This is a genomic window from Vannielia sp. (assembly GCF_029212645.1).
Taxonomy (GTDB): domain Bacteria; phylum Pseudomonadota; class Alphaproteobacteria; order Rhodobacterales; family Rhodobacteraceae; genus Vannielia.
The window spans coordinates 1-41,958 of record NZ_JARGND010000021.1; the positions used below are offsets into that span (position 1 = coordinate 1).

Here is a 41,958-nt window from a genome sequence, read left to right on the forward strand (position 1 = left end):
AACTGCTCGAAAAACTCTGACAAAAGGCGGGTTCCCCCGCCTCACTTAAGGGGGGTTCCCCACCCCACAACAAAAGGCCCGCCAGAAACGGCGGGCCTTTTTTGCTAAACGGCATCGCATATCCGAGCAGGAGATCACCCTCAACATCAAGGCCCCGCCTGCCGATATCTCGATCCCGCTCTACATCATCGAGCAGGACCACGAGGCCGCTGCCACCGCGTGGAAAGCTTGATATTTGCGCAGCGTGGTGGGCATTGCGCGCGCCGAGACGGCGAAGGGGGCGAGTCGCCTCGCCACCGGATCTAAGGCAATCGAAAACAACCTTTGAATGTCCAGGCAGCGCCCTCGATTGGCGCCTCAACGCGGCCATCCGGGCAAAGTAAAAGCGCCCCACCGGGGGTGCGGGGCGCTTTAAAAGTTTGGTCTGGCGGCGGGTCAGGAGGCCGCGGCAACAGCCCGTTTGGTCATCACGCCAATGAGGTGCGCGCGGTATTCGGCGGTGCCGTGCAGATCAGAGATCATCTCATCGGCAGAGGCCGAAAGCCCGTCCAGCGCCTCGGGCGAGAAGGTGGCGTTCAGCGCCTCCTCGGCCTCGGTCCAGCGGAACACGCCATCATTGCTCGCGCCCGTCACGGCAACCCGCACACCATTGGCGTGCTTGGCCAGAAAGACCCCCACCAGCGAGAAGCGTGAGGCAGGCTGCTCAAACTTCTGGTAGCTGGCCTTTTCGGGGATCGGGAAGCTGACGCTGGTGATGATCTCACCCTCGTTCAGCGCCGTGGTGAACATCCCCTCAAAGAAGTCGTCCGCCGCGATATCGCGCGTGTTGGTGGTGATCGTCGCGCCAGAGGCCAGCGCCGCTGCGGGGTAGCAGGCCGCCGGGTCATTGTTGGCAAGGCTGCCGCCAATGGTGCCCCGGTTGCGCACCGCCGGATCGCCGATTTTGCCCGCCAGCGCCGCAAGGGCCGGATAGGCCGAAGCCGCCTCGGCGGCCACCGTGCCATGGGTGGTTGCGCCGCCCACGGTGAGGGTGCCGCCCGAAGCGTTGACGCCCTTCATCTCGGCGATGCCGGTGAGGCTCACCAGCGTTTCCGGGGCGTTCAGGCGTTGCTTCATGGTGGGGATCAGGGTTTGCCCGCCCCCCAGCGCCTGTGCGTCTTCATGGGCCAGGGCCTCTGCCGCCTCGGCCACGCTTCCGGGTTTTACGAACTCGAAGTTGTGCATGGGTTTTCCTCCTCAGCCGTTGATCGCGGACCACACCCGGCTGGGTGTGAGCGGCATGTCGATATGGGTCACATCATGATGGCCGGCGCGTTGCACCGCGTCCACCACAGCGTTGACAACTGCGGGCGGCGAGCCGATCGCACCAGCCTCACCGCAGCCCTTTACCCCAAGCGGGTTGTGGGTGCAGGGGGTCTGGCAAGAGTGATCCACCTTGAACATCGGCATATCAGCCGCACGCGGCATCGCGTAGTCCATGTAGGAGCCGCTCAAAAGCTGGCCATCGCTGTCATAGGCGCAGTTTTCCAGCATCGCCTGGCCAATGCCCTGCGCGATCCCGCCGTGCACCTGGCCTTCCACGATCATCGGGTTGATCACATTGCCAAAGTCATCGGCGGCGGCGAAGGCCAACACCTCAACCTTGCCTGTCTCCGGGTCCACCTCAACCTCGCAGCAGTAGGCGCCCGAGGGGTAGGTAAAGTTGGACGGATCGTAAAAGGCCGTCTCTTCCAGCCCCGGCTCGATCTCTTCGAGCGGGTAGTTGTGCGGCACATAGGCGGCCAGCGTGACATCGCCCCAGGCCACCGATTTATCGGTGCCCGCCACGCTGAAGGCGCCGTCCTTCAACTCGATATCCCCTTCGGAGGCTTCAAGCAGGTGCGCGGCGATCTTCTTGGCCTTGTTGATGATCTTCTGGGTCGCCTTGACCATGGCCGAGCCGCCCACCGCAAGCGAGCGCGAGCCATAGGTGCCCATGCCCATCGGCGTGTTGGCGGTATCGCCGTGAACAATCTCGATCTGGGTGGCATCAATGCCGATCATATCGGCCACCACCTGCGGGAAGGCGGTTTCATGGCCCTGCCCGTGAGAGTGCGATCCGGTCATCACCGTGATCGAGCCGGTGGCGTTCACCCGTACCGTGGCGCTTTCATAAAGGCCCGCCCGTGCGCCAAGCTGGCCCACAAGGTTAGAGGGCGCAATGCCGCAAGCCTCGATGTAGCAGTTAAGGCCGAGGCCCCGCAGCTTGCCCCTGGCCTTGCTCTCCGCAACGCGGCTCTCAAAGCCCGAAACATCGGCGATTTCCAGCAGCTTATCCATCGTCGCGTTATAATCGCCGGTGTCATATTCCACCGCCACCGGGGTGGCATAGGGGAACTCGGTGATAAAGTTCTGGCGGCGCAGCGCAACCGGATCAACCCCCAGCTCCCGCGCGGCTTTGTCCACAACCCGCTCCAGTTGGTAGCTCGCTTCCGGGCGACCGGCGCCGCGATAGGCGTCAACCGGCACGGTGTTGGTGAACACGGCTTTGACGTTCACGTAAACCAGCGGCGTCTTGTAGTTGCCCGCCATCAGCGTGCCATGCAGCCAGGTTGGCACCGAGGGCGCGAAGGTGGAAAGATAGGCCCCCATGTTTGCGTAGGTGTCGGTGCGCAGCGCGACAAAGTTGTTGTCGCTGTCCAGCGCCAGCTCGATCTTGGAAACGTGATCGCGGCCATGCGCATCGCTTATGAAGGCTTCCGAGCGCGAGCTGGTCCACTTTACCGGGCGGTTCACCTGCTTTGAGGCAAAGGTGCAAAAGGCCTCTTCGGCGTAGTGGAAGATCTTGGTGCCAAAGCCGCCGCCCACATCAGGCGCAACAACCCGCAGCTTGTTTTCGGGGATGCCCAGCACGAACGCGCCCATCAGCAGGCGGATCATATGCGGGTTCTGGCTGGTGGTGTAGAGCGTGTAATCGCCGGTGCCCGCGTGATAATCGCCCACGGCAACGCGCGGCTCCATCGGGTTGGCGACAAGGCGGTTGTTGCGCAGCTCAAGCGTGGTGACATGGGCGGCATTCTTGATCGCCTCATCCACCGCGTCACGGTTCTCCTCCACAAAACCCCAGTCATAGCAAAGGTTGCTCGTGAGGTCGTCGTGGACCTTGGGCGCGCCGTCTTGCAGCGCTTCCTTCATGTCCACCACGGCGGGGAGTTCTTCGATGTCGTATTCGATCGCCTCGGCGGCATCGCGTGCCTGCTCGGGGCTTTCGGCCACAACGGCGGCCATCGGATCGCCGACATGGCGCACCTTGCCCTGCGCCAGAACCGGGTGCGCCGGTTCCTGCATCACCTCGCCAAAGCGGTCTGTCACCTGCCAGCCGCAGGGGATGCCGCCAACGCCTTCAAAGTCCTTGCCGGTGAAAACCTTCACCACGCCGGGCATCGCCTCGGCATCGGCGGTGTCGATCTTGTTGATCCGGCCATGCGCTACGTCAGACCGCAGAAAATACACATAGGTCTGGCCATGAATGTTGATGTCGTCGGTGTACCGGCCCTTGCCGGTGAGGAACCGAACGTCCTCGCGCCGTTTTGTGCTGGCGCCAATGCCTCCGTCTTTCGGCATCTGAAGTCCTCCCTGGGGTGGTGAGTTGCCCCACCTTGATTGTTGTCCGCCCGCGCTCAATGGGTCTTGGCCATCGCTCGGGGGGCGGTGCTTTTACTCGGCGGCGATGGCGCTCACGTCCTGCCCGGAGGCGGCCATGATCGCCTTGACGATGTTGTGGTAGCCCGTGCAGCGGCAGATATTGCCCTCAAGGTAATCCCGGATCTCCGTTTCGCTCGGTTTGGGGTTTTCCTTGAGCAGCGCCGCAGCGCTCATCACCATACCGGGGGTGCAAAAGCCGCACTGAAGCCCGTGATGCTCCTGAAACGCCGCTTGAATGGTGTTCAGCGAGCCATCGGCATTGGCCTGGCCTTCGATGGTGCTCACGTCGGCGCCATTGGCCTCCTGGGCAAACATCGTGCAGCTTTTTACCGGTTCGCCGTTCACATGCACCACGCAGGCCCCGCACTGGCTGGTGTCACAGCCTACATGGGTGCCGGTGAGGCTGAGTTCCTCGCGTAGAAATGTCGAAAGGAGAGTTCGCCCCTCCGCCTCGCCGGTCATGGGCTTGCCATTGACCGTGATTGTTACAGAAGCCATCGCTTTCCTCCCTATATTAGTCCTTGCTGGATGCGCCCGGTTTATCAGGCGCCTGTGCTGGGTGCCGGCCCCTCTTTCGGGGGCCGCGCAGGGCTGCGTTCAACCGCCGGTCATGCGCTTGATCCAACCCTTCTTTTCATCGCCACCGCCCTCGGCGGCTTCGGCCATGTCCTGCCCGCTTTCGTCCTCGTCCTGCGGGCCTTCGATGGTTTGCTGAAACCGTTCAAAAAACTGGTCGGCCATGCGCTTGGCAAAGCCGTCGATGATGCGGCTGCCAAGCTGGGCCAGCTTGCCGCCCACCTTGGCTTCCACGTTGTAAGCCAGCTCGGTGCCCTCTGGCACAGGCGTCAGCGTTACATCGGCCCCGCCCTTGGCAAAGCCCGCAGCCCCGCCCTTGCCTTCACCGCTCATGGTGAGGCTGCTGGGCCTGTCCATATCCGAGAGCGTCACCGCGCCTTTGAAGGTGGCCTTCACCGGGCCAACCTTTTGCACGACCACGGCGTCAAAGCCGTCTTCCGGTGATCCATGCATTTCCCGGCAGCCGGGAACGCAGGCCTTGAGCACCTCCGGATCCAGCAGCCCGTTCCAAACGGTCTGTGGATCAGCCTTGATGATGCGGCTGCCCTTGAGTTCCATGAATCACCTCCCTGACGTTTCATTCAGCCTAGCAGTGCGCGGCTGAGAGCCAATGCGACCAAAGGCTATGTCAGGGTTTATCAGGCCAGCGCAGGCGGGGAAGCGCAAGCGTTCATTTGGGTTTCCGCATCGCGCTGGCCCCGGCACTACACTGGCCCAAGCCCCGGCGCGGAATTTCTTCTCCCCCCGACCTTTTGGCAAGTGACCGCTATTGCCTGCATGCGTAAGCTTGTCCCATGGCACATACCAATTCAGACCCTTCCACCAAAGCCGCCTTCACCGGATGGGCGCTCGTGGTTGATGATCATCCGCTGTTTTGCGACGCGCTTGAGCTTACCCTCACCACCGTTGCATCCTTTTCTGGCGTGCGCACCGCTGACCGGCTGGAAAAGGCGCTTGAAATGCTGGTGGATGACACGCCCTCGCTGGTGGTGCTTGATCTCAACCTGCCCGATGTGAGCGGCCTTGACGGGCTAATGCGCCTCAAGGCCACGGCGCGGGATGTGCCGGTGATCGTGGTCAGCTCCATGGCCGAGAATCAGGTGATCTCCGCCGCGCTTCAGGCCGGGGCGGCGGGCTTTGTGCCCAAGCACAGCCCCCGCAGCACCTTCCGCGAGGCGCTTGCAACCGTTGCGCGCGGCGAAAGCTATCGCCCCGAGGGCTACGTTGAAACCCCGCCCGAGGGCAAAGGCCCCGATGCCATGGCCCGCCTCTCAACCCTCACCGCACAGCAGGCGCGCATCCTGCAATTGATCTGCCTTGGCAAGCTGAACAAGCAAATCGCCTATGATCTGTCGATCGCCGAAACCACGGTGAAAGCCCATGTCACCGCGATCATGCGCAAGCTCGGCGTGCAAAGCCGCACCCAGGCGGTGCTGGTGGCAAATGAGGCGCGCTTCGCTGGCGGCTTGCCAAGCGCCTCGGTCGACACCTAAGATCAAGCGTCGGACCGGGTTGCGCCGCGCGCGCGCCCCGCTCCCGGCCCATCTGTGGACACCAAGGCGAAGGGAGGAGCGCTGCGTGAGCCATGACACCCGCTTTGGCGGCGCGTCCAATCCCGTGCAGCCCGCGATGCCGCAGCCCCAGGGGCCGCGCACTGCCGAGGTGTTTGCCAATGACGCCGATCCGGTTTCTGCGCTGGTCGAGGGGCTGGGCGAGGGGCCTTTTGCGCTGATCTGCCTCTTTGTCAGCCCCGATGGCCCCTTTCGTGCGGTCACCGCTGAGGCAACCCGCCGCTTTGCGCCCGCGCCGGTGATGTCCTGCACCACGGCGGGCGAGATCGGGCGCACCGGCTATGTTGAAGGGCGGATCATCGCCGTTGGCTTTCCGGCGGCTGATTTTGCGGCCTCGGCGGTGATGTTTCGCTCGCTCAGTGCCTCCGATCCCCTCAGCTTTGCCGATGAATTGGTGCGCTCGCGCCTCACCCTGTCTGCATCGGTGCCGCATATGGAAAGCAGCTTTGCCTTCCTCATGGTCGATGGGCTGTCGCTCAAGGAAGATATCCTCGCCGCCTCGCTCTCTCCCGCGCTGGGCGGAATGCCGTTCTTTGGCGGCTCTGCAGGCGATGGCGTGGATTTTGAGCGCACCCGCGTGGCCCTCGGGGCCGAAACCGCACAGGATGCCGCCGTTCTGGCGGTCATCCGCACCGATCTGCCGATCCGGGTGTTCACCCTTGATCACCTGCGCCCCACCGAGGAGCGCATGGTGGTGACCGAGGCCGAACCCGGCGCCCGCATCGTCAAAACCATCAACGCCGAGCCTGCGGCGCGTGAATATGCCCGCATCGTTGGCAAAGACCCCGACGGGCTTGATACCTTCACCTTCGCGGCGCACCCGGTGGCGGTGCGCATCGGGAACCGCCACCACGTTCGCGCCATTCAGCGCGTCACCCCGTCTGGCGAGTTGCAGTTCTTTTCGGCGATTGATGAGGGCATGGTGCTCACCGTGGCCGAAAGCGCCGATATTTCGCAGCACCTTGAGGCCGAGCTTTCGGCGCTGGCCAATCCGCAGCCGCCGCTCTCGGTGCTGTCCTGCGATTGCCTGCTGCGCCGGATCGAGGCCGAACAAGGCCAAACGATCCGCGCCCTCTCCGATACGCTGGCACGCCACCGCGTTGTCGGGTTTTCAACCTATGGTGAGCAATTCGGGCCGCTGCATGTCAACCACACGATGACCGGCGTTGCCTTCTACCCACGGCCCGCGTCAGACTAGCCCCATGCTGGTAAACCCGAACGACAGCCTTGAGCGCCAGAACGAAAAGCTCCTCAGGATCACCGAGGCGCTGATGCGCCGGGTTGAGCAAAAGAGCGAGGAAAGCGGCCTCGCCTATGCCCAGTTTGAGCGCGCTTCGCTGCTGGAAGGGCGGGTCAGCGAGCGCACCGCGCAGCTTGAGCGCGCGCTTGATCTTTTGCAGGAAAGCAACGCGCGCCTCGGGCAGGCCAACCGCGAGGCCGAATCCGCGCAGAAAAACCTCGCCGATGCCATCGAAACCGTGGCCGAGGGCTTTGCCCTGTTTGACAGCAACGAGCGGCTGGTGCTGGCCAACAGCCGCTTTTGCCGGGACCTTTATGATATCAAGCCGCGGCTGTCTCAGGGGCTGCCGTTTGCCGCCTACGTGCAGGCAGTGTCCGAAAGCCGCGAGCTTTCGCTGCCCTCCGCCGTTACGCCCGGCGATTGGGCCGCCCGCCGGATGAGCCGCCACGGCGATGCCCACAGCTCCTTCAATGTGGAGCTGAAGGGAGATCGCTGGTTGCAGGTGTCCGAGCATCGCACCGCCTCTGGCGGCACGGTGATCCTGCAAACCGATGTGACCAAAATCCTGCGGGCCGAGCGGCGCGAGCGCGAGAAGTTGCAGCACGGGCACGCCCAGATGCTGCGCGCCACGATTGACCACCTCACCCAAGGGGTGGCGATCTTTGATGCCCAGGCCCGGCTGGCGGGCTGGAATGACCGGCTTGTCGAACTGTTCGGCATCGCGCTGGCCCCCTCTGCGGTGGGGGCCGGGTTCAGGGCCGTCTGCGAGCGGATCAGCGCATCGTGCCGATTTGTTGATCGGCTCACCCCCGAGGCGCTGGTTGAATGGGCGGGCAGCCGCGCCGGGCGTAGCTCTCTCACCTTTGAGCTGGCCACCGAGGCGGGCCGCATCCTTGAGGCTTTTGCCCAGGAGTTGCCCGACCGGGGCTTCATGATCTCGGTGAGCGATGTCACCGCCGAGCGCCAGGCCGCCCGCTCCCTGCAACAGATCAACGAGTTGCTGGAAAAGCGGGTTGAGGCCCGCACCCTAGAGCTTGAGGATGCTCTCGCCGCGGCCGAGCGCGCCAATGCTTCCAAATCCCGCTTTGTCGCGGCGGCGAGCCACGATCTGATGCAGCCGCTTTCTGCCGCCAAGCTCTTTGTGTCCTCGCTGCGGGACCGGGTTGAGAGCCCGCCCGCGCTGGAACTTGCCGCCAAGGCCGGGCAGGCGCTGGGCAATGTCGAAGAGATCATCACCGCGCTGCTCGATATCTCAAGGCTCGATGCAAGCAAGGATGTGTTCGACGTGCAGTCGGTGCCGTTGCGGGCGGTGTTTGAGCCGCTGCGCCACCAGCTAGAGCCGCTGGCCCGCCAAAAGGGGCTTGGCCTGCATATCGTGGCCAGCGATCTGGTGGTGCGCAGCGATCCGGGGTTCCTGCGTCGCATCGTGCAAAACCTGCTGTCCAACGCGCTGCGCTACACCTCCACGGGCAAGGTGCTGGTCGGGGTGCGCCGCAATGGCGGCTCGGCGCGGATCGAGGTGTGGGATACCGGGCCGGGCATTGCGCCTGAGGATCAACGCCTGATCTTTCAGGAGTTCCAGCGCCTTGGCGCGGCCTCCACCCATGCCGCCTCTGATGGGCTGGGGCTGGGGCTGGCCATTGTGGAACGTGCCTGCCATGGGCTGGGCCACCCGCTTTCGCTCTGGTCCGAGCCGGGGCGGGGGAGCTGCTTTTCGCTCAACGTGCCGCTCTGCCGTGGCCCGCACCACCTGCCCGAGGCCCGCACCGTTTGCGCCGAACCTGATCTTACAGACCGCGCCCCGCTGGTGCTGCTGGTCGAGAATGATCCCTCGCTGGCCCGCGCCATCACCATCATGGTCGAGGGGTGGGGCGCGCATGTGCTCCATGCACCCTCCGGCGAGGAGGCGCTTGATCTGCTGGCCGAGGTGCAACTGCGACCCGATGCCCTGCTGCTCGATCAGCAATTGGGGCCGGGGATGACAGGCACCGACCTGTTTCAACTGATGCAACGCCGCTTCGGTGCCATCCCCACCCGCCTGCTCTCGGCTGATCGTTCGCGGGAATTGCGCGAGGCCTGCGCCGCAATGGGCCTTGAATTCATGGGCAAACCGATTGACCGTGAGCGCCTTGGCCGGTTCCTCGCCGCGCTCTGACCACGCGGCCCCTTGTCAAATTCGCACATTTGAATATATAGGGGCGTAGAACAGGATGCCCCAATCGAGTTCCGGCCAGAAACGGCAGGGTTTGGGGCGGTTATAGAAACGCGCAACCTCGGAGGTCTCCCCTCATGGAAACCGAATTTACCCCCTTTGCCTCGCTCGCGGGCGGCGCGCTGATCGGCGCTGCTGCCGTCGCGCTGATGGCCGTTGTCGGGCGCATCATGGGCGCCACCGGCATCCTGGCCGGCTTCGTGCAGCCCGCCTCCTCCTCGGATTGGACATGGCGCGCCGCGATCCTTGCGGGCATGCTCACAGGCCCGCTGGCCTTTTTTGCCCTCACCGGCGGCTTTCCCGAAATCTCGGTGCCAATCTCCACGCCGCTTCTGGCGCTCGGCGGGGTGATCGTGGGGCTCGGCGTGACCTATGGCGCGGGCTGCACCTCCGGCCACGGCGTTTGCGGCATGGCCCGCCTGTCTCCGCGCTCCATCGTGGCCACCCTGTCGTTCATGGTGGGCACGGCGATCACCGTTTACGTCATGCGCCATGTGCTTGGTCTGGGGGTCTGATCCAATGTCGAAATCCGTTGTCAAACTCGCCAGCCTCTATGCCATCGGCCTTGTCTTTGGCCTTGGTATCTCCATGTCCGGCATGGCCAACCCGGCCAAAGTGCTCAACTTCTTTGATGTGTTCGGCACATGGGACCCTTCGCTCATGTTCGTGATGGGGGGCGCTGTTGTGGTCACCTTCTTTGGCTACAAACGCGTGTTGCGCCGCCCCGGCCCGCTGCTGGAAACCAGGTTCAACCTGCCCGCCACCCACCAGATTGATGCCCGCCTGATCGGCGGCTCTCTGGTGTTTGGCATCGGCTGGGGGATCGCCGGGTTCTGCCCCGGCGGGGCCTTGCCCGCGCTCGGCACCGGCCGCTACGAGGTGATCGTCTTCGTTGCCGCCCTGGTGGTGGGGATCTTCATCGCCAAGGCCCTGCAAAAGGCAACGGCCAAGTCCAAAACTGCCCGCGCCTAGGCCCGGCACCTCAGCTCACAAAGGAGACCCGTCATGACCGATTATCCGGTGAACATGGATATCAAACCCAAGGTCGAAGCCTTCTTTGATCCGGCAACCAACACGATCTCCTATGTCGTGAAAGACCCTGCCTCAAACGCCTGCGCGGTGATCGATTCGGTGATGGATATCGACTACGCCGCAGGCCGCATCACCTATGATAACGCCGATGAGATCATCGCCTATATCGAGCAGAATGACCTGTCGCTCGAATGGCTGATCGAAACCCACGTCCACGCCGATCACCTCTCTGCCGCGCCCTATATCCAGGGCAAGCTGGGCGGCAAGATCGGCATCGGCAGCCAGATCATGGTGGTGCAGGATACCTTCGGCAAGGTCTTCAACGAAGGCACCGAGTTCCAGCGCGACGGCTCGCAGTTTGACCGTTTGTTCGAGGATGGTGATACCTACAAGATCGGGCAAATGGACGCGGTGGCGATCTACACCCCCGGCCACACCCCCGCTTGCATGGTGCATGTGATGGGCAACGCCGCCTTCGTGGGTGACACGCTGTTCATGCCCGATGGCGGCTCGGCCCGTGCCGATTTCCCCGGCGGCGATGCGGCCACGCTCTATGAGTCGATCACCAAGGTCTTGTCGCTGCCCGACGATATGCGCCTGTTTATGTGCCACGATTACGGCCCCAATGGCCGTGACATCAAGTGGGAGACGACAGTGGGCGAGGAGCGCAAGCACAACATCCACGTGGGTGAGGGTAAGACTCGGGATGATTTCATCCAATTCCGCACCGAACGTGACGCGCAGCTTGATATGCCTCGGCTCATCATCCCTTCGCTGCAAGTCAATATGCGGGCGGGCGAAATTCCCAAAGACAAGGACGGCAAGCCAATGCTTAAAGTCCCGGTGAACGGCCTTTGAGTCGCCGCCAGATACCCCAGATCAAACCCGCCGGTCCAACCCGCCCGAAACGCGCAGCACCGGCCCCGTCGCTCATGGGAGGGCACCGATGGACATCAAGAAACTAGCCGATAACGTCTCGGTTTCGCCCCAGATCATGCCCGATGAGCTGCCCGCCATCGCGGCAAAGGGCTTTCGCTCGATCATCTGCAACCGCCCCGATGCGGAAGGCGCCGACCAGCCCGGCCATGAAGAGATTGAAGCCGCCGCAAAGGCCGCCGGGCTTGAGTTTCGCCACCTTCCCGTGACCCCCGGCATTGTGACCGACGACACCGCCGAGCAGTTTTCCACCGCGACAGAGGCACTGCCCGGCCCGGTCCTCGCCTACTGCCGCACCGGCACCCGCTCGGCCACGCTCTGGTCCCTGGCCGAGGCCTCCCGCCGCCCGCTCCCCGAAATCCTCGCCGCCACCAAGCAGGCGGGCTACGATATGAACGGCGTCGCCCGGCGCATCGCCAACGGCGGCAAAACCCCCACCGATACCGGCGATGCCAAGTTTGATGTCGTGATCGTTGGCGCCGGGGCGGCGGGCATTTCCACCGCCGCTTCGCTGCTGGCGCGCAAATCCAACCTTGAGATCGCGGTGATCGACCCGGCGGATATCCACTATTACCAGCCCGGCTGGACAATGGTGGGCGCTGGCATCTTCGAGCCGTCGCAAACGGCCAAAACCATGGGCAGCCTTATTCCCAAAGGTGTCCACTGGATCAAATCAGCCGTCGCGGCCTTTGAGCCAAAAGACAACGCCGTGGTGCTCGATGGCTGCCGCGTGGTGAAGTATGACCGCCTTGTCGTTTGCCCGGGCATCAAGCTTGATTGGGCCGCGATCGACGGGCTTGAAAGCACGCTCGGCAAGAACGGCGTTACCTCCAATTACCGCTACGACCTCGCGCCCTATACATGGGAGCTGGTCAGCTCCATGAAATCTGGCCGCGCGATCTTTACCCAGCCGCCGATGCCGATCAAATGCGCCGGTGCGCCGCAAAAGGCGATGTATCTTTCCGGCGATGCCTGGCACCGCGCGGGCGTGCTCGGCAATATCGACATCCAGTTCAACAACGCCGGCGGCGTGCTCTTCGGGGTCAAGGATTATGTGCCTGCGCTTGAGGAATACGTCGCGAAATATGGCGCGACCTGCAATTACTTCCACACCCTCATCGCCGTGGACGGCCCCGCCAAAACGGCGACCTTCGAGGTGAAGAACCCCGACACCGAGGCGCAAACCGTCGAGATGGGTTTTGACATGATGCATGTCTGCCCGCCGCAAACCGCGCCCGATTTCATCCGCGTGTCGCCGCTGGCCGATGCGGCAGGCTGGGTCGATGTGGATCAAGCCACCCTGCGCCACAAGGAGTTTGATAACATCTGGTCGCTCGGGGATGTGATGAACGCGCCCAACGCCAAAACCGCCGCCGCCGCACGGGTGCAAGCGCCCGTCGTGGCCCAAAACATCGCCGAGGATATCGAGGGCCGCTCGCCCTCGGCGCAGTATAATGGCTATGGCTCCTGCCCGCTCACCGTTGAACGCGGCAAGATCGTGCTGGCCGAGTTTGGCTATGGGGGCACCCTGTTGCCGTCGTTCCCCAAGTGGGTGCTCGACGGCACCAAGCCCACCCGCGCGGCATGGCTGCTGAAGGAAAAGGTGCTGCCGCCGATCTACTGGAAGGCCATGCTGCGTGGCCGCGAGTGGATGGTAAAGCCCGAGAAGATCACCGCCGGGTAACGCCGGTCCCTGCAAGGGCCGGTTCGCCGTCCTCCCCGGATGGGGCGAGCTGGCCCGGTACTTTTGCGATAAGTCCCCGATGGGGCGCCAAGGAAGAAACAGAGAAGAGCCCCGATGCCCCGCCTCCTGCGCAAATACCTGCCGATCTTTGAATGGGGCCGTGGCTATGGCCGCGAGGCTCTTTCGAATGATCTGATCGCCGCTGTGATCGTCACGATCATGCTGATCCCGCAGTCGCTCGCCTATGCGCTGCTCGCCGGGCTGCCGCCCGAGGCTGGGCTTTATGCGTCAATCGTGCCGATCATGCTCTACGCGCTCTTTGGCACCTCCCGTGCGCTGGCGGTGGGGCCGGTGGCGGTTGTGTCGCTGATGACAGCGGCTGCGGTGGGCGAAGTGGCCCAGCAGGGCACGGCGGGCTACGCGGTGGCCGCGCTCACCCTTGCGGGCATGTCCGGCGCCATACTTCTGGTGCTCGGCATCTTCCGGCTGGGGTTTCTGGCCAATTTCCTCTCCCACCCGGTGATCGCGGGCTTTATCACCGCTTCGGGCCTCCTGATCGCCAGTTCGCAGTTGAAGCATATCATGGGCGTGCCGGGCGGCGGGCATAACCTGCTGGACATCATCGGAAACCTGTTTCTGCAACTTGGCCGGATCAACTATGCCACGCTGGTGATAGGCGTCGCGGCAACGGCCTTCCTGTTCTGGGTCCGTAAGGGGCTAAAGCCGATGCTGCTCAAGGTGGGCCTGAAGCCGCGTATGGCCGATATCGCCACCAAGGCCGGGCCGGTGGCGGCTGTTGTTGCCACCACGCTGGCCGCCGGGGTGTTTTCGCTGGAGGGCCACGGCGTGGCGATCGTTGGCACCGTGCCCCAGGCCCTGCCGCCCTTCACCATGCCTGACCTCTCGCTTGATCTCATGCGCCAGCTCTTTGTGCCGGCGCTGCTGATATCGGTCATCGGCTTTGTCGAGTCGATCTCGGTGGCCCAAACCCTCGCCGCCAAGAAGCGCCAGCGCATCGACCCCGACCAGGAGCTGATCGGCCTCGGGGCCGCCAACCTCGGCGCGGCCTTCACCGGCGGCTACCCGGTGACCGGCGGCTTTGCCCGCTCGGTCGTCAACTTTGATGCCGGGGCCGAAACCCCCGCTGCGGGGGCCTTCACTGCTGTGGGCCTGGCCATTGCCGCCGTGGCGCTCACCCCGTTGATCTACTTCCTGCCCAAGGCAACGCTGGCGGCCACCATCATCGTTGCCGTGCTCAGCCTTGTTGATTTCTCGATCCTGCGCACCGCCTGGTCCTACTCCAAGGCCGATTTCGCCGCCGTTCTGGCCACCATCCTGCTGACCCTCGGCTTTGGCGTGGAAACCGGGGTGATGGCAGGGGTGATGATCTCGATCGGGCTTTTCCTCTACCGCACCTCCCGGCCCCATATCGCCGAGGTTGGCCTGGTGCCGGGCACCCAGCACTTCCGCAACATCCGCCGCCACATGGTTGAAACCGACACCTCGATGCTGACCATCCGCATCGACCAAAGCCTCTACTTCGCGAACGCCCGCTTCCTTGAGGACTATGTGCTGGATCGCACCGTTGATTGCCCCGGCCTCAAGCATGTTGTGCTGATGTGCTCGGCGGTCAACGAGATTGATCTTTCGGCGCTTGAAAGCCTTGAGGAGCTGATGCACCGGCTCAGCGATCTGGGGATCAAGCTGCACCTTTCGGAGGTGAAAGGCCCGGTGATGGACCGCCTGCACGGCACCCATTTCCTCAAGGCGCTAACGGGTGAGGTGTTCCTGTCGCAGTATGATGCCTACTCCCGGCTTCACCCCTCCAACGCGGCAGTCGCCTGATCATGGGGCGGCGGCGGGCCTCACACCAGGGCGTCTTCGCCCAGCAGATTTTCGAGCGTAAATTTCCCATCCACCAGATCGCTCAGGGGGATGCCATCCATCGCGGCGAAGAACGAGTCTCGCGCTGCGGCCAATATCCGCTTGAGCGCGCACTCCGGGCCCGAGGGGCAGTTTTCGGCCCGCTTGGTGAAACAGCTGGAAATCGGAAACTCCGACTCAAAGTCACGAAACACCTGCCCCACGTCGATCTCATCTGCCGGACGCGCCAGTCTCAGCCCGCCCCTCCGGCCCCGAATCGTTTTGATATAGCCCGTCTGCGCCAGTTGATTGATCACCAGCCCCAAATGCGCTTTGCTCGCGTCACAGGCCTCGGCGATCTGTGCCTTGCGCAGAGTCTCCCCCTCATGTGCCGCACACAAAGTAAGCGTGCGCACCGCCAGAATAGTTTTTACAGTCAACCGCATTTAAACCGTTCTTCCCCAACCAATCACGCAGTGCCCTCCTCCGGCACTGTCCAACCTCATGACATAGATCGCCTTTTAGCGGAACCGGTGCGTGTTACTCGCGCAAAAAATTCAGGAGTTGTTGTCGAATGACCGCCCCAGCAGAAAGCCCCTCCGCGCTGCCCGAAAACGGGTTGGCGCATTTCCCGATCTCCTTCTTTTCAGTCCTTATGGGCGGCTTTGGCCTCACCATCGCGTTGCTGCGCGGCGCAGATGCGCTGGGCTTTTCGGCGTTGCCGGGGGTGATCTCGCTCTGGGTGTTCGGCGTGGTTTTCGCCGTTGTGGCGCTCACCTACCTGACGAAGGCGCTGCGCTATCCCGGCCAAATCGTCTGGGAGTGGAATCACCCTGTGCGAATCAATTTCTTCCCGGCCATGTCGATCTCGGTATTGCTCTTTGCCACCGCGCTTTGGGCGGCGGGCTACGCCGATCTGGCGCGCCCCCTTTGGGTGGTCGGCGCGGCGGGTCAGGCGGCGCTTACCCTCGCGGTGGTCGCAAGCTGGATCTCGCACCGTGCCTTTATGCCCGGCCAGCTTGGGCCAGCGTGGTTCATCCCGGCGGTGGGCAATATCGTCGCCCCGGTGGCGGGGGGCGCACTCGGGTTTGCGGAGCTTAGCTGGTATTTCTACGCCACCGGCATGATCTTCTATTTCGTGCTGCTCACGCTGGTGATGAACCGGCTGTTCTTCCATGATCCTATCCCGGCCAAGCTCCAGCCAACGCTGGTGATCCTGATCGCACCGCCCGCGATCGGCTTCATCGCCCATTCGGCGCTGGTTGGCGGGCTTGATCCCATGGGCCGCGTGCTGGCCATGGCCACTGTGCTCTTTACCGGGATTGTGCTCACGCAACTGCGCAAACTGCTGCGCGTGCCCTTTTCCATGGCGTTCTGGGCGCTGTCCTTCCCGGTCGCCGCGCTGGCCCTGGCCTGCTTTCGCTACGCCGAGCTTGCGGGGATCAAGGGCTTTCTCTGGGGCGGCGCGGCGGCGCTGGCGATCCTGCCGGTGATCATTCTGGTGTTGGCTTTCAAAACCGTGAAAGGCCTGCTGAGCGGCGAAATCTGCGTGCCAGAGTAGGGCACCCTAACGCAACCGGATCACCGGGGCTGGCCCTATCGGTGCTGGCCCCAGCCAGGTTTGCCCGCCTCTGAAACTCAGCGGAATGTCCAGCGTTTTGGGGCTTCCGGCAAGCTGGCTGATCAGCCCCAGCGCCGTTTCAATCGGCCCCTGAAATTCAGAGGGGATCAACCCAGAGGCCACGCTCACCTGCAAGATATCGCGCCAGTTCGTGGCCTTCACCAGCAACGATCCGGTCGGCTGGCCGCCCTCGTCCACGGTGAACGCCCCGGCCAGCTTCAGCTCCAACTGCCCCCACCGGGCCTCGGCAAGGGACACCGTCACCTCGCGTGGCTGTGGCCTTGCGCGCTCAATCGCGTAACGGTCCCAGGGGGCCGAAAAGGTGACGGTAATATCAGCCTCCACCGCATCCAGCGTGTCGGGCAGGATATCCGCGCTGTTCAGCCGGGCGAGCAGCGGTGAGGGCAGTTTCCACGCCTTCGCCTTCAGGCTGATCTGGTGGGTCAGCGGCTCGTCGGCCCCTTCGGGCACCACCCGCGTGGCGACCCGCGCCTGCTCCAGCGCGCCATTCCAGCCCGCATCGGAGCGCACCTCGATCGCATCAATCTCAAAGCTGGCGCGCCGCAGCGCAAGGCCGCTGTCAGGCGTCAGCACCATTGAGCCGCGCAGCCGCTCGCTTTGCACATCCAGCCGCTCCAGCGGGGTTTGCAGCACCTGCGTGTCGGGCCAAACTGCAATCAGATGGTGCGGCTTGTAACTCAGCGCCAGCGTTTGAAAGAACGGCGCGGTCCAAACCCACCCCGTGCGCGGATCGGCCAGCTCAAGCGCAGTTACCGTCAGATCAAACCGGCTGGGAAAACCGCGCACATTCACCTCGTCCCACTCCGCCAGCCAGCCATCGTCCCGCCGCTCGTCCAGCCAGTGCTCCACGGCCGTTTCAAGGCCCCGCGCGCCAACAAACCAATAGCCGCCGTAAAGGCCAGCGGCGACGAGGCAGATCACAATGAGACGGCGGATCATGGGGCAGGTCCTTGGCGGGGGTGCGGCGCGGGTGCAGCAGGGGGCTTCCGGTTTTTTTCGCGATCTGGTTTACCGGGGCAATGGTAAAAAGGCGAGGCGCATGATCCCTGACAGCGAAATCCCCGATCCCCTCTGGGTCTTTGGCTACGGCTCCCTGCTGTGGAACCCCGGCTTTGCGGTGGCCGAAAGCGTTGTGGCGCGGCTTGATGGCTACCACCGCGCCTTTTGCATGTCGTCGATCCACCATCGCGGCACCGTTGAAGACCCGGGCCTTGTGTTGGCGCTGGATGAGGTCGAAGGCGCGTTTTGCCAGGGCGTTGCCCTGCGGGTGACACCGGGCGAGGAGGCGCCGGTTCTGGCGGCGCTGCGCGAGCGCGAGCTTGTGTCATCGGCCTATCTTGAGCGCGGCGTCATGCTCCAGCCCGCCGATTCCCGCCCTCCGCTGCGCGCGCTGGCCTATGTGATCGACCCGGACCATGAGCAATATTGCGGCGCCCTCACCCTTGAACGCCAGGCCGAGATCATATCGGCAGCCGTTGGCGGGCGTGGCCCCAACACCGAATACCTGTTCAACACGGCAGACCATCTCACCGAAATCGGCATCGCTGATGCTGATCTCACCTGGCTGGCCAACCGCCTGCGCGGCTAGGCGCTTTGCCCGCCGCGCCAACTTGTGATTGGCAACTGGCGCGCCCATGCTTATCCTCCCCTCAGCGCAAGAAGGGCGAGCCCCCCGCATGAGCAGACCAGAGGCCGAAGCCGAGCCGTATTTTTCCCAACCCGTGCGCCAGGTGGTGCAAATGCTGGCGGTGGTCCTGCTGGTGATCGCTGGCGGCTACCTGATCCTGCCCACCGTCCGCCCGGTCATCCTGTCAAACCTCTGGCTCAACGGGGCGATCGGGCTGGTCTTTCTGGTCGGCGTCTTCGCCTGCTTCTGGCAGGTCTACCAACTCATCAGCTCGGTCCGCTGGATCGAGGATTTCACCCGCGAGGGGCGCAAGGCCTCTGCCAAGGTGCCGCGCATTCTGGCCCCTCTGGCCACCCTTCTGCGCTCCCGGCGCGGGCGGATGCAAATCCCCGCGTCGTCCTCCCGCTCCATCCTCGAATCTGTCGTGACCCGCATCGAAGAGCTGCGCGACATTACGCGCTACCTCGTTAACCTGCTGATTTTCCTTGGCCTTCTTGGCACCTTCTATGGCCTCGCCACCACCGTGCCCGCCGTGGTCGAAACCATTCGCTCGCTCGCGCCGCAGGAGGGCGAAGGCGGGGTCGAGGTGTTTTCCCGGCTCATGGGCGGGCTTGAGGCGCAGCTTGGCGGCATGGGCACCGCCTTTGGCTCATCGCTTCTGGGCCTCGCAGGCTCGCTCATCGTTGGCCTGCTCGAACTCCTCGCCAGCCACGGCCAAAACCGCTTTTACCGCGAGCTGGAGGAATGGCTTTCATCCATCACCCGCGTCTCCTTTGGTGGGGAGGAGGGCGGCGAGCCCTCCGCGATGTCCGGCATCCTCGACCATATGTCCGAGCAAATGGAAACCATGCGCGAAATGTTCATCCAGTCCGATATCGCCCGCGCCGGGCTTGAGGACCGCATGGCACAGATCGCTACCTCCATCGAAAGCCTCGCCCTCACCCTTTCGGCCGAGCGTGAAAGCCTGCCGCTGCTCGCCCGCATCGCCGAGGCGCAAGAGGCCGCGCTCGCCCGCACCGCCGAGGATTCCGGCACCGATGCCGAGTCCCGGATGCGCCTGCGCTCGATCGACACCCAGCTTCTCGCCCTGCAGGAAGACATTGCCGCCGGTCGCCAGGAAAGCATCGCCGGCCTGCGGGATGATATCGCCGGCCTCACCCGCGTGATCCGCAATGCGTCCCGCCCGGCTGCGGGGGGGCAGTAAATGTCCCTCGCGCGGCGCTCCGGGCAACGCTTCAACGCAACCATCTGGCCGGGTTTCGTTGATGCGATGTCAGCGCTCTTGCTGGTGATGATGTTCGTGCTGTCGATCTTCATGATCGTGCAATTCATGCTGCGTGAAACCATCACAGGGCAGGAAAGCGAGCTGAACGCGCTTTCGGTTGAACTCGCCTCGCTGGCCGATAGCCTTGGCCTTGAGCGCGCCCGCGTCGCCGGGCTCACCGCCGATCTTACCGCCGCCGAGCAGGACGCCACCCGCCAATCTGCCCTTATTGCCTCGCTGCGCGGCCAGATCGCCTCGGGGGAAGAGGCGCTGAATAACGCGCAAACCCGGATCACCGGCTTTGAAGCGCAGGTTGCCAGCCTTTTGGCCGAGCGTAACGCGGCCCGCGCCGAAGGGGCCGAACTGGCGCAAACCCTCGCCGCCACCGAAACCCGCGCCGCCACGCTGGAGCAGGCCCTCGCCGCCGCCCGCACCGAGGTTGATGCCCAAACCGAGGCCGCCCGCCTGTCTGCCGCCCGCCGCGAGGCGCTTCAGGCGCTGGTGGCGGATCTGCAATCCGAAACCGAGGCACAGGCCGCCGCCGCAACCGCCCTTCAGCAAGACCTGTCAGAAGAGGAAGCCGCCCGCATCGCCGAAGCCGCCGCCGCCGAGGCCCTGCGCGCGCGCCTCAAGGGGGCCGAGGATGAGCTGACGGCGATGACCCTCGCGCTGGAGGCGCAGCGCCAGCAGGCCGAAGACACGCTCACCCTGCTGGCCGCCGCCAAATCCGCCGAAGAGGACCTCAACGCCAGGCTCGCCGTTGCCCTGGCTGATGTGTCGCGCCTTGAAACCAAGGCCACCACAGGCGCAACCGCCGCCGAAGAGGCCGCCCGCCTTTCTGCCGCACTGGCCGTCGCCGAGGCCGAGATCGCCGCCCTTGGCACCTCCCGCAGCGCCGCCGAGGCCAATGTTGCCGCCCTTACAGCCCGCGCCGAAGCCGCCGAAACCGCGCTCGCCGAGGCGCAGCAGGCCAACGCCCGCCTCATGGCCGAAAACGAGGCCCTGCGCGCCGATGTGGGCGATAGCGCCGAGGTGCGCGAAAAGCTCGCCGCCGCCCTCGCCGCGAAGCTTGCCGCTGAGCAGGCGGTGACCACGGCGCAAACCGAGGCCGAGCGCCGCGCCGCCCTCCTTGCCACCGCCAATGCCGAGCTTTCCACTAAAGAGGCCGCCGCCGCCGAAAGCCAGCGCCGCCTTGCCCTGCTCAACGAGCAAGCCGCCGCCCTGCGCGGCCAGCTTGGCGCGTTGCAAGCCCTGATCGACGAGGCCGCCGAGCGTGACGCCGACGCAAAGGTGCAGATCGATTCCCTTGGCTCACAGCTCAATTCCGCCCTTGCCCGCGCCGCCGCCGAGCAGCGCCGCCGCGCCGATCTGGAGGCCGCCGAGCGCCAGCGCCTCGAAGCGGCCCAAAAAGACCTGGAGCAATACCGCTCAGAGTTCTTTGGCCGCTTGCGCGAGGTCGTCGGCAATACCGAAGGCGTGCAGATCGAGGGAGACCGTTTTGTGTTTTCCTCCTCCGTCCTCTTCCCCCCCGCCCGCGCTGACCTGAGCGATGATGGCAAGGCCGAGGTGCGCAAGGTCACCGCCCTCCTGACCCGCCTCGCCGCCGATATCCCGCCCGGGATTGATTGGATCATCCGGGTCGATGGCCACACCGATGCCACGCCGCTGTCGGGCTTTGGCGAATATGCCGACAATTGGGAGCTTTCGCAGGCTCGCGCCCTTTCGGTGGTGCGCTACATGCAGTCTCTTGGCGTCGCGCCGGACCGTCTGGCCGCCAACGGCTTTGGAGAGTTCCAGCCCGTCGCAGAGGGCGACAGCCCCGAGGCTCTGGCCAGCAACCGCCGCATCGAGCTTAAGCTGACCGAGCGTTAAGCCCCGCACCCGGCTACCGTGCGCCCGGTTAGCTTAACCATGCCGCGCGAAACCGCGTGTGCATGGGATGTGCATCGGTTGTGTATGGATTGTGGCTGTAGTCTTTTTGCGGTTAACAGCCGCAAATCACCCTTTGATATACCGAAAGATTGCCGAAGCGCCCCAGCCCGCCGCAATCGCAATGGCAAGCGATAACACCCCGTAAATAAACGGTCTTTCATGGGCCAGCGCATATATCCAGCGCTCCAGCCCCACCTTGCTCACATGGATCGTCGTCGCTTGGCGCGCAACAACCCGCCCGTCGCGCGTCAGGAAGATCCGCGTCAAATAACTCCCCTCCGTCAGGTTCGCCGGAAGCGCGATATGGGCCCGGAAAAGCGTGTTTTCCTTCAGCGTTACCTCGCCAGTATGCACCGCATAAAGCCCTGATTCCTCACGGATTCTGATGAGTGCCTCGGTAAATTCCGCAGTGTTCTCTGCCCCCGCCCGGATCGCCTTTGGAATGCTCAGCGCATAGCGCGCATCCTGCGCCGGGGTCAGCATATCTTCCAGCGGATGGGTGGTCACAACGTGATAAAAGCTCGGTGCCGCCGCCACTTTCACCGCCTCGGAATTCACCCAAACACCTGCTTTCCTTGCCTTTTTTCGCACCATGATCGGCTCCGCCGGTCCGGACACCGATATGATCACCCCCAGCGGCGCTTCGGATTTTGCGTCTTTCACCGCGCCAAAAACAAGGATTTCAGAGCCATCGAAAGTTGCGGTGATCCCGACCCGTGATTGGCTCAAATCGGCCACAACGCCCTCTTGCGCCATCGCCGGAAAGGCCAGCAAAACAAGGCCGATAAGGGCGAACGCCCCGCGCATCACCGCGCCCCCCAGACCGAGAGCGAATAAAGCTCCGAGGGCTTCAAAAGCAGATCCAGCGCCAGCATCCCGCAGACCAGCATCACCATCCCGGCAAGCAGTATCCGCAGCTGCTCGGCCTTCAAATGCACCCCAATCCGCGTCCCGATCTGCGCCCCCAGAACGCCCCCGATCAGCAGCAAAAGCGCCAGCGCCATATCAACGGTGTAGTTTGTTGTGGCGTGCAAAAGCGTGGTGAACCCGGTGACAAAGATGATCTGCAAAAGCGAGGTGCCGATCACCACTTTCGTTGGCATTCCAAGGATATAGATCATCGCCGGCACCATGATGAACCCGCCGCCAACCCCCATGATCGCCGCCAGCACACCCACCGCAAATCCCACAAGGATCGGCGGGATCACCGAAATATAAAGCCCCGAGGTGCGAAACTTCATTTTCAGCGGCAGCGCGTGGACCCAGCCATGCTTGCGCCGAGGCGGCAGCTTGGTGCCGGGATTGCGCGAGCGGCGAATGGCGCGCAGGCTTTCAAAAAACATCAGCGTGCCAATGATCCCCAAAAACACCACATAGCAAACCGTTACCAGCAGATCGACCTGCCCCAACCCCCTGAGAATATTGAAAACATACACGCCAACCGCCGCCCCGATCAACCCCCCGACCATCAGGACAACGCCCATGCGCATGTCGACGGTCTTTCGCCTCAGGTGCGCCAGCACGCCCGAAAAGGACGAGGCGACGATCTGGTTGGCCGAGGTTGCCACGGCCACAGCAGGCGGAATCCCTACAAAAAACAGCAACGGCGTGATCAGGAAACCACCGCCCACGCCAAACATGCCGGAGAGGATTCCCACCAGCCCGCCAAGCCCCAGTAGAAGGAAAGCGTTCACCGATACTTCGGCGATGGGGAGGTATATCTGCATCCTTTTCCTACTGCGGCAAAGGGAGGGCCAAGTCCAGTGCTCGGCCGTAAAATTGAGGGCCTGTTAACCTGGCTCGCTTAATATTGTCGCAAGAAGGCCCGGAGAATCCGTTCAAGCTTTTCTGCGCCAAGTGGGGCCATGGCTTTTGTGTGCTCATGGCTGATCGCTTCGTCGCTCATCCCGGCGGCCATATTGGTCACCGTTGAGATCGCAGCGCATTTCAGGCCCAGGAAGCGGCCAAGGATCACCTCGGGCACGGTCGACATGCCCACCGCATCAGCGCCCAGCGTGCGGATCGCCCGGATTTCGGCGGGCGTTTCAAAGGAGGGGCCGGAATACCAAGCGTAGGTGCCTTCCTCCAGCGCCTCGCTCTCTGCCTCGGCAGCGGCCTTGAGGGCGTGGCGCAGGGCAGGGTCATAGGCGTCGCCCATCGCCACAAAGCGCGCATCGGTTTTCTCGCCGATCAGCGGGTTGAGGCCGGAAAAGTTGATGTGATCCGAGATCAGCATTAACGCACCGGGCGGAATATCGGCGCGCATCGAGCCTGCCGCATTGGTCAGCAAAAGGGTCTCGGCCCCAAGCGCCTTGAGCACCTCCAGCGGGAGCCGCATGGCCGCAGGGTTACCGCTTTCATAATAGTGCGCCCGCCCGCCAAAAACGGCAACGCGCACCCCCTCCAACGTCCCGATCACAAGCTTCGGGTTGTGGCCGGAAACACCCGCATGGGGGAAGCTCTCAAGATCGGCGTAATCAATCGCAACGCCCTGCACTGCCTCGGCCAAATGGCCAAGACCAGAGCCGAGAACGAGGCCGATTTTGGGTGGCACCGCGCCCGCAGCCACCCGGATTTGCGCGGCGAGGTCTTCAGCGTTCCTTGACATAGGGTTCTCCTCCGGCACGGGGTGGTATTGCCCTGCCAACAAAGCCCGCGAGGATCACCACCGTCAGGATATAGGGCAGCGATTGCATGAACTGCACCGGCAGCCCGATGCCAAAGAACTCGATGTTCTGGAAGCGGTTGTCGATGGCAAAGAACAGGCCAAACAGCAGGCAGGCATAAAGCGCATACCACGGCCGCCACTTGGCAAAAATCAGGGCGGCAAGGGCAATATAGCCACGGTTTGCCGTCATGTCCTTGGTGAAGCCCGCCTGAATTGCGGTGGCGAGGTATGCCCCGGCAATGCCACAGAGAATGCCGCAAATCGCAACCGCCGCAAACCGTAGCCCAACAACAGAAACGCCAGCCGTATCAACCGCTTCTGGGCTTTCACCCACGGCCCGCAGGCGCAGGCCAAAGCGGGTGCGGAACAAGATCCACCATGTCAGCGGCACGGTCAGGAAGCCGAGGTACACAAGGATCGAGTGGCCTGAAATCAGCTCGGAGTAGAGCTGCATGAACGGCCCCGCATCCCGGATATCCCGGATACGGGTCAGCGCGCCGGGCAGCTCGATGGCGTTAAAGCGGGCCGCCCCGGAAAGCTGCGGTGTGCGCCCCCCTTGAGAAAACCAGTCTTGCGCGATCAGCACCGTGAGCCCTGCGGCCAAAAAGTTGATCGCCACGCCCGAGATCAGCTGGTTGCCCCGGAAGGTGATCGAGGCAATCCCGTGGATCGCAGAAAGCGCCATCGAGGCCGCAATCCCGGCCAGCAGGCCAATCCACGCATTGCCCGAGGAATAGGCGACGGCGGCAGAAAAGAAGGCCGCCATCAGCATCTTGCCCTCAAGCCCGATGTCAAAAATTCCCGCCCGTTCCGAGAACAGGCCGGCAAGGCAAGCCAGAAGCAGCGGGATGGCCAGGCGGATGGTGCCGTCGAGCACCTGGATGATTGTCAGGAAATCCATTGCATCATGCCTCCTTCACCGTGCCTTCGGGGGTATGATCGGGCCGCGTGGGGCCGGGCGGCGGCGGAGCGGTGGGGGGCGGTGCTTCGGGCTTGCGCAGGCGCAGGAACAGCCGTTCCAGCGGCATCCGCACCATATTATCAAGCGCCCCGGTGAAAAGGATCACCAGCGCCTGGATCACCACGATCAACTCGCGCGGGATGTTGGTCCACAGCGCCAATTCGGCCCCGCCCTGATAGAGAAAGCCAAACAGCAGTGCTGCGAGAAACACGCCAAACGGGTGGCTGCGGCCCATCAGCGCCACTGCGATGCCGATAAAGCCCGCGCCTTCTACCGCGTTGAGAACAAGGCGTTCCTGCTCGCCCATCACGGTGTTAATTGCCATCAGCCCGGCAAGGCCACCGCTTATCATCATCGCGATCATGGTGATGCGGACCGGCTTGATGCCCGCGTATTTTGCCGCCGTTTCCGATTGGCCAAACGCCCTGATCTGATAGCCAAGCCGGGTGCGCCAGAGCAGGAACCACACGGCAAAACAGGCCGCAATGGCGACGAGGAAGGTGATGTTCACCGAGTCGTCGCGCGCCGCCTTATAGCCCATCTGGGTGAGCACCCCGTTCAGTGTGGGCAGGTCGAAGGCCGCGTTAAACTTGGCGGTCGCGGGATCAGACTGGCCAATCGGCTTGAGGCTGTTGGAGAGCAGGTAGTTCAGCAGGCCAGAGGCCATGAAGTTGAACATGATCGTCGTGATCACGATATGGCTGCCCCGCGCGGCTTGCAGGTAGGCCGGGATCAAGGCCCAAAGTGCGCCAAAGGCCGCCGCCGCAACGGTCGCCGCAGCCAGCGCGATCGACCAGTGTGGCCAGGGAATAAACAGCAGCGCAAGCGCCACCCCAAGGCCCCCAAGGGCGGCTTGGCCTTCGCCACCAATGTTGAACAGCCGCGCATGGAAGGCGACCGCCACGCAGAGGCCGGTGAAGATGAAATTCGTTGCGTAATAAAGGGTATAGCCCCATCCGCGCACCGAAAGCACCGAGCCTTTGATCATGATCGAAACCGCGTCGATCGGGTTTTCACCGATCGCGAGGATGACCACCGCCGACAGGATCGCCGCAAGGATCAGCGAGATCAGGGGCACAAGGAAAACCTCGGCCCATTTGGGCATGATATCCATCAGGCAGCCTCCCCCGCCATTCCGGCCATGAGCAGGCCCAGTTCCTTTTCGTCGGTCTTTTCGGGCAGGCGTTCGCCCATGATCTGGCCGTCGAACATCACCGCAATGCGGTCGGAGAGTGACATGATCTCTTCAAGCTCGACCGAGACCAAAAGGATCGCCTTGCCCTCATCGCGCAGCCGCATAATCTGCTGGTGGATAAACTCGATGGCGCCAATATCCACGCCCCGCGTTGGCTGGCCGATGAGCAGCAAATCGGGGTTCCGCTCAATCTCGCGGGCCAACACAATCTTTTGCTGGTTGCCCCCCGAAAAGCTCTTGGCCGCCAGCAGGGGATTGGGCGGGCGCACATCAAAGCGCGCCATCTTCTCGGCGGTGTCGGCACGGATGGCGTCATTGTCCATCATCAGTGCATTTTTCTGATATTTCGGGTCGTTATGGTAGCCAAAGGCCATGTTTTCCCAGGCCTGAAACTCCAGAATCAGCCCCTCGCGGTGGCGGTCTTCGGGGACATGGGCGATCCCACGGGCACGGCGCGATTGCGCGTCAGAGTGGCGCCCCGTCAGATCAATTTCCTCGCCGTTCATACGGATCGTGCCCTTGGCCTTCTGGTAGCCGCCCAGAACCTCCAGCAGCTCAGATTGGCCATTCCCGGCAACACCGGCCAGCCCCAGGATTTCACCGGCGCGGATATCAAAGGAGATGCCGCGCAGCTTTTGCACGCCCTTGTCATCGGTCACTTTCAGGTCGCGGACTTCAAGCACCAACGCGCCGACCTTGGCGGGCTTTTTCTCAACCCGTAGCAGCACCTTGCGGCCCACCATCAACTCGGCCAGTGCCTCGGGGGAGGTGGTGGCGGTTTCAACGGTGGCCGTCATCTCGCCGCGCCGCATCACGCTTACCGTGTCGGTGATTTCCATGATTTCGCGCAGTTTGTGGGTGATCAGGACGATGGTTTTTCCTTCTTCCTTCAGCCGCCCCAGAATGCGGAAAAGCTGATCGGCCTCAGCCGGGGTCAGCACCCCGGTGGGCTCGTCGAGAATAAGAATATCAGCCTGGCGGTAGAGGGCTTTGAGGATTTCAACACGCTGCTGCATGCCCACGCCGATATCCTGGATCAGGGCGTCCGGGTCCACGTCGAGGCCATATTCGGCGGCGAGCGCGGTAAGCTCCTTGCGGGCCTTGCTCAGGGATGGCCCAAGCAACGCTCCGTCTTCGGCCCCCAGAACCACATTTTCGAGGACGGTGAAGTTTTGCACCAGCTTGAAATGCTGGAAAACCATGCCGATCCCGGCGGCGATTGCGGCTTGGCTATCGGGGATGTGGGTGATCTGGCCGCTGATCAGGATTTCGCCCTTATCGGCTTTGTAAAAGCCGTAAAGAATGCTCATCAGGGTGGATTTCCCTGCGCCATTCTCACCGATGATACCGTGGATCGCCCCACGCTTGACCGAAAGGTTGATATCCTTGTTGGCCTGCACCGGGCCGAAGGCCTTTGAGATGCCACGGAGTTCGATCGCTGGCGGCTGTGTATCCGGCATGGGTCCCCCGATCCCTTCGTCGTTGCGGGCGTTCTTCGCCCTTTTTGGGTAGAAAAGGCCGCCTCCGGTCACCCGGTGCGGCCCATCCCTTAGCGTCAATCTACAACAGGAGCGCCAATCATTCGACCGGGCAGGTGTTGTCGGACATGTAATCATGCACCGCGATCTCGCCGGAGATGATCTTGGCTTTCGCCTCATCGGTTGCGGCGATCATTTCAGGCGTCACGATGTCCTTGTTGTTTTCGTCCATCGCAAACCCAACACCATCATCGGCGAGGCCAAGAACAGTGATGCCGGGGGTCAGATCAGCACCTTCGGAGAAGGCCTTCATTACGGCCACGTCGACGCGTTTGAGCATCGAAGTCAGGACCGAACCGGGGTGCAGGTGGTTCTGGTTGCTGTCCACGCCGATCGAGTAGATGCCTTCGTCAGCAGCGGCCTGAAGCACGCCCACGCCGGTGCCACCGGCAGCGGCATAAACCACGTCAGCGCCTTGGCTGATCTGGGCTCTGGTCAGCTCGGTGCCTTTCACCGGGTCGTTCCATGCCGAGGGTGTGGTGCCGGTCATGTTCTGGATAACCGTGGCGTCAGGGTTGGTCGCCTTCACGCCCTGTGCGTAGCCGCAGGCGAACTTGCGGATCAGCGGTATATCCATGCCGCCAATAAAGCCAACCGTGCCCGACTCAGAAGCCATGGCCGCCATGATACCAACGAGGTAAGAGCCCTCGTGCTCGTTGAAGACCACTGATTTCACGTTGGGCTGGTCAACCACCATGTCGATGATGGCAAACTTTGTGTCAGGATAATCAGGGGCCACTTCGTCCAGCACGGTGCCAAAGGCGAAACCGGTCATCACAACGGGGTTGGCGCCATCTTCCGCAAGGCGGCGCAGGGCCTGCTCGCGCTGGGCCTCCGATTGCATCTCGATCTCTTTGAAGGTGCCGCCAGTCTCTTCGGCCCACTTCTTGGCACCGGTATAGGCGCTTTCGTTGAAGGATTTGTCGAACTTGCCGCCAAGGTCAAAAATGATCGCTGGTTCGGCCAGGGCGGCGCCGGCGGTGAGGGCCAGCCCGGCAGTGGCAGCCATAAGCTTGCGCGCGAAGGTCATCAATAAAGTCTCCCGTTGGTTATTTTCCCACGCCTTTCGGGCCAGGCCTCGGGGCTGCGGGTTTGGGTCATCGTGGAATTAGGGCTGTTTGCAGCGGAGGGGTCAACCGCTTTTTGCTGCAGCGCAACGTAACGCGGGCAGGGAACGGGCAAGAACCAGTGCATCAAGGCGGCTGCCATCAAGGGCGCGGTAGTAGCCGGGGCGGCATCCGGTTTGTGTGTAGCCCGCTGCGGCGTAAAGCGCGCGGGCGTCAGCATTTTCGGCGCTCACTTCAAGAATCGCCTGGGTTGCGCCGCGCGCAAAGGCTTCGCGGTGGAACGCCTCCAGCAAAGCTGCACCACGCCCTTGTCGGCGGGCTTCGGGGGGGATTGCGATGGTGAGCAGTTCGGCCTCGCCTGCCACCGCCTGACCCATGGCAAAGCCTTCGCCATCACCGATCAGGAAAACCGTGCTTCCGGTGAGCAGGCTGGCAATTTCCTCGGCTGTCCACGGCCGGGGGGAGGTGAAACAGCGCGCATGCAGTCTGGCCAAATCGGCGGCCGCGGCGCTCATTCCACGATCTCCGGCGGGGCATCGCGGGCGGGGGCCGCATCAGCCGCGCGCGCATAGAGCGGGGCAGGGCGCGGCAGGGCCTCGTCCGCCTGCGCAAGCCGCCATTCCGCGCGCCGCACCATGCGCGGCCCAATTTCCTGCGGGCGCGCTTCTTGCCAGTTTGCATGGAATGGCGCGGCAATCTGTTGGGCATGGTGGCCCATGACGCGCATGTTGATCGGCAGTTCCAGATCGGCGGGAGGGGCGGAAGGATCAATCAGCCGGGGCGGGCTTTGCGCGATGCCATAGCGGAAATGCTGCACATAGGCCTGCCCGCGCGGGGCCTCAAGGCTGAGGAGGAGGGCAGGCTCGGCCAAAGGGCGCATCGGATCGAGCAGCAGTTCGAAATTGGAAACCCCGATGGAAGGGATGCCCAGACCCAGGGCCAGCCCCCGCGCGGCGGCAACTGAAATGCGGATGCCGGTGAAGTTTCCGGGGCCGATGCCAACAGCGATGCCATGCAGATTTTGCCACGTGAGCGAGGCCTCGGTGAGCAGCGTTTCGAGCAGCGGAAAAAGCCCTTCTGCCTGCCCGCGCGCCATCTCGATCTGCCGCTCGGCAATCACAGCATCTTGATGCAGAACGGCCCCCGCAATGTGGGGGCCGGAGGTATCAAACGCCAGCAGGGTCGGGTCGGTGACGCCCATTGATCAAGCCGCGACGGGGCGCACTTCAACCACTTCGGGAATGTAATGGCGCAGCAGGTTCTCGATACCCATTTTCAGCGTGAGCGTCGAAGAGGGGCAGCCTGCACAGGCACCCTGCATGTGCAGGTAAACGATCCCGCGATCAAACCCGTGGAAGGTGATGTCTCCACCATCTTGTGCGACGGCAGGGCGCACGCGGGTGTCAAGCAACTGCTTGATCTGATCAACGATCTCTCCGTCTTCGCCCTCGTGCTCGGCATGGGCCGCTGCGGGCGCCGCTTCACCCGCAAGCACAGGCTCGCCCGATTGGACGTGCTCCATGATTGCGCCAAGGATCGCGGGCTTGATGTGGTCCCACTCGATGGTTTCTGCCTTGGTTACGGTCACAAAATCGCTGCCCAGAAACACGCCTGTCACGCCATCGACCGCGAAGATGCGGTTGGCAAGCGGCGAGCCGGCAGCGGCCTCACGCGTTGGAAAATCGGCGGTTCCGGCGGCCAGAACCTCCTGACCGGGAAGGAACTTCAGCGTGGCAGGGTTTGGCGTGGATTCGGTCTGGATGAACATGATCGCGGTCCTTTCGAGGTTATGCCTTATATGCGCTTGCAGAGGGCCGTGGTCAAGATTTGGAACCGTTCTAAATTGCGGGGCGGGAGGGCAGGGCGGGCGCTGCTTGCCGCATCTCCTCCTGCACGGCTAGGACCGGGCGGCTGCGATACATATCCGCAGCATGGAAAAACGCTTCGGGGAAATGAGCCGGTAGGCGGCTGCGCGTCAGGTGATGCTTTCCAGGCGCTCCTTGGAAAGCTCGCCGGGCACGATCGTGATTGGGACTTCCAGCGCTCCGGCGTTTTTGGTGAGGGCGGTGACAATGGGGCCGGAGCCGTTTTTGCCAGTGCCAGCACCAAGGACCAGCACGCCGACTTCCGGGTCATCGCGCACTTGGGCGAGGATCTCGTCAACAGGTTCCCCCTCGCGGATCACCAGTTCGGGATCAATGCCCTGCCGGTCGCGCATCCATTTGGCGAAAACCTCGAAATGCGCCTCAATCCGTTCCCGCGCCTCGGCCCGCATCACATCGGCCACACCGATCCAGTGGTTGAACTCATCGGGCGGGACGATCGACAGGATCTCCACGCCCGCACCGGTTTTGGCCGCGCGCATGGCGGCAAAGCGCATGGCGTTCAGGCATTCGCGACTGTCATCAAGGATAACGAGAAACTTCCGCATCCGAGGGCCCTCCTTGGGGTGCGATCATGGCGCAGCGGCGCGAGGGGGGCAACAGATCATCGCAGTCACACGATCATTGGCGGGCATGTCAGGTGGAACGCGCCCAATCCCAATAAAGCTCACGAACGGTTTTTGTGACCGGGCCATGCGCGTAGGTGGTGCCCTCGAATTCGGTCACCGGGGTCACCTTCATTAGATTGCCAGACAGGAAAACCTCATCGGCTTTGCGGAAATCATCGAAGGTGAGCACGGTTTCATGCACGGTGTAGCCCTCGGCCCGCAGGTTGGCCATGTGGCGCGCACGGGTGATACCGGCAAGGAAGGTGCCATTTGCGACGGGGGTGAATAGCTCGCCATCGCGCACCATGAAGGCATTGGCGGATGCCGCCTCGGCTACGTTGCCCATCGCATCGCCGACCAGCGCATCGCCGTAGCCTTTGGAGCGGGCCTCCGTCAGCATGCGTGCGTTATTGGGGTAAAGGCAGCCCGCCTTGGCGTTGCACACATTATCGGCCAGCACCGGGCGGCGAAAGCGCGTTGTGGCGAGGGTTGTGGTCGCCTCTGGCGGGGCCATGGGGATTTCTTCAAGGCAAAGGGCAAAACCGGTGGCACCGGGCTTGGGGGCGATGCCCAGATCGTTGCCATCAAGCGCCCAATACATTGGGCGGATGTAAACGGCAGCGTCTTTCGGGTAGCTCTTGAGGCCCTCCCACGCGATTTGCACCATATCTTCGGTGGTAACGGTGGGGGTGATCATCAGCGCTTCTGCGGAGCGGTTCGCACGGGCGCAATGGGCTTCGATATCGGGCGCGACACCATCCAGAAACCGGGCGCCATCAAACACGGTTGTTCCAAGCCAGCTGCCGTGATCGGCGGCACGCATGATCATCACGTCGCCGTCGTGCCATTTGCCATCGAAGTATGTGCGGACATTTTTTCCGGTTGCCATGGTGAGCCTCCTTTTTCGTGCGGAGATTAGGGTGGCGCGGCGGGGAAGACCAGTGACAAAGAAGCGCCCCTCGGCCGGGGTGGACCGAGGGGCGATGTGGGCCTGCCGGCCGGGGTGAAGCAGCAGGCCCGCGAGGGGTGCTCCAGAGAGCAGGGCGCACGAGGGGACGTCGCCCGCAGGCCCCTTATGGCCCGGCGATGAATCCAGCGCGTTACGGATTGATGACAGTTGGGTGACAGGCAGCGCTCTGCGAGGAGACCAGCAAGGCAAGGCAAAGCGGCGTGCATATGCACGGTGTATGCTTGGTCGCGCAGCCATCCTGCCGGTGGTGCATTGCAATGGTGCTTAACGCCGTTGTTTGTTCGGCACCCGTCCATCACTCCCCTGGCTTGCCCCACGGTCCGGCCATCAGGAATGAGGCCAGCCGTGGCCGTGGGGCGTGGCACAGTGCGGGGTTGACCCCGCCCCGGCGGTCAGCTGCGAACGAGGCCCACGATCTCGTAGGTGCGCTTGAGGATCGGCGCGGCAATTTCGCGTGCCTTTTCAGCGCCGGAGCCAAGGATACGGTCCAACTCGCCCTTGTCGTCGATCAGCCGCTTCATCTCACTGGAGATTGGGGCCAGCTTATCCACGGCAAGATCCGCGAGCGCGGGCTTGAACTGCCCCCAGCCAGCCCCGGCGTATTCGGCAATCACCGCCTCGGCACTGGTATGCGAGAGGCTTGCGTAGATATCCACGAGGTTCCTGGCTTCGGGGCGGTCTTTCAAGCCATCAAGGGTTTCGGGCAAGGGGGCCGGATCGGTGCGGGCCTTCTTGAACTTCTTGGCGATGGTATCAGCGTCATCGAGCATGTTGATGCGCTCCATGTCGCTCTCACCGGATTTTGACATTTTCTTTGATCCATCGCGCAGGCTCATCACCCGCATCCCAGGCCCCTCGATCACCGGTTCGGTGAGCGGGAAGAACTCTTCGCCGTAGTCGTGGTTGAACTTTGCGGCGATGTCGCGGGTCAACTCGACATGCTGCTTTTGGTCCTCGCCCACCGGAACATGGGTGGCGTGGTAGGCCAGAATGTCAGCCGCCATCAAGGCGGGGTAGGCATAAAGGCCCAGCGAAACCTTTTCGGCGTTTTTGCCGGCCTTGTCCTTGAACTGCGTCATCCGGTTCATCCAGCCCACGCGGGCCACGCAGCTGAGGATCCAGCCAAGCTCGGCATGTTCGGGTGCCTGGCTTTGGTTGAAGAGGATCGATTTGGCCGGGTCGATGCCCGATGCCAGCAGGCCAGCGGCCACTTCATAAGTCGCAGCGCGCAGGTCAGCCGGGTCTTGCCAGACGGTGATGGCGTGCAGATCAACCACGCAATACACGGTTTCATAGGGTTCATCCGCCATTTCTACCCAGCGTTTGATCGCGCCGAGGTAGTTGCCAAGGGTCAGCCCGCCGGAGGGCTTGATCCCGGAGAATACGCGGGGGGTAAAGGTGGTCTCGGCCATGTGAGGCAGCCTCGTCTGGTAATTGGATGCTTGCTCGCTTACCCATGGCCGCCGGGAGCGTCAACCGAGGGAACACCATGAGCACCGATCACAATGTTTCGCCTTTCAATACGGTTCCTGCCGCGATCGTTGCCCTTGTGGTGGTGATCGCCGGGGCCGAACTGGTTTTCAGCCTCGCGCAGATGGGGCTGATTGGCCGCTATCAGGGCGGCGATGACCTGCGAATGATGGCGCTTCAGACGTATGCCTTCTCTGGCGAGATATTCGACATGATGCTTGAGCGTGGAGAGTTTCCACCGTCACAGCTCTTGCGGTTTGTGAGCTACGGTTTCGTGCATATCAGCTTCACGCAGATGATCTTTGGCGCGGTGTTGACGTTGGCGCTGGGCAAGATGGTGGCAGAGACCTTTGGGCAGGTGCAGGCGCTGGTGCTGTTTTTCGGCGGGTTGATTTGCGGCGCATTGGCCTATGCGCTTTTGCTCAACGATTCGGTGCCGCTGTTTGGTGCATTCCCCGGAGCCTACGCGCTGATCGGGGCCTATACCTATATTCTATGGGTGCATTACGGCCATCTTGGTGAAAACCAATACCGCGCCTTCACGCTGATCGGCGGGCTTTGTGTGTTTCACCTGGTATTCGGCGTGGTGTTTGGTGCCAGCAATCTTTGGGTGGCCGAACTGGGTGGATTCGCGGCGGGGATGTTCCTTTCGGTCCCGCTCAGCCCCGGCGGATGGGCACGGCTGATGCAGCGGATGCGGCAGCGGTAGGCCGCCCCCCGGACCGCACGCCCACCCACCCACCCCGTGCGCTCCGGGGGGCCTTGCGCGGGCTGGTGGGGGTTAGGCCTTGCGGCGGCGAAGTGAGGCTTTCAATTCGGCAATCCGCATCGCGCCAGTGAGTTCGGCGGCTGTGAAGTAGCTTACGATCCCGGCGGTGACGAGCCCAAGAAGCGCGATGTAGCGCAGGCCGGGCGTGGCGAGCGCATCCGCAAGCAGCCAGTTTGCGGCCAAGAGAACCCCACCCATAATCGCCGCGCTTGCCACCATGCGCGGCAGGCGGGAGAGCAGGCGGCTGTCCGGGCGGGCCGCATCGCCCATGTTGCGCGAACCGAACCAGAGCAGCACCACCATGGCCCAGGCCGCAAGCGTGGTGCCAAGGGCCGCGCCGACGAACCCAAAGAGATAGGAAAACCCAATGGCGGCAGCGGCATTCACACCAATGGTGAGGAGTGCGTAGTTCATCGGGCGGCGGGTGTCATGGCGTGCATAAAACAGCGGTTGGAGCACTTTTTGAAGCACGAAGGCAGGCAAGCCGAGGCCATAGGCGCTGGTGGCCAGCGCGGTGGCGGCAGCGGCCTCTGGGCCGAAAGCGCCGCGCTGATAGAGCACCGAGGTGATGGGCGCGGCCACCAATACCAGCGCCACCGCAGCGGGCAACGTGAGGAAAAGAGCAAACTCGGCCGCGCGGTTCAAGGCGTCTCTCCCGCCAGCCTCATCGCCCGCCTGAATGCGGCGCGACAAGTCGGGCAGGAGCACCACGCCGATCGCTATGGCCACCACGCCAAGCGGCAGTTGGTAGAGCCGATCGGCAAGGTTGAGGTACTGGATCGCGCCATCGTAGTAGCTGGCCACTTGGCGGCTCACCAGCAGGTTCACCTGAAGCACCCCGCCAGACAGCGCGGCAGGGGCCGCGATGATCGCCAGGCGCTTCAACTCAGGGGTCATATGCGGCCAGCGCGGCAACAGCCGGAAGCCTGCCCTTGAGGCGGCGATCCAAACCAGCACCATTTGAGCGATGCCCGCCACCGGCACCGCCCACGACAGGGTGAGGCCAAAATCCCAGTCCATCTGCACCGCAAGCAGCATGGCCGCGACAAGAACCACATTGAGCAACACGGGCGCAGCCGCCGCGGCGGCAAAGCGCCCGGTGGCGTTGAGCACTCCGGAAAGCAGCGCGGCGAGCGAGATGAAGAGGATGTAAGGAAAGCAGATGCGCCCGAAGGTGACCGCAAGGTCGAGGCGTTCATCCTCGGCGAACCCGGATGCCATCGCCAGAACCATCCAGGGCATCACAAGCTGTGCCAAAAGCGTCAGCACGATCAACACGCCTGCCAGCCCGGCAAAGGCATCGCGCGCAAAGGTCAGCGGGTCATCATCCGCCTCCAGCTTTTTGGAAAAGATCGGGATGAAGGCGAGGTTGAACGCACCTTCGGCGAAAAACCTGCGAAACATGTTCGGCAGCGTGAAAGCCACAACAAAGGCCTCGGCTATCGGCCCATCCCCCAGGCGGCTGGCGATGATGATATCGCGGGCAAACCCCATGATGCGGCTCATCAGCGTCCAGAGGCCGACGGTGAGAAAGCCCTTGATCAGGCGGATGGGTTTCATGGGCTGCTCGCTATGCTTTTGCACCAAAGCATAGCCGCATCGCGCGGCGGCGGAAATCCCAACATTCGCAGATCACAAACATGGCCGACGCCCTCGCCGAGATGCCTATCCGTTGGCGCGTTCGGTGCCTTTTGTTACGGCGTCTTTCAGGCGGGCCTCTAGGCTCTTTTGCTTGCTGTCACTATAGATTTTAAGGCCAAACGGGTCTTTCACATAAAAGCTGTCCACTGCCTGCGCGCCATAGGTCGCGACCACGGCGCTGGCAATTTGCAGATTATTCTCTGAAAGGGTGCGGGCCAGATCATATAGCAGGCCGGGCCGATCACGCGTATCGACTTCGATGATCGTGTAAATCTCCGACAGGTCATTGTCGAAACTCACGGTCGTGGGGAAGCGGAAGTTCTTTTCGCGCTTCTTGAACTTGTCCTTCGATTTGAGCGCCTCGCGCGCCAGCACCTCACCGCTCAGGGTTTTGGTGATCATGGAGCGCAGGCGGTCCAGCTTGCTGGTGGAATAGGGGTTTCCATCAGCGTCCTGTATCCAGAAAATCGCCGTCGCGTAGCCGTCTTTGGTGGTGTAGCTGCGCGCATCAACCACATTGGCGCCAACGAGGGCAAGCGCGCCCGTAAGCCGCGCAAAAATGCTTGGGTGGTCGGCCAGAGCAAAACAGGCGCGGGTTGCATCACGGTCCTCGTCGGGGGTGAGATCGAGGCGAATTTCGTCATCACCAATCCCCTTGAGAAGCCCCGCCAAAACAACCTGAGTTTGGGCCGAAAGACCTTGCAAATAGGGGTCGTAGTGCCGTGCCAACTCGGCGCGCAGTTCGGCCTTGCCCCAGCCGCTCAGGGCTTCGCGCAAAGCACGTTTGGCTTCGGCGCTTTGCTTGTCACGGTTCAGATCCTCAAGGCCGTTTTCAAGCGCGTCGGCGGTTTGATGATAAAGGTTGCGAAGAAGCTGGGCTTTCCAGTTGTTCCACGTTCCCGGCCCAACGCCACGAATGTCGCAGGCCGTCAACACGGTGAGCAGATCAAGCCGTTTGGTGGTTTTCACAGCGCGGGCAAAGTTGCGGATGGTGCGCGGGTCAGACAGATCACGCTTTTGGGCCATGTCCGACATCAGAAGATGATACCGCACCAGCCACTCCACCGTTTCGGCCTCAGACGGCTTCAAGTGGAAACGCGGCACAACGGCACGGGCGATCCGCGCCCCAAGGACCGAGTGATCCTCTTCGCGGCCCTTGCCGATATCATGGAGCAGAAGCGCAAGATAAAGAACCTTGCGGTTGACCCCCTTTTCGAGAATCCCGGACGCAACCGGCAGGACGTCAACCAGTTCTCCGCGCTCAATCTGGGCAAGCTGCGAGATGCACTGAATAGTGTGCTCATCGACCGTGTAGTGATGGTAAATGTTGAACTGCATCATCGCCACGATTGGCGCGAACTCTGGAATGAAGGCCGATAGCACGCCCAACTCGTTCATCCGGCGCAGCGCACGCTCTGGATTGCCGTGTTTGATCAGCAGGTCGAGGAAAATCCGCGAGGCTTCCTTGTTGCGCCGCATGTCATCGTCGATCAGGTCAAGATGGGCGGTGACCAAACGCATGGCATCCGGGTGGATCAGGAGGCCGGTACGCAAGGCTTCTTCAAACAGGCGCAACAGGTTGAGCTTGTCGGCCAGAAACTCGGCCTCATCCGCCACGGCCAATCTGTTCTGGATGACGACATAGCCTGGCTTCACCTTGCGGCGACGCAGCAGGCCCACAAGCGAAGGCAGGCTTTTTGCGTGGTCTGCTTCGAGCGCCGAGAGGAAAATGCGGGTGAGTTCACCAACCATCGTGGCGTGGCGAAAGTAGTCCTGCATAAAGTGCTCAACCGCCCGTCGCCCGCTCTTGTCCTTATAACCCATCCGCGCGGCGACTTCGATTTGCACATCAAAGGTAAGCTGGTCAGAAGGGCGCTTGGCGATCAGGTGCAAGTGGGCGCGCACGGCCCAAAGAAAATCTTCCGCCGCTTCAAAGGCGTCGTATTCCTCGGGGGTAAACACGCCGAGTGCAACTAGGTCTTTGATCCGGTTCACGCGATGGGTGTATTTGGCGATCCAGAACAGCGATTGCAGGTCGCGTAGCCCGCCTTTACCTTCCTTCACATTCGGCTCCAGCATGTAGCGCTGGCCGCCTTGTTTCTGGTGGCGCTCGGTGCGTTCATCGAGCTTGGCCTCAATAAACTCCCGGCTGGTGTTGGCGAACAACTCGTCGCGCAGGCGGTGCCGCAACTCGTCAGAAAGCGCCGCGTCCCCCGCCAGAAAACGCAATTCGATCAGCGAAGTGCGGATGGTGAAATCGTCTTTGCCGAGCCGCAAGCAGTCTTTGACCGAGCGTGAGGCATGCCCCACCTTCAGGTGCAAGTCCCACAGGATATAGAGGGTGCTTTCGATCACGCTCTCGGCCCAGGCCGTCATTTTGTAAGGGGTGATGAACAGCAGGTCGACATCGGATTGCGGAGCCATTTCTGCCCGCCCGTAACCGCCCACAGCACATAGCGCGAGCCGCTCGCCGGTGGTTGGGTTGTTGATCGGATGCAGGAATGTTTGGGCAATCCAGAACGACAGCGTAACAAGCCCGTCTGTCAGATAGGCGTAGGAGTGGACCAGTTCGCGGGCGCTGAGGGGGCTTGCCTCAAACGCATCCGCAATCTTGGTGCGGCCCGCTTTGCCTGCCTCGTTCAAAAGCTGGGTGGCCGCGTTGCGCACGGCCATTGCATCGCTTGCGCCCTCAAGGCGGTCACGCAGGGTGGCGGCCAGCTTTGGGGCGTCGATGATGTCCTCCGCCGGGCAAATAAGCTTGCCCGACGGGGTGATTTTGGCTGGGTTTGTCAAAGTCCGGGCGGCTCCGCTCAGAAGCCTGCACCGCTAAAGCTGCGCGGCGCGGCGTTGATGATCACAACCTGATTGTTGCGGATTTGTGCCACGGCGAGGCCGCGCTGGTTGGTTCCGTCATTGCGCAGCCGGAAGATACCGCCGGTGCCCACAAAGCCAGAGCCTTGGGTGAGGGCAGAGCGGGTGAGCGCGGTATTGCCCTGGCGCGCCACCAAGGCCCCGATAGCGGCGATTCCATCATAGGCGAGGCTGGCGATCGGGTGTGGTACGCCGCCATAGGCTTGCTGGTAGCGGCCACGGAAGTTGCCATAGAGGTTTGGGTCAGGCATCGCAAACCAGCTGCCCTGAAGGCCCGGCTGGGTTAGCGCTTCGGTCGGGATGTCGAGGCGCCCTAGCCCAATGAACTGAGTGGCCGAGGGGGAAAGGCCCGCCTCAGGCAAAAGCTGCGCAAGGAAGGGCATGGCGCCATCGTTGGTGGATGTGAAAAACACCGCATCCGCACCGGATGCCTTGGCTTGGCTCACGATCTTGGGGACGGCGGCGATGAGCCCTTGCTGGGAAAGCTCAAAGCTGGCCGATCCGGCATTGCTGGCACCGTTCTGCGAAATTGCCTTGGCAATCGCATCACGGCCGATCTCTTCGGCGAGGCTCTGAGCGTGGACGGTGAAAATGTTGCCGCGCCCCTGGCTGCGCGCGTAGGCTACGAGCCGGTTTGCCGTGTTTTCAAAGGTTGGCCCAAGCACGAACACGTTGCCACCCGCAATATCGGGGTTGTTGGAAAAGGAGAGCACGTTCACGCCCTCATCCGCCACGGCGACGCCCACGGCATTGGCGCTTGCACTGTAAACCGGGCCAAGGATGACCTTGGCACCTGCATCTACCGCGCGCTGGGCAACCCCTGCGGCAGTGCTCGGGTTGCCGGCAGTGTTGTAAACCCGCAGGTCTATTTTTACACCATCAAGGTCGGCAATGGCGAGGCGGGCGGCGTTCTCGATCGCTTTGGCGAGCAGGTCGTCACCGGATTTGCCCGATCCCGCAGGGACCAGCAGCGCCACTGGCACCGGGTCGTTGCTGTTGATGCGTGGCCCGCCATCACCGTTGCCAAGCGCGATGGGTTGGCAGGCGGCCATAAGGCCAGCGGCGGCAAGGGCAAGAAGCTTGACCGCCGTGCGACGGGGGGTCCTCAAACGGGCAAACATGGGATACTCCTTCAAAGCCTTTGGGCCGGGTCCGGGCGTGGTCCGGTGATTTTAACATCTGGAGAGGTCAAGTAAATGTCTGACCCGTTTGGCGCAACGGTGTTTCGCAAAACCTTGCTTGCGCCGGGGATTTACTTCGTCGCGACACCCATAGGATCGGCCCGCGATATTACCCTGCGTGGGCTCGATATCCTTGCCAGCGCCGAGGTTATCGCCGCCGAAGATACCCGCACGGCACGGCGCCTGATGGAGCTTCATGGGGTGCCTGTAGATGGGCGGCGTATGATCGCCTATCACGATCATTCCAGCGCCTCGGCCCGCGATGGCCTGCTTAAACTGGCCGCTGAAAGCTCGGTCGCCTATGTGAGCGAGGCCGGAACACCGCTTGTGGCGGACCCGGGCTTCCAACTTGGCCGCGCGGCTGCCGAGCAAGGCATCGCGATAACAACGGCGCCCGGCCCATCGGCGGCGCTTGCTGCGCTCACGCTCTCGGGCTTGCCTTCTGATCGCTTCACCTTTGCGGGGTTTCCGCCACACGCGGGCGCGTCTCGCAAGCGGTTTCTCGAAGGGTTGGCTGGCAGCGATGGCACGGTGATCCTGTTCGAATCGCCTAAACGCATTAAGGGCACATTAACCGAACTCTGCGAGATTGCCGGGCAAGACCGCCCTGCCGCGCTGGCGCGGGAGTTGACCAAAAAGTTTGAAGAGGTGCGCCGTGGCACGCTGAGTGAGCTTCTGAAATCGGTCAATGACGCCCCGCCGAAGGGTGAGATCGTGCTTTTGATCGGGCGTGCCGATGTGCAGGAAGCTGATCCTGAGGCGATTGATGAAGCCCTGCGCGCGGCCATGGCGGGGATGCGGGTCAAGGATGCGGCGGCGGAAGTTGCCGAGATTTTCGGCAAACCGCGCCGCGAGATGTATCAGCGGGCCCTCGAATTGGGCCGTGAGAATGGAAGTGATTAATGCCCTTAGATCAAAGCCAACCCCGGCTACAACGCCGCAATCGCGGGCGACGCAACTATCAGGCTGGCACCATGGCCGAGGATTCGGCCGCTCGCCTTTATGAAGAGCGCGGCGCAACACTGCGCGACAAGCGTTGGCGTGGGGCCGGTGGCGAGATTGATCTGATCGCACAAACACCCGAGGGTGTGATCTTTATCGAGGTCAAGCAAAGCCAAACCTTCGAGCGCGCCGCCGAGTCTCTTGGCCCCCGGCAGATTGCGCGCCTGTGCAACGCAGCCGCTGAGTATCTTGGCACCCTGCCGCTTGGCCAGCTCACACCGATGCGCTTTGATCTTGCACTGGTTAACGGCCAGGGCGAGGTGCGTGTCATCGAAAATGCTATCACCGCTTGAGTGCGCCGCGCCCGTTGCACTTCCGGGCCGGCTCGGCCATGACAGGGGAAACGCATTCAGGGGGTAGGGCGCATGAAAGTAGCCTTCCAGATGGACCCGATCGACCGGGTTGATATTGACGCTGACAGCTCCTTCCGGCTGGCCGAAGAGGCGCAAGCGCGTGGCTGGGAGCTGTTTTTCTACACGCCCGACCAACTCGCCTGGAAAGAGGGCCGCGTCGTGGCCCAGGGCTGGCCGCTGGAGGTGCGCCGCAAGCGTGGCGATCACTTCACACTCGGTGAGGCTCTTGAAATCGACCTGGCCGATATGGATGTGGTCTGGCTGCGGCAGGACCCACCCTTTGATATGGGGTATATCACCACCACCCATATCCTTGAGCAGATCGGCGGCAAAACACTGGTCGTCAATGATCCGTTCTGGGTGCGTAACTCACCGGAAAAGCTGCTGGTTCTCAACTTCCCCGATCTGACGCCGCCCACCACGGTTTCGCGCGATCTGGCCACCCTGAAAGCTTTCAAGGAGGCCCATGGCGATGTGATCGTGAAGCCGCTCTATGGCAATGGGGGGGCAGGTGTTTT

Annotated in this window: 38 protein-coding genes and 1 pseudogene; 16 read left to right on the top strand and 23 right to left on the bottom strand. The window is 62.8% G+C overall.

The annotated features are described in order from the left end of the window. From P1U55_RS08595 to P1U55_RS08615, 5 genes are all read right to left on the bottom strand, one after another. Positions 1 to 202 (bottom strand): hypothetical protein (locus tag P1U55_RS08595; protein ID WP_301047138.1); only part of this gene is annotated, 202 nt, incomplete at its 3' end. Positions 203 to 435: 233 nt separating this feature from the next. Then, entirely contained in the window at positions 436 to 1,224 is a 789-nt protein-coding gene (locus P1U55_RS08600; protein WP_301047139.1) for an FAD binding domain-containing protein, read from the bottom strand. Between the two features lie 12 nt (positions 1,225 to 1,236). Continuing rightward, positions 1,237 to 3,603 carry a xanthine dehydrogenase family protein molybdopterin-binding subunit gene (locus tag P1U55_RS08605; protein WP_301047141.1) on the bottom strand — a complete coding sequence of 789 codons (2,367 nt, stop codon included), beginning with the start codon at positions 3,601 to 3,603 and terminating at the stop codon, positions 1,237 to 1,239. Positions 3,604 to 3,696: 93 nt separating this feature from the next. Continuing rightward, positions 3,697 to 4,182: a (2Fe-2S)-binding protein gene (locus P1U55_RS08610; RefSeq protein WP_301047142.1), complete on the bottom strand. Its 486-nt coding sequence runs from the start codon at positions 4,180 to 4,182 to the stop codon at positions 3,697 to 3,699. A 99-nt stretch (positions 4,183 to 4,281) separates the two neighbouring features. Beyond that, positions 4,282 to 4,818 carry a CoxG family protein gene (locus P1U55_RS08615; RefSeq protein WP_301047143.1) on the bottom strand — a complete coding sequence of 179 codons (537 nt, stop codon included), beginning with the start codon at positions 4,816 to 4,818 and terminating at the stop codon, positions 4,282 to 4,284. Between the two features lie 236 nt (positions 4,819 to 5,054). Here P1U55_RS08615 and P1U55_RS08620 point away from each other — a divergent pair, with 236 nt between their 5' ends. From P1U55_RS08620 to sulP, 8 genes are all read left to right on the top strand, one after another. Continuing rightward, entirely contained in the window at positions 5,055 to 5,753 is a 699-nt protein-coding gene (locus P1U55_RS08620; RefSeq protein ID WP_301047144.1) for a response regulator transcription factor, read from the top strand. A gap of 85 nt (positions 5,754 to 5,838) precedes the next feature. After that, positions 5,839 to 7,029, top strand: coding sequence for an FIST N-terminal domain-containing protein (locus P1U55_RS08625; RefSeq protein WP_301047145.1), 1,191 nt, complete (start codon positions 5,839 to 5,841; stop codon positions 7,027 to 7,029). A gap of 4 nt (positions 7,030 to 7,033) precedes the next feature. Beyond that, a complete protein-coding gene (locus tag P1U55_RS08630) occupies positions 7,034 to 9,226 on the top strand; it encodes a PAS-domain containing protein (RefSeq protein WP_301047147.1) in 2,193 nt (730 codons plus the stop codon). 134 nt (positions 9,227 to 9,360) lie between these two features. After that, positions 9,361 to 9,798, top strand: coding sequence for a YeeE/YedE thiosulfate transporter family protein (locus tag P1U55_RS08635; RefSeq protein ID WP_301047148.1), 438 nt, complete (start codon positions 9,361 to 9,363; stop codon positions 9,796 to 9,798). A gap of 4 nt (positions 9,799 to 9,802) precedes the next feature. Next, a complete protein-coding gene (locus P1U55_RS08640; protein ID WP_301047149.1) occupies positions 9,803 to 10,255 on the top strand; it encodes a DUF6691 family protein in 453 nt (150 codons plus the stop codon). Between the two features lie 33 nt (positions 10,256 to 10,288). Continuing rightward, entirely contained in the window at positions 10,289 to 11,173 is an 885-nt protein-coding gene (locus tag P1U55_RS08645) for an MBL fold metallo-hydrolase (protein WP_301047150.1), read from the top strand. Between the two features lie 88 nt (positions 11,174 to 11,261). Continuing rightward, entirely contained in the window at positions 11,262 to 12,935 is a 1,674-nt protein-coding gene (locus P1U55_RS08650; protein ID WP_301047151.1) for a bifunctional protein tyrosine phosphatase family protein/NAD(P)/FAD-dependent oxidoreductase, read from the top strand. Positions 12,936 to 13,049: 114 nt separating this feature from the next. Next, positions 13,050 to 14,780, top strand: coding sequence for a SulP family inorganic anion transporter (gene sulP, locus P1U55_RS08655; protein WP_301047152.1), 1,731 nt, complete (start codon positions 13,050 to 13,052; stop codon positions 14,778 to 14,780). 20 nt (positions 14,781 to 14,800) lie between these two features. Here sulP and P1U55_RS08660 read toward each other — a convergent pair whose 3' ends face one another. Next, a complete protein-coding gene (locus tag P1U55_RS08660) occupies positions 14,801 to 15,244 on the bottom strand; it encodes an Rrf2 family transcriptional regulator (protein WP_301047153.1) in 444 nt (147 codons plus the stop codon). Positions 15,245 to 15,372: 128 nt separating this feature from the next. On the opposite strand from P1U55_RS08660, the gene P1U55_RS08665 reads away from it, so the two are divergent. Further along, positions 15,373 to 16,359, top strand: coding sequence for an SLAC1 anion channel family protein (locus tag P1U55_RS08665; RefSeq protein WP_301047154.1), 987 nt, complete (start codon positions 15,373 to 15,375; stop codon positions 16,357 to 16,359). A 6-nt stretch (positions 16,360 to 16,365) separates the two neighbouring features. Here the strand turns inward: P1U55_RS08665 and P1U55_RS08670 are convergent, their stop codons facing one another. After that, positions 16,366 to 17,379: a DUF2125 domain-containing protein gene (locus P1U55_RS08670; RefSeq protein ID WP_301047155.1), complete on the bottom strand. Its 1,014-nt coding sequence runs from the start codon at positions 17,377 to 17,379 to the stop codon at positions 16,366 to 16,368. Positions 17,380 to 17,479: 100 nt separating this feature from the next. On the opposite strand from P1U55_RS08670, the gene P1U55_RS08675 reads away from it, so the two are divergent. The 3 genes from P1U55_RS08675 (at position 17,480) to P1U55_RS08685 (ending at position 21,203) form a co-directional block, all read left to right on the top strand. Further along, positions 17,480 to 18,028: a gamma-glutamylcyclotransferase gene (locus P1U55_RS08675; protein WP_301047156.1), complete on the top strand. Its 549-nt coding sequence runs from the start codon at positions 17,480 to 17,482 to the stop codon at positions 18,026 to 18,028. A gap of 88 nt (positions 18,029 to 18,116) precedes the next feature. Beyond that, positions 18,117 to 19,271, top strand: coding sequence for a biopolymer transporter ExbB (locus tag P1U55_RS08680; RefSeq protein WP_301047157.1), 1,155 nt, complete (start codon positions 18,117 to 18,119; stop codon positions 19,269 to 19,271). Beyond that, entirely contained in the window at positions 19,272 to 21,203 is a 1,932-nt protein-coding gene (locus P1U55_RS08685; protein ID WP_301047158.1) for a peptidoglycan -binding protein, read from the top strand. A gap of 126 nt (positions 21,204 to 21,329) precedes the next feature. Here the strand turns inward: P1U55_RS08685 and P1U55_RS08690 are convergent, their stop codons facing one another. The 13 genes from P1U55_RS08690 to trpS all read right to left on the bottom strand — a co-directional run bounded on the left by P1U55_RS08690 (position 21,330) and on the right by trpS (position 33,565). Beyond that, positions 21,330 to 22,070 (bottom strand): TIGR02186 family protein, encoded by a 741-nt coding sequence (locus tag P1U55_RS08690; protein ID WP_301047159.1) that lies wholly within the window; start codon positions 22,068 to 22,070, stop codon positions 21,330 to 21,332. Beyond that, entirely contained in the window at positions 22,070 to 22,990 is a 921-nt protein-coding gene (locus P1U55_RS08695; RefSeq protein ID WP_301047160.1) for a sulfite exporter TauE/SafE family protein, read from the bottom strand. The genes P1U55_RS08690 and P1U55_RS08695 overlap by 1 nt, the downstream gene beginning before the upstream one ends. 77 nt (positions 22,991 to 23,067) lie before the next feature. Next, positions 23,068 to 23,871 carry a purine-nucleoside phosphorylase gene (locus P1U55_RS08700; protein WP_301047161.1) on the bottom strand — a complete coding sequence of 268 codons (804 nt, stop codon included), beginning with the start codon at positions 23,869 to 23,871 and terminating at the stop codon, positions 23,068 to 23,070. Next, on the bottom strand, positions 23,855 to 24,832 hold the full coding sequence (locus P1U55_RS08705; protein ID WP_301047162.1) for an ABC transporter permease: 978 nt from the start codon (positions 24,830 to 24,832) through the stop codon (positions 23,855 to 23,857). The genes P1U55_RS08700 and P1U55_RS08705 overlap by 17 nt, the downstream gene beginning before the upstream one ends. Positions 24,833 to 24,836: 4 nt before the next feature. Beyond that, positions 24,837 to 26,006, bottom strand: coding sequence for an ABC transporter permease (locus P1U55_RS08710; RefSeq protein ID WP_301047163.1), 1,170 nt, complete (start codon positions 26,004 to 26,006; stop codon positions 24,837 to 24,839). Then, entirely contained in the window at positions 26,006 to 27,547 is a 1,542-nt protein-coding gene (locus tag P1U55_RS08715; RefSeq protein WP_301047164.1) for an ABC transporter ATP-binding protein, read from the bottom strand. The genes P1U55_RS08710 and P1U55_RS08715 overlap by 1 nt, the downstream gene beginning before the upstream one ends. A gap of 118 nt (positions 27,548 to 27,665) precedes the next feature. Then, positions 27,666 to 28,655: a BMP family ABC transporter substrate-binding protein gene (locus P1U55_RS08720; protein WP_301047165.1), complete on the bottom strand. Its 990-nt coding sequence runs from the start codon at positions 28,653 to 28,655 to the stop codon at positions 27,666 to 27,668. A gap of 102 nt (positions 28,656 to 28,757) precedes the next feature. After that, positions 28,758 to 29,207 (bottom strand): GNAT family N-acetyltransferase, encoded by a 450-nt coding sequence (locus tag P1U55_RS08725; RefSeq protein WP_301047166.1) that lies wholly within the window; start codon positions 29,205 to 29,207, stop codon positions 28,758 to 28,760. Then, positions 29,204 to 29,893, bottom strand: coding sequence for a tRNA (adenosine(37)-N6)-threonylcarbamoyltransferase complex dimerization subunit type 1 TsaB (gene tsaB, locus P1U55_RS08730; RefSeq protein WP_301047167.1), 690 nt, complete (start codon positions 29,891 to 29,893; stop codon positions 29,204 to 29,206). Before tsaB ends, P1U55_RS08725 begins: the two co-directional genes overlap by 4 nt. Before the next feature lie 3 nt (positions 29,894 to 29,896). Beyond that, on the bottom strand, positions 29,897 to 30,460 hold the full coding sequence (locus P1U55_RS08735; RefSeq protein ID WP_301047168.1) for a NifU family protein: 564 nt from the start codon (positions 30,458 to 30,460) through the stop codon (positions 29,897 to 29,899). A gap of 207 nt (positions 30,461 to 30,667) precedes the next feature. Continuing rightward, entirely contained in the window at positions 30,668 to 31,123 is a 456-nt protein-coding gene (locus tag P1U55_RS08740) for a universal stress protein (RefSeq protein ID WP_301047171.1), read from the bottom strand. A gap of 88 nt (positions 31,124 to 31,211) precedes the next feature. Next, positions 31,212 to 32,072, bottom strand: coding sequence for a branched-chain amino acid aminotransferase (locus tag P1U55_RS08745; RefSeq protein ID WP_301047172.1), 861 nt, complete (start codon positions 32,070 to 32,072; stop codon positions 31,212 to 31,214). 473 nt (positions 32,073 to 32,545) lie between these two features. Then, positions 32,546 to 33,565 (bottom strand): tryptophan--tRNA ligase, encoded by a 1,020-nt coding sequence (trpS, locus tag P1U55_RS08750; protein WP_301047173.1) that lies wholly within the window; start codon positions 33,563 to 33,565, stop codon positions 32,546 to 32,548. Positions 33,566 to 33,642: 77 nt separating this feature from the next. On the opposite strand from trpS, the gene P1U55_RS08755 reads away from it, so the two are divergent. Continuing rightward, a complete protein-coding gene (locus P1U55_RS08755; RefSeq protein WP_301047174.1) occupies positions 33,643 to 34,332 on the top strand; it encodes a rhomboid family intramembrane serine protease in 690 nt (229 codons plus the stop codon). Between the two features lie 72 nt (positions 34,333 to 34,404). Here the strand turns inward: P1U55_RS08755 and murJ are convergent, their stop codons facing one another. From murJ to P1U55_RS08770, 3 genes are all read right to left on the bottom strand, one after another. Next, positions 34,405 to 35,952: a murein biosynthesis integral membrane protein MurJ gene (gene murJ / locus P1U55_RS08760; protein WP_301047176.1), complete on the bottom strand. Its 1,548-nt coding sequence runs from the start codon at positions 35,950 to 35,952 to the stop codon at positions 34,405 to 34,407. 105 nt (positions 35,953 to 36,057) lie between these two features. Next, the gene (locus P1U55_RS08765) at positions 36,058 to 38,826 is read right to left on the bottom strand and encodes a [protein-PII] uridylyltransferase (protein ID WP_301047177.1); all 2,769 of its coding nucleotides are present in this window, start codon (positions 38,824 to 38,826) and stop codon (positions 36,058 to 36,060) included. Between the two features lie 17 nt (positions 38,827 to 38,843). Then, positions 38,844 to 40,025: a penicillin-binding protein activator gene (locus P1U55_RS08770; RefSeq protein ID WP_301047179.1), complete on the bottom strand. Its 1,182-nt coding sequence runs from the start codon at positions 40,023 to 40,025 to the stop codon at positions 38,844 to 38,846. Positions 40,026 to 40,100: 75 nt separating this feature from the next. Here P1U55_RS08770 and rsmI point away from each other — a divergent pair, with 75 nt between their 5' ends. The 3 genes and pseudogenes from rsmI to P1U55_RS08785 form a co-directional block, all read left to right on the top strand. Next, entirely contained in the window at positions 40,101 to 40,988 is an 888-nt protein-coding gene (gene rsmI, locus P1U55_RS08775) for a 16S rRNA (cytidine(1402)-2'-O)-methyltransferase (RefSeq protein ID WP_301047180.1), read from the top strand. A 71-nt stretch (positions 40,989 to 41,059) separates the two neighbouring features. Continuing rightward, a complete protein-coding gene (locus P1U55_RS08780) occupies positions 41,060 to 41,380 on the top strand; it encodes a YraN family protein (protein WP_301047182.1) in 321 nt (106 codons plus the stop codon). Between the two features lie 72 nt (positions 41,381 to 41,452). Further along, positions 41,453 to 41,958 (top strand): annotated as a pseudogene (locus P1U55_RS08785) (glutathione synthase); the annotation flags it as partial.

What these genes read in the sequence shown, in the direction of transcription:
- P1U55_RS08600 (WP_301047139.1), bottom strand. Translation starts at nt 1,224, where the DNA reads ATGCACAACTTCGAGTTCGTAAAACCCGGAAGCGTGGCCGAGGCGGCA.
- P1U55_RS08605 (WP_301047141.1), bottom strand. Translation starts at nt 3,603, where the DNA reads ATGCCGAAAGACGGAGGCATTGGCGCCAGCACAAAACGGCGCGAGGAC.
- P1U55_RS08610 (WP_301047142.1), bottom strand. Translation starts at nt 4,182, where the DNA reads ATGGCTTCTGTAACAATCACGGTCAATGGCAAGCCCATGACCGGCGAG.
- P1U55_RS08615 (WP_301047143.1), bottom strand. Translation starts at nt 4,818, where the DNA reads ATGGAACTCAAGGGCAGCCGCATCATCAAGGCTGATCCACAGACCGTT.
- P1U55_RS08620 (WP_301047144.1), top strand. Translation starts at nt 5,055, where the DNA reads ATGGCACATACCAATTCAGACCCTTCCACCAAAGCCGCCTTCACCGGA.
- P1U55_RS08630 (WP_301047147.1), top strand. Translation starts at nt 7,034, where the DNA reads ATGCTGGTAAACCCGAACGACAGCCTTGAGCGCCAGAACGAAAAGCTC.
- P1U55_RS08635 (WP_301047148.1), top strand. Translation starts at nt 9,361, where the DNA reads ATGGAAACCGAATTTACCCCCTTTGCCTCGCTCGCGGGCGGCGCGCTG.
- P1U55_RS08640 (WP_301047149.1), top strand. Translation starts at nt 9,803, where the DNA reads ATGTCGAAATCCGTTGTCAAACTCGCCAGCCTCTATGCCATCGGCCTT.
- P1U55_RS08645 (WP_301047150.1), top strand. Translation starts at nt 10,289, where the DNA reads ATGACCGATTATCCGGTGAACATGGATATCAAACCCAAGGTCGAAGCC.
- P1U55_RS08650 (WP_301047151.1), top strand. Translation starts at nt 11,262, where the DNA reads ATGGACATCAAGAAACTAGCCGATAACGTCTCGGTTTCGCCCCAGATC.
- sulP (WP_301047152.1), top strand. Translation starts at nt 13,050, where the DNA reads ATGCCCCGCCTCCTGCGCAAATACCTGCCGATCTTTGAATGGGGCCGT.
- P1U55_RS08660 (WP_301047153.1), bottom strand. Translation starts at nt 15,244, where the DNA reads ATGCGGTTGACTGTAAAAACTATTCTGGCGGTGCGCACGCTTACTTTG.
- P1U55_RS08665 (WP_301047154.1), top strand. Translation starts at nt 15,373, where the DNA reads ATGACCGCCCCAGCAGAAAGCCCCTCCGCGCTGCCCGAAAACGGGTTG.
- P1U55_RS08670 (WP_301047155.1), bottom strand. Translation starts at nt 17,379, where the DNA reads ATGATCCGCCGTCTCATTGTGATCTGCCTCGTCGCCGCTGGCCTTTAC.
- P1U55_RS08675 (WP_301047156.1), top strand. Translation starts at nt 17,480, where the DNA reads ATGATCCCTGACAGCGAAATCCCCGATCCCCTCTGGGTCTTTGGCTAC.
- P1U55_RS08680 (WP_301047157.1), top strand. Translation starts at nt 18,117, where the DNA reads ATGAGCAGACCAGAGGCCGAAGCCGAGCCGTATTTTTCCCAACCCGTG.
- P1U55_RS08685 (WP_301047158.1), top strand. Translation starts at nt 19,272, where the DNA reads ATGTCCCTCGCGCGGCGCTCCGGGCAACGCTTCAACGCAACCATCTGG.
- P1U55_RS08690 (WP_301047159.1), bottom strand. Translation starts at nt 22,070, where the DNA reads ATGCGCGGGGCGTTCGCCCTTATCGGCCTTGTTTTGCTGGCCTTTCCG.
- P1U55_RS08695 (WP_301047160.1), bottom strand. Translation starts at nt 22,990, where the DNA reads ATGCAGATATACCTCCCCATCGCCGAAGTATCGGTGAACGCTTTCCTT.
- P1U55_RS08700 (WP_301047161.1), bottom strand. Translation starts at nt 23,871, where the DNA reads ATGTCAAGGAACGCTGAAGACCTCGCCGCGCAAATCCGGGTGGCTGCG.
- P1U55_RS08705 (WP_301047162.1), bottom strand. Translation starts at nt 24,832, where the DNA reads ATGGATTTCCTGACAATCATCCAGGTGCTCGACGGCACCATCCGCCTG.
- P1U55_RS08710 (WP_301047163.1), bottom strand. Translation starts at nt 26,006, where the DNA reads ATGGATATCATGCCCAAATGGGCCGAGGTTTTCCTTGTGCCCCTGATC.
- P1U55_RS08715 (WP_301047164.1), bottom strand. Translation starts at nt 27,547, where the DNA reads ATGCCGGATACACAGCCGCCAGCGATCGAACTCCGTGGCATCTCAAAG.
- P1U55_RS08720 (WP_301047165.1), bottom strand. Translation starts at nt 28,655, where the DNA reads ATGACCTTCGCGCGCAAGCTTATGGCTGCCACTGCCGGGCTGGCCCTC.
- P1U55_RS08725 (WP_301047166.1), bottom strand. Translation starts at nt 29,207, where the DNA reads ATGAGCGCCGCGGCCGCCGATTTGGCCAGACTGCATGCGCGCTGTTTC.
- tsaB (WP_301047167.1), bottom strand. Translation starts at nt 29,893, where the DNA reads ATGGGCGTCACCGACCCGACCCTGCTGGCGTTTGATACCTCCGGCCCC.
- P1U55_RS08735 (WP_301047168.1), bottom strand. Translation starts at nt 30,460, where the DNA reads ATGTTCATCCAGACCGAATCCACGCCAAACCCTGCCACGCTGAAGTTC.
- P1U55_RS08740 (WP_301047171.1), bottom strand. Translation starts at nt 31,123, where the DNA reads ATGCGGAAGTTTCTCGTTATCCTTGATGACAGTCGCGAATGCCTGAAC.
- P1U55_RS08745 (WP_301047172.1), bottom strand. Translation starts at nt 32,072, where the DNA reads ATGGCAACCGGAAAAAATGTCCGCACATACTTCGATGGCAAATGGCAC.
- trpS (WP_301047173.1), bottom strand. Translation starts at nt 33,565, where the DNA reads ATGGCCGAGACCACCTTTACCCCCCGCGTATTCTCCGGGATCAAGCCC.
- P1U55_RS08755 (WP_301047174.1), top strand. Translation starts at nt 33,643, where the DNA reads ATGAGCACCGATCACAATGTTTCGCCTTTCAATACGGTTCCTGCCGCG.
- murJ (WP_301047176.1), bottom strand. Translation starts at nt 35,952, where the DNA reads ATGAAACCCATCCGCCTGATCAAGGGCTTTCTCACCGTCGGCCTCTGG.
- P1U55_RS08770 (WP_301047179.1), bottom strand. Translation starts at nt 40,025, where the DNA reads ATGTTTGCCCGTTTGAGGACCCCCCGTCGCACGGCGGTCAAGCTTCTT.
- rsmI (WP_301047180.1), top strand. Translation starts at nt 40,101, where the DNA reads ATGTCTGACCCGTTTGGCGCAACGGTGTTTCGCAAAACCTTGCTTGCG.
- P1U55_RS08780 (WP_301047182.1), top strand. Translation starts at nt 41,060, where the DNA reads ATGGCCGAGGATTCGGCCGCTCGCCTTTATGAAGAGCGCGGCGCAACA.